The 54,891-nt window shown below is 71.4% G+C and carries 55 protein-coding genes and 2 pseudogenes (1 of these 57 only partly in view); 26 read left to right on the top strand and 31 right to left on the bottom strand.

Annotated features, from left to right (window positions below):
• Together ACZ7EC_RS29595 and ACZ7EC_RS29590 are read right to left on the bottom strand one after the other, a co-directional pair.
• On the bottom strand, positions 1-717 hold the 5' portion of the coding sequence (locus tag ACZ7EC_RS29595) for an amino acid ABC transporter permease (RefSeq protein ID WP_471067337.1). 117 nt of this gene lie to the left of the window's left edge; only the first 717 of its 834 coding nucleotides appear in the window; the start codon lies at positions 715-717; its stop codon lies off the left edge, out of view.
• Between the two features lie 4 nt (positions 718-721).
• Positions 722-1,564 (bottom strand): basic amino acid ABC transporter substrate-binding protein, encoded by an 843-nt coding sequence (locus ACZ7EC_RS29590; protein WP_471067335.1) that lies wholly within the window; start codon positions 1,562-1,564, stop codon positions 722-724.
• Between the two features lie 157 nt (positions 1,565-1,721).
• Here ACZ7EC_RS29590 and ACZ7EC_RS29585 point away from each other — a divergent pair, with 157 nt between their 5' ends.
• From ACZ7EC_RS29585 to thpD, 5 genes are all read left to right on the top strand, one after another.
• Positions 1,722-2,822, top strand: a complete 1,101-nt coding sequence (locus ACZ7EC_RS29585) for a pyridoxal-phosphate-dependent aminotransferase family protein (protein ID WP_471067333.1) — start codon at positions 1,722-1,724, stop codon at positions 2,820-2,822.
• A 408-nt stretch (positions 2,823-3,230) separates the two neighbouring features.
• Positions 3,231-3,749: a diaminobutyrate acetyltransferase gene (gene ectA, locus ACZ7EC_RS29580; RefSeq protein WP_471067331.1), complete on the top strand. Its 519-nt coding sequence runs from the start codon at positions 3,231-3,233 to the stop codon at positions 3,747-3,749.
• A gap of 13 nt (positions 3,750-3,762) precedes the next feature.
• Positions 3,763-5,034: a diaminobutyrate--2-oxoglutarate transaminase gene (gene ectB, locus ACZ7EC_RS29575; protein WP_471067329.1), complete on the top strand. Its 1,272-nt coding sequence runs from the start codon at positions 3,763-3,765 to the stop codon at positions 5,032-5,034.
• 54 nt (positions 5,035-5,088) lie between these two features.
• Positions 5,089-5,499, top strand: a complete 411-nt coding sequence (locus ACZ7EC_RS29570; protein ID WP_397986574.1) for an ectoine synthase — start codon at positions 5,089-5,091, stop codon at positions 5,497-5,499.
• A 6-nt stretch (positions 5,500-5,505) separates the two neighbouring features.
• Positions 5,506-6,399 carry an ectoine hydroxylase gene (gene thpD / locus ACZ7EC_RS29565; protein WP_471067327.1) on the top strand — a complete coding sequence of 298 codons (894 nt, stop codon included), beginning with the start codon at positions 5,506-5,508 and terminating at the stop codon, positions 6,397-6,399.
• Between the two features lie 72 nt (positions 6,400-6,471).
• On the opposite strand, the gene ACZ7EC_RS29560 is transcribed toward thpD, so the two are convergent.
• The 3 genes from ACZ7EC_RS29560 to ACZ7EC_RS29550 all read right to left on the bottom strand — a co-directional run bounded on the left by ACZ7EC_RS29560 (position 6,472) and on the right by ACZ7EC_RS29550 (position 8,933).
• Entirely contained in the window at positions 6,472-7,524 is a 1,053-nt protein-coding gene (locus ACZ7EC_RS29560; protein WP_471067325.1) for an aminotransferase class V-fold PLP-dependent enzyme, read from the bottom strand.
• A 110-nt stretch (positions 7,525-7,634) separates the two neighbouring features.
• Positions 7,635-8,354 carry a DsbA family oxidoreductase gene (locus ACZ7EC_RS29555; RefSeq protein WP_471067323.1) on the bottom strand — a complete coding sequence of 240 codons (720 nt, stop codon included), beginning with the start codon at positions 8,352-8,354 and terminating at the stop codon, positions 7,635-7,637.
• A 75-nt stretch (positions 8,355-8,429) separates the two neighbouring features.
• Positions 8,430-8,933 (bottom strand): GNAT family N-acetyltransferase, encoded by a 504-nt coding sequence (locus ACZ7EC_RS29550; RefSeq protein ID WP_471067321.1) that lies wholly within the window; start codon positions 8,931-8,933, stop codon positions 8,430-8,432.
• Positions 8,934-9,068: 135 nt separating this feature from the next.
• Here ACZ7EC_RS29550 and ACZ7EC_RS29545 point away from each other — a divergent pair, with 135 nt between their 5' ends.
• The 3 genes from ACZ7EC_RS29545 (at position 9,069) to ACZ7EC_RS29535 (ending at position 11,939) form a co-directional block, all read left to right on the top strand.
• A complete protein-coding gene (locus tag ACZ7EC_RS29545) occupies positions 9,069-9,839 on the top strand; it encodes an IclR family transcriptional regulator (protein ID WP_471067320.1) in 771 nt (256 codons plus the stop codon).
• A gap of 76 nt (positions 9,840-9,915) precedes the next feature.
• Positions 9,916-10,386, top strand: a complete 471-nt coding sequence (locus ACZ7EC_RS29540; protein WP_471067319.1) for a GNAT family N-acetyltransferase — start codon at positions 9,916-9,918, stop codon at positions 10,384-10,386.
• Positions 10,387-10,481: 95 nt separating this feature from the next.
• Entirely contained in the window at positions 10,482-11,939 is a 1,458-nt protein-coding gene (locus ACZ7EC_RS29535; protein WP_471067317.1) for a peptidoglycan D,D-transpeptidase FtsI family protein, read from the top strand.
• A gap of 60 nt (positions 11,940-11,999) precedes the next feature.
• Here ACZ7EC_RS29535 and ACZ7EC_RS29530 read toward each other — a convergent pair whose 3' ends face one another.
• Both ACZ7EC_RS29530 and ACZ7EC_RS29525 read right to left on the bottom strand, forming a co-directional pair.
• Positions 12,000-12,797 carry an HAD family acid phosphatase gene (locus ACZ7EC_RS29530; protein WP_471067315.1) on the bottom strand — a complete coding sequence of 266 codons (798 nt, stop codon included), beginning with the start codon at positions 12,795-12,797 and terminating at the stop codon, positions 12,000-12,002.
• Between the two features lie 249 nt (positions 12,798-13,046).
• On the bottom strand, positions 13,047-14,210 hold the full coding sequence (locus ACZ7EC_RS29525) for a hypothetical protein (protein WP_471067453.1): 1,164 nt from the start codon (positions 14,208-14,210) through the stop codon (positions 13,047-13,049).
• 478 nt (positions 14,211-14,688) lie between these two features.
• Here ACZ7EC_RS29525 and ACZ7EC_RS29520 point away from each other — a divergent pair, with 478 nt between their 5' ends.
• The 6 genes from ACZ7EC_RS29520 to ACZ7EC_RS29495 all read left to right on the top strand — a co-directional run bounded on the left by ACZ7EC_RS29520 (position 14,689) and on the right by ACZ7EC_RS29495 (position 20,936).
• Positions 14,689-15,456, top strand: coding sequence for a DeoR/GlpR family DNA-binding transcription regulator (locus ACZ7EC_RS29520; protein ID WP_397987324.1), 768 nt, complete (start codon positions 14,689-14,691; stop codon positions 15,454-15,456).
• An 81-nt stretch (positions 15,457-15,537) separates the two neighbouring features.
• Positions 15,538-16,908 carry an ABC transporter substrate-binding protein gene (locus ACZ7EC_RS29515; protein WP_471067313.1) on the top strand — a complete coding sequence of 457 codons (1,371 nt, stop codon included), beginning with the start codon at positions 15,538-15,540 and terminating at the stop codon, positions 16,906-16,908.
• Complete coding sequence (locus ACZ7EC_RS29510) at positions 16,905-17,840, top strand: carbohydrate ABC transporter permease (RefSeq protein WP_471067311.1); 936 nt, start codon at positions 16,905-16,907, stop codon at positions 17,838-17,840. Before ACZ7EC_RS29515 ends, ACZ7EC_RS29510 begins: the two co-directional genes overlap by 4 nt.
• Complete coding sequence (locus ACZ7EC_RS29505) at positions 17,837-18,661, top strand: carbohydrate ABC transporter permease (RefSeq protein ID WP_471067309.1); 825 nt, start codon at positions 17,837-17,839, stop codon at positions 18,659-18,661. The genes ACZ7EC_RS29510 and ACZ7EC_RS29505 overlap by 4 nt, the downstream gene beginning before the upstream one ends.
• Entirely contained in the window at positions 18,658-19,647 is a 990-nt protein-coding gene (locus tag ACZ7EC_RS29500; RefSeq protein WP_471067307.1) for a zinc-dependent alcohol dehydrogenase family protein, read from the top strand. The genes ACZ7EC_RS29505 and ACZ7EC_RS29500 overlap by 4 nt, the downstream gene beginning before the upstream one ends.
• Positions 19,648-19,742: 95 nt before the next feature.
• Complete coding sequence (locus tag ACZ7EC_RS29495) at positions 19,743-20,936, top strand: TerD family protein (RefSeq protein WP_471067306.1); 1,194 nt, start codon at positions 19,743-19,745, stop codon at positions 20,934-20,936.
• Between the two features lie 545 nt (positions 20,937-21,481).
• On the opposite strand, the gene ACZ7EC_RS29490 is transcribed toward ACZ7EC_RS29495, so the two are convergent.
• Together ACZ7EC_RS29490 and ACZ7EC_RS29485 are read right to left on the bottom strand one after the other, a co-directional pair.
• Entirely contained in the window at positions 21,482-22,921 is a 1,440-nt protein-coding gene (locus tag ACZ7EC_RS29490; RefSeq protein ID WP_471067305.1) for an alkaline phosphatase PhoX, read from the bottom strand.
• 217 nt (positions 22,922-23,138) lie between these two features.
• Positions 23,139-24,563: a hypothetical protein gene (locus ACZ7EC_RS29485; RefSeq protein WP_471067303.1), complete on the bottom strand. Its 1,425-nt coding sequence runs from the start codon at positions 24,561-24,563 to the stop codon at positions 23,139-23,141.
• A 265-nt stretch (positions 24,564-24,828) separates the two neighbouring features.
• On the opposite strand from ACZ7EC_RS29485, the gene ACZ7EC_RS29480 reads away from it, so the two are divergent.
• Positions 24,829-26,652, top strand: a complete 1,824-nt coding sequence (locus ACZ7EC_RS29480; RefSeq protein ID WP_471067302.1) for an endonuclease/exonuclease/phosphatase family protein — start codon at positions 24,829-24,831, stop codon at positions 26,650-26,652.
• Between the two features lie 10 nt (positions 26,653-26,662).
• Here ACZ7EC_RS29480 and ACZ7EC_RS29475 read toward each other — a convergent pair whose 3' ends face one another.
• From ACZ7EC_RS29475 to ACZ7EC_RS29450, 6 genes are all read right to left on the bottom strand, one after another.
• Positions 26,663-27,400, bottom strand: coding sequence for an SRPBCC family protein (locus ACZ7EC_RS29475; protein ID WP_471067301.1), 738 nt, complete (start codon positions 27,398-27,400; stop codon positions 26,663-26,665).
• A gap of 10 nt (positions 27,401-27,410) precedes the next feature.
• The gene (locus ACZ7EC_RS29470; RefSeq protein ID WP_471067299.1) at positions 27,411-28,031 is read right to left on the bottom strand and encodes an ArsR/SmtB family transcription factor; all 621 of its coding nucleotides are present in this window, start codon (positions 28,029-28,031) and stop codon (positions 27,411-27,413) included.
• A 99-nt stretch (positions 28,032-28,130) separates the two neighbouring features.
• Positions 28,131-28,691: a DUF3618 domain-containing protein gene (locus tag ACZ7EC_RS29465; RefSeq protein ID WP_471067297.1), complete on the bottom strand. Its 561-nt coding sequence runs from the start codon at positions 28,689-28,691 to the stop codon at positions 28,131-28,133.
• Positions 28,688-29,113: a phage holin family protein gene (locus ACZ7EC_RS29460; protein ID WP_471067451.1), complete on the bottom strand. Its 426-nt coding sequence runs from the start codon at positions 29,111-29,113 to the stop codon at positions 28,688-28,690. The genes ACZ7EC_RS29465 and ACZ7EC_RS29460 overlap by 4 nt, the downstream gene beginning before the upstream one ends.
• Positions 29,114-29,173: 60 nt before the next feature.
• Positions 29,174-29,869, bottom strand: coding sequence for a hypothetical protein (locus ACZ7EC_RS29455; protein ID WP_471067296.1), 696 nt, complete (start codon positions 29,867-29,869; stop codon positions 29,174-29,176).
• Positions 29,866-30,006 (bottom strand): hypothetical protein, encoded by a 141-nt coding sequence (locus ACZ7EC_RS29450; RefSeq protein WP_471067294.1) that lies wholly within the window; start codon positions 30,004-30,006, stop codon positions 29,866-29,868. The genes ACZ7EC_RS29455 and ACZ7EC_RS29450 overlap by 4 nt, the downstream gene beginning before the upstream one ends.
• A 168-nt stretch (positions 30,007-30,174) precedes the next feature.
• Between ACZ7EC_RS29450 and dapA the strand changes: the two genes are divergently transcribed.
• A complete protein-coding gene (gene dapA / locus ACZ7EC_RS29445; RefSeq protein ID WP_471067292.1) occupies positions 30,175-31,074 on the top strand; it encodes a 4-hydroxy-tetrahydrodipicolinate synthase in 900 nt (299 codons plus the stop codon).
• A gap of 34 nt (positions 31,075-31,108) precedes the next feature.
• On the top strand, positions 31,109-31,615 hold the full coding sequence (locus ACZ7EC_RS29440) for an HAD domain-containing protein (protein WP_471067291.1): 507 nt from the start codon (positions 31,109-31,111) through the stop codon (positions 31,613-31,615).
• Positions 31,616-31,667: 52 nt separating this feature from the next.
• On the opposite strand, the gene dapD is transcribed toward ACZ7EC_RS29440, so the two are convergent.
• The 11 genes from dapD to ACZ7EC_RS29385 form a co-directional block, all read right to left on the bottom strand.
• Positions 31,668-32,654, bottom strand: coding sequence for a 2,3,4,5-tetrahydropyridine-2,6-dicarboxylate N-succinyltransferase (dapD, locus tag ACZ7EC_RS29435; RefSeq protein ID WP_471067290.1), 987 nt, complete (start codon positions 32,652-32,654; stop codon positions 31,668-31,670).
• Positions 32,655-32,734: 80 nt separating this feature from the next.
• Entirely contained in the window at positions 32,735-33,265 is a 531-nt protein-coding gene (locus tag ACZ7EC_RS29430) for a TetR/AcrR family transcriptional regulator (RefSeq protein ID WP_471067289.1), read from the bottom strand.
• Positions 33,265-33,588: a DMT family transporter gene (locus ACZ7EC_RS29425; protein WP_471067287.1), complete on the bottom strand. Its 324-nt coding sequence runs from the start codon at positions 33,586-33,588 to the stop codon at positions 33,265-33,267. Before ACZ7EC_RS29425 ends, ACZ7EC_RS29430 begins: the two co-directional genes overlap by 1 nt.
• A 209-nt stretch (positions 33,589-33,797) precedes the next feature.
• Complete coding sequence (locus ACZ7EC_RS29420) at positions 33,798-34,130, bottom strand: metal-sulfur cluster assembly factor (protein ID WP_037656710.1); 333 nt, start codon at positions 34,128-34,130, stop codon at positions 33,798-33,800.
• The gene (gene sufU / locus ACZ7EC_RS29415; RefSeq protein ID WP_037656711.1) at positions 34,127-34,594 is read right to left on the bottom strand and encodes a Fe-S cluster assembly sulfur transfer protein SufU; all 468 of its coding nucleotides are present in this window, start codon (positions 34,592-34,594) and stop codon (positions 34,127-34,129) included. Before sufU ends, ACZ7EC_RS29420 begins: the two co-directional genes overlap by 4 nt.
• 17 nt (positions 34,595-34,611) lie before the next feature.
• Positions 34,612-35,868 (bottom strand): cysteine desulfurase, encoded by a 1,257-nt coding sequence (locus ACZ7EC_RS29410; protein WP_471067285.1) that lies wholly within the window; start codon positions 35,866-35,868, stop codon positions 34,612-34,614.
• Positions 35,865-36,629 carry a Fe-S cluster assembly ATPase SufC gene (sufC, locus tag ACZ7EC_RS29405; protein ID WP_128789526.1) on the bottom strand — a complete coding sequence of 255 codons (765 nt, stop codon included), beginning with the start codon at positions 36,627-36,629 and terminating at the stop codon, positions 35,865-35,867. Before sufC ends, ACZ7EC_RS29410 begins: the two co-directional genes overlap by 4 nt.
• A 7-nt stretch (positions 36,630-36,636) precedes the next feature.
• Positions 36,637-36,954, bottom strand: a complete 318-nt coding sequence (locus ACZ7EC_RS29400) for a non-heme iron oxygenase ferredoxin subunit (RefSeq protein WP_471067283.1) — start codon at positions 36,952-36,954, stop codon at positions 36,637-36,639.
• Positions 36,951-38,135 (bottom strand): Fe-S cluster assembly protein SufD, encoded by a 1,185-nt coding sequence (gene sufD, locus ACZ7EC_RS29395; RefSeq protein ID WP_471067281.1) that lies wholly within the window; start codon positions 38,133-38,135, stop codon positions 36,951-36,953. Before sufD ends, ACZ7EC_RS29400 begins: the two co-directional genes overlap by 4 nt.
• A gap of 57 nt (positions 38,136-38,192) precedes the next feature.
• On the bottom strand, positions 38,193-39,614 hold the full coding sequence (sufB, locus tag ACZ7EC_RS29390) for a Fe-S cluster assembly protein SufB (protein WP_355323241.1): 1,422 nt from the start codon (positions 39,612-39,614) through the stop codon (positions 38,193-38,195).
• Positions 39,611-40,345, bottom strand: a complete 735-nt coding sequence (locus ACZ7EC_RS29385) for a helix-turn-helix transcriptional regulator (RefSeq protein WP_471067280.1) — start codon at positions 40,343-40,345, stop codon at positions 39,611-39,613. Before ACZ7EC_RS29385 ends, sufB begins: the two co-directional genes overlap by 4 nt.
• 183 nt (positions 40,346-40,528) lie before the next feature.
• Between ACZ7EC_RS29385 and ACZ7EC_RS29380 the strand changes: the two genes are divergently transcribed.
• Genes ACZ7EC_RS29380 through ACZ7EC_RS29365 form a run of 4 tightly spaced genes read left to right on the top strand, consistent with a single transcriptional unit; the run spans position 40,529 to position 44,138 of the window.
• Complete coding sequence (locus tag ACZ7EC_RS29380) at positions 40,529-41,344, top strand: AAC(3) family N-acetyltransferase (protein ID WP_471067279.1); 816 nt, start codon at positions 40,529-40,531, stop codon at positions 41,342-41,344.
• A 30-nt stretch (positions 41,345-41,374) separates the two neighbouring features.
• Positions 41,375-42,298, top strand: a complete 924-nt coding sequence (locus ACZ7EC_RS29375) for an ABC transporter ATP-binding protein (protein ID WP_471067278.1) — start codon at positions 41,375-41,377, stop codon at positions 42,296-42,298.
• A complete protein-coding gene (locus ACZ7EC_RS29370; protein WP_471067276.1) occupies positions 42,295-43,068 on the top strand; it encodes an ABC transporter permease in 774 nt (257 codons plus the stop codon). Before ACZ7EC_RS29375 ends, ACZ7EC_RS29370 begins: the two co-directional genes overlap by 4 nt.
• 59 nt (positions 43,069-43,127) lie before the next feature.
• Entirely contained in the window at positions 43,128-44,138 is a 1,011-nt protein-coding gene (locus ACZ7EC_RS29365) for a COX15/CtaA family protein (RefSeq protein ID WP_471067274.1), read from the top strand.
• Between the two features lie 92 nt (positions 44,139-44,230).
• Here ACZ7EC_RS29365 and ACZ7EC_RS29360 read toward each other — a convergent pair.
• From ACZ7EC_RS29360 to ACZ7EC_RS29350, 3 genes and pseudogenes are all read right to left on the bottom strand, one after another.
• Positions 44,231-44,970: pseudogene (locus tag ACZ7EC_RS29360) on the bottom strand (nucleotidyltransferase).
• Between the two features lie 97 nt (positions 44,971-45,067).
• On the bottom strand, positions 45,068-45,388 hold the full coding sequence (locus tag ACZ7EC_RS29355; RefSeq protein WP_471067272.1) for a hypothetical protein: 321 nt from the start codon (positions 45,386-45,388) through the stop codon (positions 45,068-45,070).
• A gap of 90 nt (positions 45,389-45,478) precedes the next feature.
• Positions 45,479-46,435 carry a heme o synthase gene (locus ACZ7EC_RS29350; RefSeq protein ID WP_471067449.1) on the bottom strand — a complete coding sequence of 319 codons (957 nt, stop codon included), beginning with the start codon at positions 46,433-46,435 and terminating at the stop codon, positions 45,479-45,481.
• 436 nt (positions 46,436-46,871) lie between these two features.
• Here ACZ7EC_RS29350 and tkt point away from each other — a divergent pair, with 436 nt between their 5' ends.
• From tkt to pgl, 5 genes are read left to right on the top strand one after another with little or no spacing between them, the layout of a single operon-like run.
• The gene (tkt, locus tag ACZ7EC_RS29345; protein WP_471067271.1) at positions 46,872-48,974 is read left to right on the top strand and encodes a transketolase; all 2,103 of its coding nucleotides are present in this window, start codon (positions 46,872-46,874) and stop codon (positions 48,972-48,974) included.
• Between the two features lie 33 nt (positions 48,975-49,007).
• Positions 49,008-50,126, top strand: a complete 1,119-nt coding sequence (tal, locus tag ACZ7EC_RS29340) for a transaldolase (RefSeq protein WP_471067269.1) — start codon at positions 49,008-49,010, stop codon at positions 50,124-50,126.
• 1 nt (position 50,127) lies between these two features.
• Positions 50,128-51,666, top strand: coding sequence for a glucose-6-phosphate dehydrogenase (gene zwf, locus ACZ7EC_RS29335; RefSeq protein ID WP_046417123.1), 1,539 nt, complete (start codon positions 50,128-50,130; stop codon positions 51,664-51,666).
• Positions 51,663-52,748 (top strand): glucose-6-phosphate dehydrogenase assembly protein OpcA, encoded by a 1,086-nt coding sequence (gene opcA / locus ACZ7EC_RS29330; RefSeq protein ID WP_471067268.1) that lies wholly within the window; start codon positions 51,663-51,665, stop codon positions 52,746-52,748. The genes zwf and opcA overlap by 4 nt, the downstream gene beginning before the upstream one ends.
• On the top strand, positions 52,745-53,527 hold the full coding sequence (gene pgl / locus ACZ7EC_RS29325) for a 6-phosphogluconolactonase (RefSeq protein ID WP_471067266.1): 783 nt from the start codon (positions 52,745-52,747) through the stop codon (positions 53,525-53,527). The genes opcA and pgl overlap by 4 nt, the downstream gene beginning before the upstream one ends.
• A gap of 73 nt (positions 53,528-53,600) precedes the next feature.
• Here pgl and ACZ7EC_RS29320 read toward each other — a convergent pair whose 3' ends face one another.
• Positions 53,601-54,377: a hypothetical protein gene (locus ACZ7EC_RS29320; RefSeq protein ID WP_471067264.1), complete on the bottom strand. Its 777-nt coding sequence runs from the start codon at positions 54,375-54,377 to the stop codon at positions 53,601-53,603.
• Positions 54,378-54,471: 94 nt separating this feature from the next.
• Positions 54,472-54,891: pseudogene (locus ACZ7EC_RS29315) on the bottom strand (glucose-6-phosphate isomerase); the annotation flags it as partial.

Raw genomic sequence — 54,891 nt, 5'->3', positions numbered from 1 at the left:
GCTGGCCAGGTCGTTGCCGAACTTGGACAGTTCGCGCTGTTCCAGGGTGACGCCGAGGAACAGCACCAGCGAGGAGTCCTTGAACAGCTGGACGAGTTCGTTGGTCAGCGGCGGCAGGATGATGCGGAAGGCCTGCGGCAGGATGATCGAGACCATGGCCCGCGCGGGCGAGAACCCGAGCGAACGGGCCGCTTCCATCTGCCCCTTGGGCACGGCCTGGATGCCGGCGCGGATGGTCTCGGCCATGTAGGCGGCGGAGACCAGGCCGAGCGCGACGGCGACCTTGCCGTAGGTGCCGCCCGGATACTGGACGGTCGGGAAGGCCAGCGGCACGCCGACGCCGACGAAGATGAAGATCAGCAGCGCGGGCAGGCCGCGGAAGATCTCGATGTAGATGCCGGCGAGCCAGCGGTAGGGGCCCACGGAGGACAGCCGCATCAGGGCCAGGACCATGGCGAGGGCCAGGCCGACGACGAACCCGGACAGCGTGTACAGCACCGTGTTCTTCAGGGCGACCGTGATGAGGTCGGGGAACAGCTGCTTGGCGATGCCGGGCTGTGCGAACTGGTTCTGGAGCCGCCCCCAGTCCGCGGTGAGCGCGAAGGCGATCACCGCGGCGGCGAGGAGGACGTACTGGGCGCCGCGCGAGAGCCTGCGCTTCTGCGTGCGCGTCAGCCCCGTGCGCTTCGGCTGGATGCCGGTGTCCGTGTCGGCCATCGGGTCAGGAACCGGCCGGGGAGGCGACGGAGGGGTCGTACGGGCCGATCCACTTCTCGTAGATCTTCTTGTAGGTGCCGTCCGCCTTGGCGTCCTTGAGGGCCTTGTTGACGGCCTTCAGCAGGGGCTTGTTGCCCTTCTTGACCGTGAAGCCGTACTGCTCGCCGGTCTTCAGGTTGTCGACGACCTTGAACTTGTCGGCGTTGGCCTTGTCCTTCAGCCAGCCCTGGACCACCGGGTAGTCGATGACGACGGCCTGGACCTGCCCCGTGCGCAGGCCGTTGAGGACCGCGTCGGAGGAGGCGAAGGAGACCGGGTCGAGGCCCTTCTTCTTGGCGAAGTCCTCGCCGGTGGTCTGCGCCTGGGCGCCGATCTTCTTGCCCTTGGCGCCGGCCAGCGAGTCGATGCCGCTGTTCTTGGCGACCAGCACGGCCTGGGTGGCCTCGAAGTACGGGTCGGAGAAGTCGACGTTCTTCGCGCGCTCGGGGGTGATGGTCATACCGGCGGCGGCGACGTCGCACTGACCGGAGTTCAGGAAGGCACCGGTCTTGAAGTTCTCGAACGGCGTGTCCACGATCTGCTGCTTGACGCCGAGGTCCTTGGCGACGAGGTCGATCAGGGAGACGTCGAAGCCCTGCACCTTGCCGCCGACCACCGACTGGAACGGCGGGTAGGGCAGGTGGGTGCAGGTGGTGAGCTGACCGGCCTTGGCGAGGTGGACACCGCCCGCCACGGTCTTCCCGCTCCCCGAGCCGCCGGAGGAGCAGCCCGCCACGACGAGCACGAGGCCCGCGGTCGCGGTGGTGGCGGCCAGCAGGCGGGTCCGGCGTCCGAGGAGCGTTTTCATGGGGGGAAGTCTCCTGAAGAGGGAAGGATAGGTTCCGATTATAAGGAAATGTTTGAGTATCTCAAATTAAACCCATGGCCTTGAGGGGCCTGGACCTAAGATCGGGGGGAGCAGACCGCTGCAACCCCTGCGAACCGCCCGACGAAGAGAGAGCACCGTGACGCACCCCCTCCTCGACCTGCCCCCGCTGACCGCGCGGCGCTTCGCCGCCATCGAGGACCGGGTGGCCCGGCTGCTGGACACCCGGCAGGACGTGCTGATCACCCAGGGCGAGGCCCTGCTGCCGCTGGAGGGCGCGATCCGCGCCGCCGCCGGTCCGGGCACGGTGGCGCTGAACGTGATCACCGGCCCCTACGGGCAGACCTTCGGCGACTGGCTGCGGGACGCGGGCGCGACCGTGTACGACATCGCGGTCCCCTTCCACACGGCGGTGCGGGCGGAGCAGATCCGCGCCGCGTTCGCCGAGCACCCGGAGATCGACTTCGTCTCGCTGGTGCACGCGGAGGCGGCGACCGGCAACACCAACCCGGTCGCGGAGATCGGCGAGGCGGTACGGGAGCAGGGCGCGCTGTTCTATCTGGACGCGGTCGCCTCGGTGGGCGCGGAGCCGGTGCTGTCGGACGCGTGGGGCGTGGACCTGTGCGTGATCGGCGCGCAGAAGGCGATGGGCGGCCCGGCGGGCGTGTCGGCGATCTCGGTGAGCGAGCGGGCCTGGGCCCGGATGGCGGCGAACCCGAACGCACCGCGCCGCTCCTACCTCTCGCTGCTGGACTGGAAGGAGCGCTGGCTGGACGCCGGCCGGGCGGCGCTGCCGCACGCCCCGGCGCAGCTGGAGATGCTGGCGCTGGACGCCTGCCTGGAGCGGATCGAGGCGGTCGGCCTGGACGCGGTGATGGCCCGCCACCGGCGTGCGGCCGAGGCGACGCGGGCCGGTGCGCTGGCCCTCGGCGGCGGCCTGGAGCCGTACGTGCCCGACGCCGCGGACGCCGCCCCGGTCGCCACCACCCTGCGCGTCCCGCCGGCGCTGACGGCCTCCGCCCTGGTCGCCGCCGCGCTGGCCACCGATCCCGCACTCCCGCTGGCCGCGGGCGGCGGCGCCCTGGCCAAGGAGATGATCCGGGTCAACCACTACGGCCCGGACGCCACCGAGTCCGCCGTCCAGGCAGCGCTGGCCGCCCTGGGCACGGCCCTCGCCGCGCAGGGCGCCCCGGTGGACCCCGCCGCCGCGCGCCGGGCCGCGGAGCGGCCCTGGCGCTGACCGCCACCGGCTCCCGGCGACGGCCCGCGCCCCGAGGCGCGGGCCGTCGCCGTGCGGCCGCGGGTGCCGATCCGCTCCCTCGGGGCGTACGCCCGCCGCAACGGACGCGCGGACTTTCTCCGTGAATGCATCGATGCCGTCACCGGAGCTTGAATTCAATTTAGTTTCACAATTCCCGCTAATTTCCCGGACGGTAGTTTCCCATAGTCTTCTGCCCGCTTTCCGTGAGGCTAAACAGGGCAGTTTTCCGGGAGGTTTCCGATGGTTTCAGGCGTGTGACACACTCCACAGGGCATCTACTTTGCCCTATTTTGCCTGGGTGCATTTCGGGCATCTTGTACCACGCGTCGAGTTATGCCTCAGTCGCGGCCGTGCATTTCTTAATTCACCTCGCTAAATTCGTGCCGCATGACTGCCGCACCCGCAGACCTACTCATAGACCGACCGGCGACAGCCGACGGCGCCGCGCTCTGGCGCCTTGCCAAAGACTCCGGAAAGCTCGATCTCAACTCGTCCTACAGCTATCTGCTGTGGTGCCGGGACTTCGCCGGCACCTCGGCGGTGGCGCGTGGTGCGGACGGCACGCCCGTCGGATTCGTCACCGGCTACGTGCGGCCCGACCGCCCGGACACCCTGCTCGTCTGGCAGGTCGCCGTGGACTCCGCGTACCGCGGTCACGGCATCGCCGCCGCCCTGCTGGACGGACTGACCGCGCGGCTCGCCGCCGAGCGCGGGATCACCGGCGTCGAGACCACCATCACGCCCGGCAACACCGCCTCCGAGCGGCTGTTCACCTCGTTCGCCGAGCGGCACGGCGCGCACCTCACCCGCGAGGTGCTGTTCCCCGCCGAGCTGTTCCCGGACGGCCCGCACGACAGTGAAGTCCTCTACCGCATCGGCCCGTTGACCGATTCCCCCGCCCACTGAGGAGCGCATCACCGTGACCATCACCCAGCCCGACCTCAGCGTCTTCGAGACCCTCGAGTCCGAGGTGCGCAGCTACTGCCGCGGCTGGCCCACCGTGTTCGACCGCGCGCAGGGCAGCCGGATGTACGACGAGGACGGCCATGCCTACCTCGACTTCTTCGCCGGTGCCGGATCACTCAACTACGGCCACAACAACCCGGTACTCAAACGGGCGCTGATCGACTACCTGTCGCGGGACGGGGTCACCCACGGCCTGGACATGTCGACCACGGCCAAGCGCTCGTTCCTCCAGACCTTCCAGGACCTGGTGCTGCGCCCGCGCGACCTGCCGTACAAGGTCATGTTTCCGGGCCCGACCGGCACCAACGCCGTGGAGGCGGCGCTGAAGCTGGCCCGGAAGGTGAAGGGCCGCGAGGCCATCGTGTCCTTCACCAACGCCTTCCACGGCATGTCCCTGGGCTCGCTCGCGGTGACCGGCAACGCCTTCAAGCGGGCCGGCGCCGGCATCCCGCTGGTGCACGGCACCCCGATGCCGTTCGACAACTACTTCGACGGGACCGTCCCGGACTTCCTGTGGTTCGAGCGGCTCCTGGAGGACCAGGGCTCCGGTCTGAACAAGCCCGCCGCCGTGATCGTGGAGACCGTGCAGGGCGAGGGCGGCATCAACGTGGCCCGGCCCGAGTGGCTGCGCGCGCTCAAGGAGCTGTGCGAGCGGCAGGACATGCTGCTGATCGTCGACGACATCCAGATGGGCTGCGGCCGTACCGGCGCCTTCTTCTCCTTCGAGGAGTCCGGGATCACCCCGGACATCGTCACGGTGTCGAAGTCCATCAGCGGCTACGGCCTGCCGATGTCGCTGTGCCTGTTCAAGCCCGAGCTGGACGTCTGGGAGCCGGGCGAGCACAACGGCACCTTCCGCGGCAACAACCCCGCGTTCGTCACCGCCGCCGCGGCCCTGGAGACCTACTGGACCGACGGCTCGGCCATGGAGAAGCAGACCCGCACCCGCGGCGAGCAGGTCGAGCAGGCGCTGATCTCCATCACCGAGGAGAACCTCGCCGACGTCAAGGAGTACCGCGGGCGCGGGCTGGTGTGGGGCATGGAGTTCCACGACAAGGACCGCGCCGGGCGCATCGCGCGGCGGGCCTTCGAGCTGGGGCTGCTCATCGAGACCTCGGGACCGGAGAGCGAGGTCGTCAAGCTGCTGCCGGCCCTGACCATCACCCCCGACGAGCTGGACGAGGGTCTGAGCATGCTCGCCCGCGCCGTACGGGAAACCGCCTGAACCACCTGAAGCACACCGTCTGACCGCAACGTCCGACCAGGAGGAAGCACCACCGTGATCGTCCGATCGTTCAAGGACATCGAAGGCACCGACCGGCACGTCAAGTCGAAGTCGGGCACCTGGGAGAGCAAGCGCATCGTCCTGGCCAAGGAGCGGGTCGGCTTCTCCGTGCACGAGACCATCCTGTACGCGGGGACCGAGACGCACATGTGGTACGCGAACCACATCGAGGCCGTCGTCTGCACCAAGGGCGAGGCCGAGCTGACCGACCGCGAGACCGGGAAGACGTACACCATCACGCCCGGCACCATGTACCTCCTGGACGGGCACGAGCGGCACACGCTGCGTGTCAAGGAGGACTTCCACTGCGTCTGCGTGTTCAATCCGCCGGTGACCGGGCGGGAGGACCACGACGAGAACGGCGTCTACCCGCTGCTCACCGAGCCCGAGCCCGAGGAGGTGTGAGGAATCATGACCACCGCCACCGTGAAGGACCTCTACCCGACCCGCGGCGCCACCGAGGTGACCGTCCCCCGCCAGGACCCCGTCCTGTGGGGCTCCCCGGACACTCCGGGGCCGATCGCGGCGGCCGAGCTCCAGGCGTACGAGCGTGACGGCTTCCTCGCCGTCGACCAGCTGATCGGGCCCGACGAGGTCGAGGTCTACCGGCGGGAGCTGGAGCGGCTGGTCGGCGATCCGGCCATCCGCTTCGACGAGCGCTCCATCGTGGAGCCGTCGTCCCAGGAGATCCGCTCGGTCTTCGAGGTGCACCGGATCAGCGAGGTGTTCGCGGGCCTGGTGCGCGACGAGCGGGTGGTCGGCCGGGCCCGGCAGATCCTCGGCTCGGACGTGTACGTCCACCAGTCGCGGATCAACGTCAAGCCGGGCTTCGGCGCGAGCGGCTTCTACTGGCACTCGGACTTCGAGACCTGGCACGCCGAGGACGGCCTGCCGAACATGCGCACGGTGTCCGTCTCGATCGCGCTGACCGAGAACTACGACACCAACGGCGGTCTGATGATCATGCCGGGATCGCACAAGACGTTCCTGGGCTGCGCCGGCGAGACGCCCAAGGACAACTACAAGAAGTCGCTCCAGATGCAGGACGCGGGCACCCCGTCCGACGAAGCGCTCACCGAGCTGGCCGGCGAGTACGGCATCAAGCTGTTCACCGGCAAGCCGGGCTCGGCCACCTGGTTCGACTGCAACTGCATGCACGGCTCCGGCGACAACATCACGCCGTTCCCGCGCAGCAACGTCTTCATCGTGTTCAACAGCGTGGAGAACACGGCGGTGGAGCCGTTCGCCGCGCCGGTGCGCCGGCCGGAGTTCATCGGCGCGCGCGACTTCACCCCGGTGAGGTAGGCGCTCCCCGATCACCGGGCCGGGCCTCCACGTGTGGGACGGGAGGCCCGGCCCGGTCATGTCCCGAGGGGCCTATCCGGCCAGCGCGCCGAGCAGCCGGTCCACGTCCGCCGCCGTGTTGTACAGGTGGAAGGACGCGCGCAGACTGCCCGCGCGGTCGGACACCTGGATGCCGGCGCGGCTCAACTCGGCCTGCCTCGCGCCGAGTCCGGGCACGGACACGATCGCCGAGCCGGGCGCGGGCAGCGGCTCGTGCCCCAGCCGGGCGAGTCCTTCCCTGAAGCGGTCGGCGAGCGCCAGGTCGTGCGCGTGGACGGCGGCCACGCCCAGCTCCTCGATCAGCGTGAGCGAGGAGTACACCCCGCTGTAGGTGAACAGGCCGGGGCTGACATCGAACCGGCGGGCGGAGCGGGCGAGTTCGGCGACCGGGCCGTAGCAGCTGTCCCAGGGGTTCTCGGCCGCGACCCAGCCCGCGAGCAGCGGGGTCAGCCCGCCGAGGTCCTCGGGGACGACGAGGAACGCGGCGCCGTGCGGGCCGAGCAGCCACTTGAAGGTGGTGGCGACGGTGTAGTCGTAGCCGTCCGCCTCGATGGGCAGCCAGCCGGCGGCCTGGGAGAAGTCGACGTAGGTGCGGGCGCCGTGGGCGCGGGCCGCGGCACGCAGGGCGGGCAGGTCGGCGATCCGGCCGTCGGCGGACTGCGCGGCGCTGACCGCGACCAGCGCGGTGCCGGGGCGCACGGACTCGGCGAGCCGCTCCAGCGGTACGGCGCGCACCTTGAGGTCGCCGCGCACATGGAAGGGGTTCACCACGGAGGTGAAGTCGTCCTCGGCGGTGAGGACTTCGGCGCCCGCGGGCAGGGAGGCCGCGATCAGGCCGGTCTGCGCCGCGACCGAGGGACCGGCCGCCACCCGGCTCACCGGGACGCCGGCCAGGCGGGCGAAGGCGGCGCGGGCGCGCTCGACGTCCTCGAACAGCGGGTCCAGCGGGCGGCCCTCGGCCCGGATCGCCATCGCCGTCTGGAGCGCGGCGAGGGTACGGGCCGGGAGCAGGCCGCTGGTCGCGGTGTTCAGGTAGGTGTTCTCCGGGCGGAACTCGGCGCGGACGAGGCTCTCGAAGGTCTCCATGAGCCCACTGTGCGGCTCGGGAAGGCCCCCGTCCATCGCGTCCCGCTACGGAGACGGGCCAAGGACTTCTTATACGACCGCGCCGAGCTGCGATTTCGCACCCCCGCCGGTCAGCCCTCCGGCGGCACCGCGCATCCGTCCGGCCCGCAGGCCGCGGCGTCCCCCTGATCGACCGGCTTCAGCGGAGCGCGCTCGCCCCAGGCCTGGCCGAGCGCGCGGGTGAAGACCTCGGCGGGCTGGGCGCCGGAGACGCCGTACTTCCGGTCGAGCACGAAGAAGGGGACGCCGTTCGCGCCCAGCTCGGCGGCCTCGCGCTCGTCCTCGCGCACGGCGTCGGCGTACGCCCGCGGGTCGGCGAGCACCGCGCGTGCCTCGGCCGCGTCGAGCCCGGCCTCGGTGGCCAGCTCGACCAGCCGCTCGTCGCCCTCGGCGAAGACGGACCGCTCCTCGGCGAAGTTGGCCCGGTACAGGACCTGGAGCAGCGCGTCCTGCCGGCCGCGGTCCTTGGCCAGGTGGAGCAGGCGGTGCATGTCGAAGGTGCTGCCGTGGTCGCGGCCTCGGGTGCGGTAGTCCAGGCCCTCGGCGGCGGCCTGGGCACCGAGGTTGTCCTCGCCGGCCTCGGCCTGCGCCTCGCTCATGCCGTACTTCCTGGTCAGCATGGTGAGCACGGACTCGACATCGCCCTTGGCGCGGCCGGGGTCCAGCTCGAAGGAGCGGTGCACCACCTCGACGTCCGCCCGGTGCGGGAAGGCGGCGAGCGCCTTCTCGAAGCGGGCCTTGCCCACGTAGCACCAGGGGCAGGCGATGTCGCTCCAGATCTCGACGCGCATGTCTTCGGCTCTTTCCAGGTCGTACGGGTACGGAGGCGATCTACGCCGGGTATGTGAACATTCAAATGCCGCGGATCATTCCCCGGAGGGCACGGTGTACCGCAGGAACAGGTGGTGGTCCCCCTCGGCGGGCGGGTTCGCCGGGTCCGGCACCCAGCCCCGCCGGGCGTAGAAGCCCTGCGCCCGCAGGTTGTCCGCGTGCACGTCGAGCACCGCGGTACGCCGCCCGGCCGCCCGCCACTCCCCGGCACAGGCCGCGTGCAGCGCCGTACCGATGCCGCGCCGCCAGTGGTCCGGATCGACGTGGAACTGGAACAGCTTGACCGTGTCCGCGTCCGCTCCCTCCGGCGCCCGGAAGGAGGCGACCCCGACCAGCCGCCCCTCCCGGACGGCGCACAGCACCCGCCCGTCGGGCCGCTCGACGGCCTCCCGCCACGCCTCGGTCCAGTCGGTCTCCGCCTGCGGGACGCCGTCCGGGTAGTACGTGGAACGCGCCCGCAGGTGCAGCGCGGTGATGGCCTCGGCCTCGGCGGGCAGCGCGGGGCGGATTTCCAGGGGGCTTGCGGGTTCGCTGGTCATGGGGCGGGGGACGCCGTGCCCGTGCCGGTGGTTCCCCTGGGGGGTTCCTTACACTGAACGCCGTCTGCGAGGCCGGACGTTCCGGTCCGGAGGGGACGGATCTCGGTCCTCGTCGAAGCGGAGGGGTCAAGGGCGATGACGGCAGGCGAGGCAGGCGGGGCGCAGGTCAAGTCCGCGGTACGGACGGTCGAACTCCTGGAGTACTTCGCGAGCCGCGCCGGCATGCACTCCCTCGCGGCCGTGCAGGAGGCCGTCGGCTATCCCAAGTCCAGCCTGTACATGCTGCTGCGCACGCTGGTCGGGCTGGGCTGGGTGGAGACGGACGCGACGGGCACGCGGTACGGCATCGGGGTGCGGGCGCTGCTCGTGGGCACCTCGTACATCGACGGCGACGAGGTGGTGGCCGCCGCCCGGCCGGCCCTGGACCGGCTGGCCGACGACACCACCGAGACCATCCACCTGGCCCGGCTCGACGGCACCAGCGTGGTCTACCTCGCCACCCGCCCCTCCCAGCACCACCTGCGCCCCTTCACCCGCGTCGGGCGCCGCCTCCCCGCCCACTCCACCTCCCTCGGCAAGGCGATCCTCGCCACGTACCCCGACGAACAGGTGCGCGCGCTGCTGCCGCCGGAGCTGCCCGCGCTCACCGAGCACACCGTCACCGATCGGGAGCAGCTGATCGGGGAGCTGCGCCGGGTGCGGGAACAGGGCTTCGCCGTCGACCGCGAGGAGAACACGGCGGGGCTGCGCTGCTTCGGCGTGGCGATCCCGTACCGCACCCCCGCCCGCGACGCCGTCAGCTGCTCGGTGCCGGTGGCACGGCTGACCCCCGCCCGTGAACAGGCCATCAGGGACGCGCTGTTCGAGGCCCGCGACCGGCTGGCCCTGGCGACGCGCAGGCTCTGAGCGCGGGCGCGCCGGAAGGCGAGCCGGGCGCGGCGGGCCCCGGCGCGGCGGTCGCGCCGCCGTAGTCTCGGGCCCCATGGAGATCGTGCTGCGGAGCGTTCACGACGAGGACCTGCCGGTGTTCTTCCGGCAGATGACCGACCCCGTGTCCCTTCGGATGGCCGCGTTCGGCCCCCCGGACCCGGCCGACCGGCACGCCTTCGAGGCCCGGTTCAAACGGATCCGGGCCTCCGGCGACGTCCTGCGCACGGTGGTGGCCGACGGGCGGGTGGCGGGCAGCGCGGCGGTCTACGGGGAGCCCGGCGAGCGCGAGGTGACGTACTGGATCGACCGCGCCCTCTGGGGCCGGGGCGTGGCGACGGCCGCGCTGCGCGCCCTGCTCGCCGAGGTCCCCGAGCGGCCGCTCTACGCGCGGGCGGCGGCCGACAACGCCGCCTCGCTGCGGGTCCTGGCCAAGTGCGGCTTCCGCGAGACCGTCCGGGCACGGGGCTTCGCCAACGGCCGGGGCGAGGAGATCGAGGAGATCGTGCTTCTCCTGGACGCGTGAGAACGGGATGAACGGGGGCGCTCGGGATGAACAGGACATGAGAAATGCGCCCGACGGGGAACGTCCGTGCCCTTTCCGATCGTCTTCGGTGCGGGATGAACAAGACGATCAGGCGGGCCGCCGTCTTCACACTGCTGCTCGTGGTCGCGCTGCTGGCCAGGGCGACCTGGGTGCAGTTCTACGACGGCGAGGCCCTCGCGGACGACACGAACAACCGGCGCAACGCGATCGAGACGTACTCGCAGCCGCTCGGGAACATCATCGTGGCCGGAAACGCCATCACCGGCTCGGCCCGGACCAAGGGGGGCGACCTCGCCTACAAACGCACCTACAAGGACGGCAAGCTGTACGCGGCGGTGACCGGCTATGCCTCGCAGGCGTACGCGCCCACCCAGCTGGAGGGCATCTACGCGGATCTGCTCAACGGCACGGATCCGGGTCTGAAGACGGTGATGGACACCCTCACCGGCGGGCGGGCCGACCCCGGCGACGTGGTCACCACCATCGACCCGGCGGTGCAGAAGGCCGCCTATGACGCGCTCGGCGGCAAGAAGGGCGGGGCCGTGGCCATCGACCCGAAGACCGGCCGCATCCTGGCCGCGGTCTCGACGCCGTCGTACGACCCCTCGGCGCTCACCGACGCGAACACGGCCGGCGGCGCCTGGAAGCAGCTGAACGCGGACCGGGACAAGCCGCTGACCAACCGGGCGCTGCGCCAGCCGCTGCCGCCCGGCTCGACCTTCAAGCTGGTCGTGGCCTCCGCCGCGCTGGAGAGCGGGCTGTACAAGAGCGTGGACGAGCACACCGACAGCCCCGATCCGTACCGGCTGCCGGGCACGGTGACCGACATGCACAACGAGAACCGCTCGGCGCCGTGCCGCGACGCCCCGATCCGGGTGGCGCTCCAGTACTCCTGCAACAACGTCTTCGCCAAGATGGCCGTCGATCTCGGCCAGGACAAGGTGCGGGCGATGGCCGAGAAGTACGGCTTCAACGACGACCACCAGGACGTGCCGGTGCGCGCCTACCCGAGCGTGTACCCGAAGGACATGAACGCGTCCTCGACCGGGCTGACCGGCATCGGGCAGTACAACGTCACCGCGACCCCGCTCCAGATGGCCATGGTCTCCGCGGCCATCGCCAACGGTGGCGAGCTGCCCTCGCCGCACATGGTGTCCCGGACCGTGGACAGCGGCGGCAACGTGGTGCACGACTACGACGCCGACACCGGCTCCAAGCGGATCATCAGCGCCCGGACCGCGGCCCAGCTCCAGTCCGCCATGGAGACGGTGGTCAAGGACGGCACCGGCACCAACGCGCTGATCGACGGCGTGACCGTCGGCGGCAAGACCGGCACCGCGCAGCACGGCGAGAACAACAGCAAGACGCCGTACGCCTGGTTCACCTCGTTCGGCAAGTCCGACAGCACCGGCAAGGAGGTGGCCGTCGCGGTGATGGTCGAGCAGTCGGACGCGGCGCGCTCGGAGGTCAGCGGCAACGGGCTGGCGGCGCCGGTGGCGCGGGCGATGATGGCGGCGGCGCTGAAGAAGTGAGCGCGAGCGCACCGGTGCCGGGCGGGCACCGGTGCGCTTCCGCCGGAGGTCCGGGAGACCTCAGCCGACGAAGTACGTGGGGTTCGGCAGCTTGTAGGTACGGCCGGAGTAGCCGCCGTCCAGGTCCGAGTACTGGTCGCCGAAGTCGGCGATGATCCGGTAGCCGAGGTCCTGCTCGATGTGCTTGCGGGTGCCCGCCTTGTACTGGACGGTCGTGCACGTCCAGGTGCCCGGCGTGGCGCAGTCCTTCAGGTAGGCCGGCGGGTTGGCCGAGTCCTTGAGGAACATGTGGGCGGCGTCCAGGTTGACGTCGGCGCCGACCTTCTTCAGGTTGGCGACCGCGGCGGCACGCTGGGCCTCGGTGAGACCGGAGTTGTAGAAGACCGTGACGCCCTTGGCCGCGGCGTACCGCACCAGCTCGGGGCTGCCGAAGACGGCGGGGCGGTTGGCCTGGTTGACGTAGGCGTTCCAGGTGGCCGAGCTGTAGCCGTAGTTGTTGCGCTTCTCGTAGTCGAGGCTCAGCAGCAGCGTGTCGTCGATGTCGAACATGACGGCGGGCTTCTGGTGGTGCGCACGCGCGGTACGGGCGGCCCGGTCGATGTACTTCTTGGCGTCCGCGTCGATCCGCGCCAGGTCCTCGGCGTACGGGCTGGTCGGCGACGCCTGGTAGACGCCCTCGCTGTCGGCGGTGGTGCCGTAGTAGGTGTCGATGTCCTTCGTCAGGAGCCCGATGTTGTAGGGCTCGTGCGTGGAGTCGGCCGTCGACTGGCCGGCCGTGGCCGCGCCCGCGCCGTACAGGGCGGCACCGGCGACGACACAGGCGGCGCCGGCGGCGGCCGCTCTGAGGGACTTCCGCATGGAATCTCCGGATCTGGTGGCTAGAGTGATTGACCAGGTCACGGATTGTCTACGCGCATAACTAGCGGTATCGCGAGCCCTGTTACCCGATCGATACGGACGTCTTTTTCCGGCCATGCGCGATCACCGCCGGAACTCCGGACTCCGGGCGGTGGTCGGGAGAGCGCGGGCCGGGGGCGTGGGCGTGGCCGGTCGCGTGGTGCGGTCGCCCCGCCACGGCCTCGCCGGGCCGGCGGCGGTCCCGCTCCTTCAGCGCGCCGCCAGCGCCTCGCGCACCGCCGCGAGATCACCGTCCGATGCCAACCCCGCGTGGTACAGCCGCAGTTCGGTGGCTCCGGCCGCCCGTGCGCGGGCCGCGTCCGCCGCGAGGGTGCGGGGGCTGCCGCCCATCCCGGAGACCACGGTGAAGTTGGCGGCCAGCACGTGCCGCTCGCCCGCGTGCGCGGCGAAGGGCGCGAGCAGGGCCGTGCCCGCCGTGCAGGGGACCACGACGCCGTCGGCCACGGAGAGGATGTGGGCGGGATCGACGCCCGCGTTCGCGCCGCAGTGCTCGGGGACGGGGTCGGCGTGCAGCAGGACCTGGAACCCGGCGGGCGCGGCGGCGCGTACGGCGGCCACGGCCCGCTCCTGGAGGGTGCGGGCGGCCGTGTTCCGCCAGGCCCGGACGGCGGCGGCCCGTTCCTCGCCGAGGAGTTCCGCCGCCATCGGCAGCCCGCGGTCGGCCGCCGCGCCCCGCCACAGCGGCTCCAGCGCGGCCCGCACGGCCGCGGCCAACCCATCGGCATCCAGGCCGTGTTCGCCGTAGCCCGTGCGGCAGGAGGAGCAGAAGCACAGGGACATCAGGTACTCCCCGGCCTCGCCCAGGGGCACACCGGAGATCTTGTCGTGGGCGTGCAGGTGCGGCAGTCCGTACCAGCCGAGGGACTCCAGCTCGGTGCCCCGCGCGCCGGGGCGCACCGCGGCCTCGGCGGCGAGGTCGGTGAGGTAGGCGCGGGTGGGCTCCTGGGCGATGCAGGGCGCCCAGGGGTAGCGGTCGCCGTAGGCGTTGACGACGGAGGTGTCCGGATGCTCCGCGCCCAGGCGGGAGTTGTGCGCGAGCACCACCCAGGTGTGGACGGCGAGACCGGCGTCGGCGAGCGCCCGCGCGGCCTCGCCGTGGGCGTCGCCGGGGGCCCAGCGGCCGGCCGGGCGGGGGCGCAGCGCGCGGCCGGTCCAGCGGTCGCCCGGCGGGTAGAGGACGGCCGCGTGTTCGGCGGTGACGATGCGGTGGCGGGGGTGGCGCGGGGTCAGGGCGCGGGTGGAGTGGTAGGCGGCGGCGAGGGTCACCTGTTCGACGCCGAGGCCGGCGATGCGGGCGGGGGCGCCGGGGTCCCCGTTGACGTCCCAGGGATAGACGAACGCGGCGGCCTTCACCCGGACTCCTCCAGCGCACATTCTTGTGACCGTCGTCCATATTCATGAACGGCCTCACGCTAAGGGCCCCGCAGGGGAGGGTCAAGGACGGGGAACACCGCCCCGCCGACCGGCTGCTGGGTGGCCGCTTCGTCACCGAGCCGCCGGTCCGGCCGCCCCTGGGCCGCACGCGACAGCAGGGAACCGTGCCGCGCCGTACCGAGCCGCACGGAACCGCACCGCAGCCGCACCGCGCCAACGCCGGAACGGGCATACGGGCGCCGAACGGGCCCGTACGCCGCCGCATCCGGGCATACGGACCGCCCGTTTCCTCTCCGTCCGCCGCCGCCGCGCAGGTCCGCGGCGGGCACCGCGCCTGGCAAACGGGCCCAAGCGGGCAGCATCGGTCGGGCAACAAGCCTGGTCAGAGCGGCGGACCGGCGGTACAACTTCCCCCATGGGCCCGAACGGGCAGTTCCGCGGGGAGGCGGGTGACGAGATGACCGGAACGGCGGAGGAACGCCGGCGCGAGATCGTGCGGGCCGCGCGGGCCACCGGTGCGGTCGATGTCACCGCGCTCGCCGCCCGGCTGGGCGTGGCCAAGGAGACCGTCCGGCGCGATCTGCGCGCTCTGGAGGACCACGGGCTGATCCGCCGCACCCATGGCGGGGCCTACCCGGTGGAGAGCGCCGGCTTCGAGACCACGCTGGCCTTCCGGGCCACCAGCCAGGTGCCCGAGAAGCGGCGGATCGCCGCCGCGGCGGCCGAGTTGCTGGGCGACGCCGAGACCGTCTTCGTCGACGAGGGCTTCACCCCGCAGCTCATCGCCGAGGCCCTGCCGAGGGACCGGCCGCTGACCGTGGTCACCGCGTCCCTGCCGGTCGCGGGCGCCCTCGCCGGGACGGACCACATCCAGGTGCTGCTCCTCGGCGGCCGGGTGCGGGCCGGCACGCTGGCCACCGTGGACCACTGGACGACGACGATGCTGTCCGGCTTCGTCCTCGACCTCGCCTATGTGGGCGCCAACGGCATCTCCCGTGAACACGGCCTGACCACGCCCGATCCGGCGGTCGGCGAGGTCAAGGCGCGGGCGCTGCGGGCGGCGCGGCGCACCGTGTTCGCGGGCGTGCACACCAAGTTCGGCGCGGCGAGCTTCTGCCGGTTCGCGGATGTCGGCGCGCTGGAGGCGATCGTGACCAGCACCCTGCTCCCCGCGGCCGAGGCCCACCGCTACGCCCTGCTGGGCCCGCAGGTCATCCGGGTCTGAGTTACCCGGCCCCCGTCCCACCCGTGGGCGTGCCCCGCCCACCGAACACCCCTTATCTCCCCATACATCCAGGAGTGATCCATGCGCACCCCGAGCCGACGGAGGCCACGAGCCATGCTCGTCCTGGCCACCGCAGGGACGCTGCTCACCCCCCTGCTGTCCGGCTGCTGGGTCGGCGCGGGGGGCGGCGGATCCGGTGGCGACTCGATCAACGTACTGATGGTCAACAATCCCCAGATGGTGGAGCTCCAGAAGCTCACCGTCTCGCACTTCACCAAGGAGACCGGCATCAAGGTGAACTTCACCGTGCTGCCGGAGAACGACGTCCGCGACAAGATCAGCCAGGACTTCGCCAACCAGGCGGGCCAGTACGACGTCGCCACCCTCTCCAACTACGAGATCCCGATCTACGCCCGCAACGGCTGGCTGCGCCCGATGGACGCCTACGTGGCGAAGGACCCGTCGTACGACGAGAAGGACGTCCTCGCGCCGATGCGGCAGTCCCTCACCGGCGACGACGGCAAGCTCTACGGGCAGCCCTTCTACGGCGAGTCGTCCTTCCTGATGTACCGCAAGGACGTGTTCGCGGCGAAGGGCCTGACCATGCCCGCCCACCCCACCTGGCAGCAGGTGGCCGACCTCGCCGCGAAGGTGGACGGCGCGAAGCCCGGCATGCGGGGCATCTGCCTGCGCGGGCTGCCCGGCTGGGGCGAGATGGCGGCACCGCTGACCACGGTCGTGAACACCTTCGGCGGCACCTGGTTCGACAAGGACTGGAAGGCCCGGCTGGACTCGCCCGCCTTCGAGAAGGCGACGAAGTTCTACGTCGGCCTGGTCCGCTCGCACGGCGAGTCCGGGGCCGCGCAGTCCGGGTTCGCGGAGTGCCTGAACGACATGACGCAGGGCAAGGTCGCCATGTGGTACGACGCCACCTCCGCGGCCGGCTCCCTGGAGGCGAAGGGGTCCCCGGTGAAGGGCAAGCTCGGCTACGCTCCCGCCCCCGTCGAGCGGACCGCGTCCTCCGGCTGGCTCTACACCTGGGCCTGGGGCATCCAGCACGCCTCCCGCAACCCCGACAAGGCATGGAAGTTCGTCTCCTGGGCGTCGGGCAAGCAGTACGAGCAGCTGGTCGGCGAGACCAGCGGCTGGCCGAACGTGCCCGCGGGCAAACGGGCTTCGACGTACGAGAACCCCGACTACCGGCAATCGGCCGCCGCCTTCCAGGAGATGACCCGCAAGGCCATCGAGAGCAGCCGCCCGAACGACCCCGGCGTGCAGCCGCGGCCCGCGCCTGGCATCCAGTTCGTCGACATCCCCGAGTTCACCGACCTCGGCACCAGGGTCTCCCAGGAGATCAGCGCGGCCATCGCCGGACGCCAGTCCGTCGGCACGGCCCTGAAGAAGTCCCAGCAGCTCGCCGAGAAGATCGCCAAGGAGTACGAGGGACGATGACCACCACCACGGCCCCCTACGCGGCCGCCCCCGCCCGGCCGCTGCGACGGCCCCCGGCCCGGCTGCGCGCCTGGGCCACACGGGCCCCGCTGCTCCCCGCCCTCGTCTTCATGATCGCGGTCACCCAGCTGCCGTTCGTGGCCACGCTGGTGATCTCGTTCTTCGACTGGAACGCCCTCTACCCCAAGGCCCGCCGCTTCACCGGCTTCGCCAACTACCGCCAGGTGCTCACCGACGCGGACCTGCGCCACTCGGTCTGGACGACCGTGCTGCTCACGGTCGCCGTGGTGCTGGCCAGCCTGGTGCTGGGACTGCTCCTCGCCCTGCTCCTGGACCGGCGCTTCGCGGGCCGGGGCATCGTCCGCACCCTGCTGATCGCGCCCTTCCTGGTGGTGCCGGTGGCCGCCGCGCTGCTGTGGAAACACGTGCTCTACAACCCCGAGTACGGCCTGCTCAACGGGTTGCTGCACTACGTGGGCGGCCCCCAGCCGGACTGGATCTCGCGCACCCCGCTGCTCGCGGTGGAGGCATCCCTGGTGTGGCAGTGGACGCCGTTCATGATGCTGATCCTGCTGGCCGGACTGCAGAGCCGGGACCGGGAGCAGATCGAGGCGGCTCGGGTGGACGGCGCGGGCGACTGGCAGATCTTCCGCCATCTCACCCTGCCCCACCTGCGCCGCTACCTCGAACTGGGCGCGCTGCTCGGCTCGATCTACATCGTGCAGAACTTCGACGCGGTGTTCACCATCACCTCCGGGGGCCTCGGCACGGCGAACCTGCCGTACACCGTCTACCAGAGCTTCTACCAGGCGCACGAGAACGGCCTCGCCTCGGCCGCGGGCGTCCTGGTCGTCATCGGCTCCCTCGTCATCGCGACCTTCGCCCTGCGCGTGGTCTCGTCCCTGTTCCGCGAGGAGGTGGCCCGCTCATGACCGCCCTGAAACGCCACGGTCTGGGTCTCGTGGCCTGGCTGGCCGGCATCGTGTTCTTCCTGCCCATCGCCTGGATGGCGCTGACGTCCTTCCACTCCGAGCAGGACGCGGCGACCAACCCTCCGTCCTTCGGCGCCGCCCTCACCCTGGACGGCTACCGCGAGTTCTTCGGCGTCGGCGGCGGGGCGAGCCCCTGGCCCGCGCTGATCAACTCCGGTGTGGCGTCGGTGGTGTCCACGCTGTGCGTGCTGCTGCTCGCGCTGCCCGCCGCCTACGCGCTGTCGATCCGGCCGGTGCGCAAGTGGACGGACGTGCTGTTCTTCTTCCTGTCCACGAAGATGCTCCCGGCCGTCGCGGGACTGCTGCCGATCTACCTGTTCGCCAAGGACACCGGGACGCTCGACAACATCTGGCTGCTGGTCGTCCTCTACACCGCGATGAACCTGCCGATCGCGGTGTGGATGATGCAGTCCTTCCTCGCCGAGGTGCCGGTCGCGGTCATCGAGGCGGCTCGGGTGGACGGCGCCCGGCTGCCGACGATCCTCGCCCGTGTCGTCGCCCCCATCGCGCTGCCCGGCATCGCGGCGACGGCGCTGATCTGCTTCATCTTCAGCTGGAACGAGCTGCTGTTCGCCCGTGTGCTCACCGGCGTGGTCGCCGAGACCGCGCCCGTCTTCCTGACCGGCTTCATCACCAGCCAAGGCCTGTTCCTGGCCAAGGTGTGCGCCGCGTCGCTCGTCATCTCCCTGCCGGTGCTCGCCGCGGGGTTCGCCGCCCAGGACAAGCTGGTCCAGGGCCTGTCGTTGGGAGCCGTGAAATGAAGGCCGCCGTCATCGAGTCCGTGGGCCGTGCCGTCGTCACCGAGGTCCCCGACCCGACGCCGGGACCCCGCGAGGTCGTCGTCGAGGTCGCCGCGTGCGGGCTGTGCGGCACCGATCTGCACATCCTCCAGGGCGAGTTCGCGCCCAAGCTGCCGATCGTGCCGGGCCACGAGTTCGCCGGCACGGTGGTCGCCACCGGCGCTCAGGTCACCGAGGTGACGACCGGCGACCGGGTGGCCGTCGACCCGTCCCTGTACTGCTACGAGTGCCGCTACTGCCGCAGCGGCCACAACAACCTGTGCGAACGCTGGGCCGCGATCGGCGTGACCACGGCCGGCGGGGCGGCGCAGTACGCCGTCGCCCCCGTCGCCAACTGCGTCAAGCTGCCCGAGCACGTGCGCACCGAGGACGCGGCCCTGATCGAACCGCTGTCCTGCGCGGTGCGCGGCTACGACGTGCTGCGCTCCCGGCTCGGCGCCCACGTCCTGATCTACGGCTCCGGAACCATGGGCCTGATGATGCTGGAGCTGGCCAAGCGCACCGGCGCGGCCAGCGTGGACATGGTGGACCTGAACCCGGCCCGGCTGGACACGGCCCGGCTGCTCGGCGTCTCGGGCGCGGCGTCCGGCGCGGACGAACTCGACCGGCCGGGCGGCTGGGACGTGGTGGTGGACGCGACGGGCAACGCGGCGGCGATCCAGGACGGTCTGGGCCGGGTGGCGAAGGCGGGCACGTTCCTCCAGTTCGGGGTCGCCGACTACGCCACCCGTGTGCAGATCGACCCGTACCGCATCTACAACCAGGAGATCACCATCACCGGTTCGATGGCGGTGCTGCACAGCTACGAGCGGGCGGCGGAACTCTTCGCGGGCGGCGTCCTCGACCCGGACGTCTTCATCAGCGACCGGCTCCCGCTGGAGCGGTACCCGCAGGCGCTGGAGCAATTCGCGGCGGGGGTGGGCCGGAAGATCGTCGTGGTGCCGTGACGGTCGTGCCGTGCGGGTGGGCCCTGAGCGAGGGGTGATGCCGGTGGTAAGGGAACGGTAAAGCGGTTTCGTTCGTTACCCCCCACATGACAGCTATGACCCCTGGTTCGAACGTTCCGCTCTCCGCCGCGCGCATCACGGTGGACGTGGCCGCTCCGGTGCGGCTGGACGTCTCGGGCCTGCTGCTCACGGGCGACGGCAAGGTGCGCTCGGACGACGACTTCATCTTCTACAACCAGCCGTCCGGACCGGGTGTGGCCTACCGGTCCGGCGGCGGGGCCGCGCCCGACGCGATCACGGTCGACACCGCGGCCGTGCCGCCGGGCATCGAGAAGATCGTGGTCACGGCCAGCCCGGACGCGGACGGCCAGACCTTCCAGGGCATCGAGCCGACGGCCACGATCCGCGACGCGGACGGCGGCGCGGTGCTGGCCACGTTCACACCGCCGCGGTTGGGCACCGAGACCGCGCTCGTGGTCGTGGAGATCTACCGCCGCGGCGGTCAGTGGAAGGCCCGCGCGGTCGGCCAGGGGTACGCGAACGGGCTCGCGGGCATCGCGACGGACTTCGGCGTGACGGTGGAGGAACCGGCTGCCGCCCCGGCGGCACCGCAGCAGCCGGCGGCACCGCCGGTGGCGCCGTCGGTGGCCCCGCAGATGCCCGCCGCGCCGCCGGCCGCTCCCCCGGCTCCGGCCCCGGCTCCGGGCGCGGGGAAGATCAACCTGGACAAGGGCCGGGTCAGCCTCCAGAAGAACCAGACGGTGTCGCTGGTCAAGGGCGGCCGGCCGCTGCTCTCCCAGGTGCGGATGGGCCTCGGCTGGGAGCCCGCGTTCCGCGGCGGCGACATCGACCTCGACGCCTCCGTCATCGCCTACGGCCCGCAGCGCAACCACATCGACAGCTGCTACTTCGGCAAGCTCACCATTCTCAAGGGCGCGGTCAAGCACTCCGGCGACAACCTCACGGGTGAGGGCGCGGGCGACGACGAGGTGATCGTGGTCGACCTCGGCCGCATCCCCCAGGAGGTCACCGGACTCGTCTTCACGGTCAACTCCTTCACCGGCCAGAAGTTCACCGAGGTCGCCAAGGCGTACTGCCGTCTGGTGGACGCCGCGACCGAGGAGGAACTGGTCCGCTTCGACCTCACCCACGCCGAACCCAAGACCGGCGTGATGATGGCCAAGCTGGTCCGGCAGTTCTCGGGCGAGTGGGAGATGACCGCGATCGGCGACTTCGTGAAGGCGAGGACGGTCCGCACCATGGTGGACCCGGCGGCGAAGGCCCTCTGACACCGGTCACAAAAACATCGGGCCCGCCCACGCGGCTCCCCACGCCCTCCGGGTCGCCCACCGTCAGGGCCCGGCGGGCGTCCGCGCCGCCTCCAGCAGGGGATCACCCGGAAGGCGGAGTCCGGCAGAGCGCCGAAGGGGTGCCGGTGGGCGGAGCCGGAGGGCCGCTGACCGGTGCGGTAGCCCTCCGGGTTCCGGTGTGGACCGGCACGTCCGCCGGAGTCTGGTCCCGTCGACTGGTCGTGGCGGCCCCGGCGTCCTGCTCGTCGGTGACGATCACCAACCGGTCGTGGCCGCGGTGGTGCCGCCGGATGCCCCCGGTGGTGTCCGTGCCCCCGAGATCCCCGACGACCTTGGGCATGGACTCCCCGCGCCGGAAGGCGGCCTCCGCGCTCGTCGGTCCGCTCCACCGGGCCCGCGGGGGCGGCCCGCGCCGCCGGTGCCGTGCCGAAGGCCGCCGCCTCGGCGCGGGCCGGCCGGGAGCCGGTCCCCGGACGCCGCCCGGAACACGGTCCCGGAGCGGTCGACCGGGACGGGCGCGCTCCTTACTTCTTCTGCCGCTTCCAGGGCCCGGTGATGGCGAGCATGATGCCCGGCGTCTGGATGTTGGCGTACAGGGTCCGCCCGTCGGGCGAGAAGGTGACGCCGGTGAACTCGCTGTACTCCGGCTCCTCTTCGGTGCCGATGTTCAGCTCGTTGCGCGCGATCGGGTAGGTGCGGCCGGTGTCGGTCGCGCCGAACAGATGCTGGACGCCCTCGCCGTCCTCGGCGATGACCAGACCGCCGTACGGCGAGACGGTGATGTTGTCCGGGCCGTCGAACGCGCCGTCCCTGCCCGGATCCGGGTTCACGCCGAGCAGCACCTTGAGCGTGAGGGTCCGGCGCCGGGGGTCGTAGAACCAGACCTGGCCGTCGTGCTGGAGGGGGCTCTCCGCGCGGGCGAAGGAGGAGACCACGTAGACGCCGCCGTCACCCCACCACATGCCCTCCAGCTTGCGGGCGCGGGTGACCTGTCCCTCGCCGAACTGCTTGCGGGTGGAGGCCTGCCGGGCGTCGCGGTCGGGCACGTCCACCCAGTCGACGCCGTAGACCGTGCCGGTCCTCGTGGCACGGGAGAGGTCGTCCACGAACCGGCCGCCGGAGTCGAAGCACTTGAAGGCCTGGAGCACGCCCGCGTCGTCGGCGAGGGTACGCAGCCTGCCGCGGCCGTGCCGGAACCCGGCCGGCGGGGTCCAGCGGTAGAAGAGGCCGTTGGGGCCCGCGGCGTCCTCGGTGAGGAAGAGGTGGCCGCGCTTGGGGTCGACCACGACGGCCTCGTGGGCGTACCGGCCGAGCGCCTTGACCGGCTTGGGGGCGCGGTTGGCCCGGCGGTCGGCCGGGTCCACCTCGAAGACGTAGCCGTGGTCCTTGGTCATGCCGTTCTGGCTGGCCTTGTCCTCGGTCTCCTCGCAGGTCAGCCAGGTGCCCCACGGGGTGCTGCCGCCCGCGCAGTTGGTGGAGGTGCCGGCGATGCCGACCCATTCGGCGACGTGGTCGCGGCGCACCTCGACCACGGTGCAGCCACCGGCCGCGGCGGGGTCGTACACCAGGCCCTCGGTGAGCGGCACCGGGTGGGTCCACTTGGCGCGCGGGCCCGCCAGCTCGTGGTTGTTGACGAGGAGGGTGCTGCCGCGGGGGCCCTCGAAGGCGGAGGTGCCGTCGTGGTTGGACGGCGTGAACTCGCCCGACTCCAGCCGGGTCCTGCCGCTGTAGGTGATGATCTGGTAGCCGAAGCCGGCGGGCAGCGCGAGGATGCCCTCGGGGTCGGACACCAGGGGGCCGTAGCCGACGGCGGCATGACCGTGGCCGTGGGCCTGCGCGGTGCCGGTCTCCGTGGACGCGAGGGCGTTCGGCGCGGTGGCGAGCACGCCGGCGCTGCCCGCCAGGGCGATCCCGGCACCGGTGATCGCGGAGGTTCTGGCGAAGTCCCTGCGGGTGAGCGACATGGTGTCTCCTGTGACGGATGGGTGTGCCGTGGAGGGCGGCGGGCCTCGTTCGGCGCACACGCTCCCGGCGGTGCCTGAACGGCAGTTGAACGCGGGGCTACCGCAGCCACCCATGTTCAAGAAACCGTATGCTCCACCCCAAGGACGGACCAAGCGCGGAGCGCGTACGGCCGCTACCGCACTGCGGCCCGGCCGCCGCGGCCACCCGGCCCGCCGCTCAACCCCCTTGCTGCGACCGCGCCTTGAACGCCGCCTTGCGGGCCTCCTTGGCCACCTTCTTGTCCGGGTGCAGCCGTCCCATCGCCTCCAGCACCTCGGCCGTCGCCGGGTGCTCCACCCGCCACGCGGCCGCGAAGAACCCGCTGTGCTGCTCGGCGAGCCCCTCCACCAGCGCCTGGAGCTCCTCGGAGTTGCCCTCGGCCGCCAGTTGGGCGGCGACGGTGTCGATGGTCAGCCAGAACACCAGGTCCTGGGAGGGCGCCGGCACCTCGGCCGCGCCCCGCTCGCTCAGCCACACCCGTGCCAGGCCGCCGAGCTCGGGGTCGTCCAGCACCTCCCGCAACGCGGGCTCCGCCTCCCCGCCGACCAGGGACAGCGCCTGCTGGCAGCGCAGCCGGCGCAGCGGTCCCCCGGCGTCGGCGCCCCGCGCCGCGGACAGCAACTCCCGCGCGGCGGACAGGGTTTCGCGCCGGTTCAGCCACAGCTCCGTCTCGGCGAGGGCGGCCGAGGCGCCGAACGCGGCGGTGCCGTCGAGCAGCACGTCCGCCCCCTTGTCGGCGAGTTCGCCGACCACCGGGGCCTCGAAACCGGCTTCCATCAGCCGCGCCCGCAGCCCGTAGACGCCGAGCGGGGTGAGGCGCACCATGCCGTAGCGGGAGACGTCGGCCTCCTCCACCGGCGCGGCCAGTTCCTCGTCGGCGTCGGCCATCAGCGCCTCGTCCACCGGCCGGTACTCGACCAGGCCGACCGGCTCCAGCGTCCGAAACTGGTCGTCCAGGCGCATCATCGCGTCGGAGACCTGCTCCAGGACGTCGTCGGTGGGCTCGCCCATGTCGTCCGGCACGATCATCGACGCGGCGAGGGCGGGCAGCGGGACCGGCCCCTCCCCGGCGCCGTCCTCACTCGCCGTCAGGAGGTAGAGGTTGCCGAGCACCCCGTCCAGGAACTCGGCCTCGGCCTCGGGGTCCCAGTCGAGTGACGCGAAATCGATCTCGCCGCCCTCGTCCAGCGCGTCCACCAGATCGTCCAGATCGGGCACGCTCGCGTCCGCCAGCACGGTCTCCAGCGCGGCGAGCCACACCGTGAGGACCTCCTGCGGGGAGCCGGTGAGCAGGGACAGCGCCTCGCCCGCCCGGACCGTCCCGCGCTCCTCGTCGGCGACCTCGACCAGGCCGGAGTCCAGCGCCACCCGCCAGGCCTCGGCGGCGTAGGCGGCCGCGTCGTCGCCGGTCAGTCCGAGCTGCCCGGCGGCGGCGGGGAGCTGCTCCTCGACGAGGCTGCCGCCCGCGTCCACCCGAGTGCCGGGACCGGCCCAGCGGGCGAGCCGGGCCGCACGCGAGAGCAGGGGCGTCGACAGCGCGGCGTGCGCCAGCTCCGCTTCGGAGTGCAGCCGTACGGGCGGCAGGGGGGAGCTGTCTGACATCGGCTGGATCTCCTCGGACCGTGAAACGTGCTCAGCCCCTCAGCCTAGACGGGTTTGGCCCCATGCCGCCCGGTTCATCTTCCCGTCAACCCCGGTACATGGCCGAAACCTTGACAAGTCCCGGCCGCAGGCTGGAGATTGACGCGCGTAGAAGTCGGGAGAACGATCGTTCACTCGGCCCAACACGTGTCACAGAGGGCGACAGCCCCCACACGCACCCGAACCACCTCGTCCCGGCACCCCGTAACATCCCCGGAGGGATCCCTTGCCGAGCAGGTCCACCGCGCGTCTCGCCGCGCTCACCGTCGCCGCCGTCTGCTCCGCCGCGTCGGCCGTCGTCCTCACCTCCCCCGCGCACGCCGACGCGGTGCGCATCCACGACATCCAGGGCACCACCCGCCTGTCGCCGTACGCCGGGCAGAAGGTCACGGACGTGCCGGGCATCGTCACGGCCACGCGCACCTACGGCTCGTCCAAGGGCTTCTGGTTCCAGGACGCGACGCCGGACGACAACCCCGCCACCAGCGAGGGCATATTCGTCTACACCAGCTCGGCGCCGAAGGTCGCGGTCGGCGACTCGGTGACGGTGACCGGCACGGTCTCCGAGTACGTCCCCGGCGGTGCCGCCTCCGGGGGGCAGTCCGTCACGGAGATCACCAAGCCGACCGTCACCACCGTCTCCACCGGCAACGCCGTCCCGGCGCCGGTCGTCATCGACGCGCGGTCGGTGCCGAGCCGGTACACGCCGCAGGGCGACCCCGCCGACGGCGGCTCGATCAACAACCTGCCGCTCCAGCCCGAGAAGTACGCCCTGGACTACTACGAGTCGCTCGAGGGCATGAACGTCCAGGTCGAGAACGCCCGTGTGGTCACCGCCACCGACCCGTACAGCGAGCTGTGGGTCACGGTGAAGCCGCACGAGCACCGCGACAGCCGCGGCGGCACGGTCTACGGCTCCTACGACTCGCAGAACACCGGCCGCCTCCAGATCCAGTCGCTGGGCGCCACCGCCGACTTCCCGAAGGCGAACGTCGGCGACACGCTGACCGGCACCACCACCGGCCCACTGGACTTCAACCAGTACGGCGGCTACACCCTGGTCGCCGGCCGGCTCGGGACGCTCGAGAGCGGCGGGCTCCAGCGCGAGACCACGAAGAAGCAGACCGCCAGGCAGCTCGCGGTCGCGACGTACAACGTCGAGAACCTCGACCCGTCGGACAAGACGTTCGACCAGCACGCCGCCGCCATCGTGCACAACCTCCAGTCCCCCGACATCGTGTCCCTGGAGGAGATCCAGGACGACAACGGCGCCAAGGACGACGGCACGGTCGACGCGAGCGTCACCGTGAACAAGCTGATCGACGCGATCGTCGCGGCGGGCGGCCCGAAGTACGACTGGCGCTCCATCGACCCGGTCAACGACCAGGACGGCGGCGAGCCCGGCGGCAACATCCGCCAGGTGTTCCTGTTCAACCCCGAGCGGGTGTCCTTCGTGGACCGCGCGGGCGGCGACTCCACCACCGCGGTCGGCGTCGTCAAGGAGCACGGCAAGGCCCAGCTGACCGCCTCGCCGGGCCGGATCGACCCGGCCAGCTCCGCCTGGCAGGCCAGCCGCAAGCCGCTGGTCGGCCAGTTCGTCTTCCGGGGCAAGACCGTCTTCGTGATCGCCAACCACCTGATCTCCAAGGGCGGCGACCAGAGCCTGACCGCGCAGTACCAGCCGGTCACGCGCAGCTCGGAGACCCAGCGCCACGCGCAGGCGCAGGAGGTCAACGCGTTCGTCAAGGACATCCTGAAGATCCAGAAGAACGCGAACGTCCTCGCCCTCGGCGACATGAACGACTTCGAGTTCTCCGGCACCGCGAAGATCCTCGAAGGTGACGGCGAGCTGTGGTCGGCGATCAAGTCGCTGCCCAGGAGTGAGCGTTACACCTACGACTACGAGGGCAACTCGCAGGTCCTGGACCAGATCCTGATCAGCCCGTCGGTGCGCCGCGATCCGTTCGAGTACGACAGCGTGCACATCAACTCGGAGTTCAACGACCAGATCAGCGACCACGACCCGCAGGTGCTGCGCTTCCGCCCCTGACCCCACGGGTTCAGGACTGGCCGAACACCCCGTTCAGCCAGTCCTGCCAGGCGGTGCCGGCCGCCCCGGCATCGGCGTCCGGCGCGAAGTCGTGCACGCTGATGCCGAGCGGCGCGCCCCAGCGGCCCCGGCCGAAGAGGCGGACGAGGCCGCTGCCGGTGCGCAGCCCGACGAACTCCGGTGTCCGGTAGTCGAGTACGGCGTCCAGGGTCCGCCCGCCGGGCCCGCGGACGCGCACCTTCGTCCCCGCGGCCGCGTCGTCCGGCAGCCCGAGGGCGCGGGCCGCGGCGCCGAGCGCCTCCGGTACGGCAGAGGAGGCGGGCCCGGCCGCCTGCGCGAAGGCGGCCGGGGCGGGCGCGAAGTGCGTCAGGTACTCGCGCAGGGTGTGCAGATAGAAGTCGGTGTGCTTGTTCGCGCCGTCGTACTGGGTGTCCCAGTCGTCGGTGAAGATCCCGCTGTGGACGTAGCGCACGAAGGCGCGGCGGCCCTCGTCGCGGGGCTCGATGGTGTGGTCGAGCTGGTTGAGCGACTGCGCGGGCATGCCCACGTCCTCACTGCGGTTGACGTAGCGGTGGGGCGGCTCCCAGACCACGACGGTCGAGCCGAACGGACCCCGGCCGCCCTCCCGCGGCTCGGGCGGGTCCATCGGCCACAGATAGCCCGCGGTCCCGGTGGTGACCGCCCCCCACACCCGCTCCGGCGGGACATCGACCTCGAACTCGCGGACGATCTCGAATTCCTTGCTCATGACGGGGCTCCTAGTCGGCTTCCGGTGCGGGTTCCAGGGCGGCGGGCCGGTCCTTGACCGCCGGGTGCAGGGCGACGACGATCCGGTGGTCCCGGCCGCCCTCGGCGTCCGGGGTGTCGTACGCGCGGATCAGGGCGGCGACACCCGCCGTCAGTTCCTGCACGAAGGCCGCGCGGTCGGCGGCGGAGGCGAACCGCACCTCGCCGTCCAGGGCGTACGTCGCGAGCGGCTTGCGGGCCCTGGCCGCGCCGTTGATCAGCGCACCGACATCGCGCACCAGGCGGGCGCCGAGCGCCAGCAGCCAGCGCGCGGACAGCTGGTCGCGGAAGCGGTCCGGGTCCGGCTGCACGGCGGGCAGGGCGGCGGGCGAGATGACGTACGACGCGGCGCTCGCGCGCATCAGCCGCTCGGTGACATTGCCCTTGCGGCGCTCCCCGGCCAGCTCGACCAGGCCGTGCCGCTCCAGCGTCTTGAGGTGGTAGTTCACCTTCTGCCGGGGCAGTCCGACCTTGCCGGCCAGCATCGCGGCCGACGCGGGTCCGGCGGCCAGTTCGGCGAGCAGCCGGGCCCGGACGGGGTCCAGCGACACCGCCGCGGCCTCGGGGTCCTCGATCACGGTCACATCCAGCATGCGCTCACCCTCCCACCGAAAACTTTTTTTGTCCAGACGGACGGAGTTTTCGGTGGGAGGGTGAGTGGCACCGCCGGAGCGCTGCGGGAGCCGAGCCGGTCAGCAGCCGCGCCGGCGCCTGAGCATCCCGGCCGCGATCAGGGCGATCGCCCCGGCGGCGCCCGCCATCAGCACCGGCCGCGGCATCCCGCGCAGGCCCTCGGCGGCCTTGCGGGCGGGCGGCACGAGCTGCCGCTGGGCCACGGCGGCCTTGTCCTGCACACGGTGCCCCGCCTCCAGCGCGCGGTCGCGCAGCGGCTGGCCCCCGGCGGAGCCGCCGGACCGGCCGGCCCGGCTCTGGAGGGTGTGCCCGGTGCGCGCGGCCGTCCCCTGCACGGCGTGGCCCGCCTGCGCGGCCCGCCCCTTCACCGCGTGCGCCGCGTGCGCCGCCCTGCCCTGGGCGCCGTGCCCGGCCTGGGAGGCGCTGGAGCGCAGCTGCACGGTCATGGCGCCGGCCTTGTCCTTCAGATCGGCGGCCCGCGCCCGCGCGCGGCCCTTCACATCGGCGCGGCCCACCAACTGGGCCACGGTGTCGCCGAGTTGGTTCCTGGTCTGCGCGATCTGCTCGCGCAGCTCGTCGGGGCCCTTGGCGCCCGAACCATGCGGGGTCCTGTGGGTCATCGATGTGCCCTTTCCTTGATCACGTCGACATCGGCCCGGACACTGCCCAGCGTCTCCTCGGGCACGGGCGAACCGGCGCGGCGCAGCTGGGCGCGTCCGGCGACGGCCAGGACGGCGGCCGCGGCGAACAGCAGGGCCGCGACGATCAGCGCCGACGCCCACAGGGGCAGCACCAGGGCGAGGGCGGCGGTGGCCGCGCCGGCCAGCACGATCAGTCCGACGTAGCCGAGGGCGCCCGCGGCACCCAGCATGCCGCCGCCGCGTCCGGCGCGCTTGCCCTTCTGGGCCAGCTCCGCCTTGGCGAGGGCGACCTCCTGCCGCAGCAGCAGGGAGAGCTGCTCGGTGGCGCGATTGACGAGTTCCCCCGTGGAGGGGTGTCCGTCGACTGCGGGGCGCGTAAGCGGTCGCGTGTGCGAGGTCATGGTCACGGTGTCCCGCCTCCTTCCTGTACGGAACATCCGGGTACCCGGGGCCGGGGAGCGTCAGCCCTGCTCGGCTCCCCCGGCTCCGCGGTCGCCGAGCCGCGCGAGTTGGGACTGGAACCAGTCGAGCGTGGCCTGCAACAGGGCGGCTTCGGCGACCAGTTCGGGAACCCCCAGCTCCGCGCCCGGCACCGGCTCGTCGCCGGTCCCGGCCGGGACGCCGCCGTCCGCCCGCACCCGCAGGCCCTCCCCGGCGAGCCGGGCGAACTGCGCGAGGGTGACGGACGTACGGCCGCGTGCGCAGCCCGCGCAACCGGGGGCCAGGGCCCGCCAGCCGGGCCGGCCCCAGCCGGCGTCGGCCAGCAGGACCGCGGTGGCACCGCAGGCGCAGGGGCCCGCGGTGGCGGTGCGCACCCGCTGGCGGGCGTAGCGGAATCCGCGCTCGAAGCGGATGTAGGCGCCGAGCACGGAGACGTCGAGCAGCAGCGCGGTGCGGTGCTCGGCGGTGCAGCGCAGGGCTTCGGCCGCGGCGCGGTCGTGGACGCAGTGGAAACCGCAGTCGCACAGGCGCGCGGGCGGGCGGTGCCTGCGGCCGTAGACGCAGGACGCCTGGTCGAGAACCCCGTACGGAAGCGCACCGCCGAGCGACACCCCGGTGAACCCCGCCCGAGTGCCGTCCTGGGACAGCACCGGGTGGGCGATCTTGTAGCCGGTCGGCGGCTCCGTGGGGCGTTCCGCCGGGAGCCGCAGCCTCATCGGCCGGCCGGGACCTCTTCGCGGGCCGGCTCGGCCGGTGCGGTGCGGGCATCCGCCGCGGGCTGCCGGATCTCTTCCTCGTGGATCCGCGGCCGCTCCTCGGCGACCCCGGTGGCCAGTGCCTTGCCGAGCTTCATGGTGCCTCCATGGCTGACGTCGGTGGTGACCCTTCGCCCATAGTGACCCATGAACGGCCGAGTTGGACACACGACCTTGCGCCACACTCGAAGACGTAAGAGAACTTACCGATACCCTGAAGATAAATTAAGTAGAGCTACATCGACGGTCTGCCGACACTCACGGGTATGACGATCACACACAGCCGCTCCCCCTTCGGCCGCGTCCTCTGCGCGATGATCACCCCGTTCACCGAGGAGGGCGCGCTGGACCGGACCGGCGCGCAGGAACTGGCCGCGCACCTGGTGGCGGAGGGCTGCGAGGGGCTGGTCCTCAACGGCACCACGGGCGAGTCGCCGACCACCAGCGACACCGAGAAGGCGGAACTGATCACGGCCGTACGGGAGGCGGTCGGCGCACGGGTCCCCCTGATCGCGGGCATCGGCACCGCCGACACCCGGCACACCACCGAACTGGCCCTCGCGGCCGGGAAGGCGGGCGCCGACGCCGTCCTGGTCGTGCCGCCCTACTACAGCAGGCCGCCGCAGGACGCCGTCGCCGCCCACTTCCGCGCCATCGCCGACGCAAGCGGACTGCCGGTCCTGCTCTACGACATTCCGGGCCGCACCGGCACCCGCATCGCCCCGGAGACGATCCTCCGCCTCGCCGACCACCCCCGGATCGTCGGCGTCAAGGACTGCTCCTACGACTTCCTGGGCGCCCAGAAGGTGCTGTCGCGAACGGACTTGGCCTATTACGCGGGCTGCGACGAACACAACCTCGCCCTCTACGCCGTCGGCGCGGCCGGCTGCATCAGCACCGTCGCCAACGCCGCCCCGCGCCCCATCCGCGCCGTCCTCGACGCCTTCGACGCGGCCGACACCACACGGGCGCGGCAACTCCAGCTTGCGGCAACGCCGTTGATCGAGTCGATGATGTCCGCGGGACTGCCCGGAACGGTCACCGCCAAGGCCCTCCTGTCCCGGCTCGGCCTGCCCGCGGGCCCGGTCCGCGCCCCGCTGCTGCCCGCCTCCCCGGAGGTGACGGCCGAACTGCTCGCGCGGTTCGCGCAACTGACCGGATCCTGATCCGCGCTCCCCGCGGCTGCCGTACCGTGTCACCGTGAGCCGCCCCCTGCTGTTCCTGGACGTCGACGGTCCGCTGAACCCGTACGCGGCCGCACGGGAGCACCCGCCCGAGGGATATACGACGATCCGGGTGCCCCTGGCCTCCCGGCGCCCCCTGCGGGTCTGGCTGAATCCGGCCCACGGCCCGGCGCTGCTGGCCCTCGGCTACGAGCTGTGCTGGGCGACGACGTGGATGGCCGAGGCCAACCACTGGATCGCCCCCGCCCTCGGGCTGCCCGAACTGCCGTACGTCGACTTCGGCACGGGCCTGTTCGCGTACCGGCCCGACGGGGTGCACTGGAAGACGGAGGCGATCGTGGCGTACGCCGCGGGCCGGCCGTTCGCCTGGGTGGACGACGAACAGAGCACCGAGGACGCGGTGTTCGTGGCCGACCACCACCCCGCCCCGGCCCTCCTGCACCATGTGAACCCCCGCGTCGGCCTGCGCGAGGGCGATTTCGCGGCACTGACGGAGTTCGCGGCCGGCCTGTCCGCCTCGTGACCGAGCGCCCCGCACCGCGGGGGTGAGGGGCGCTCGGGGTGTACGGGGCAGGTCAGTTGTGGCTGTGCAGGATGTCGTTCAGGCCGCCCCAGACCGCGTTGTTCGGGCGGGCCTCGACGGTGCCGGTGACCGAGTTGCGGCGGAAGAGGATGTGCGAGGCGCCGCTCAGGTCGCGGGCCTTGACGATCTGCCCGTCGGGCATGGTGACGCGGGTACCGGCGGTGACGTACAGACCGGCCTCGACCACGCACTCGTCGCCGAGGGCGATGCCGACGCCCGCCTCGGCGCCGATCAGGCAGCGCTCGCCGATGGAGATGATCACATTGCCGCCGCCGGACAGGGTGCCCATGGTGGAGGCGCCGCCGCCGATGTCCGAGCCGTCGCCGATGACGACACCGGCGGAGATGCGGCCCTCGACCATCGAGGTGCCGAGCGTGCCGGCGTTGAAGTTGACGAAGCCCTCGTGCATCACGGTGGTGCCCTCGGCCAGGTGCGCGCCCAGGCGGACCCGGTCGGCGTCGGCGATGCGCACGCCCTTGGGGGCCACGTAGTCCGTCATGCGGGGGAACTTGTCGATCGAGGTGACCTGGAGGTGCAGGCCCTCGGCGCGGGCGTTCAGCCGCACCTTCTCGATGTCGTCCACGGCGACCGGGCCGAGCGAGGTCCAGGCGACGTTGGCGAGGTGGCCGAAGATGCCGTCCAGGCTCAGGCCGTGCGGCTTGACCAGGCGGTGCGAGAGCAGGTGCAGGCGCAGGTAGGCGTCGTGTGCGTCCAGCGGCTTCTCGTCCAGCGAGGCGATGACCGTACGGACCGCGACCACCTCGACGCCCCGGCGGGCGTCCGGGCCGGTCGCCGCGGTCGCGCCGCCGCCCAGCAGCTCCGCGGCGCGCTCCGCGGACAGCCGCTCGGTGCCGGCCGGCCCCGGCTCCGCGACCAGCTCGGGCGCGGGGAACCAGGTGTCGAGAACGGTGCCGTCGGAGGCGATCGTGGCGAGGCCGGCGGCGACGGCGCCGGTGGTACGGGAAGCAGTGTCGGTCATGGGACAAAACCTAACGTGGCGCGGGGTGCGGGGGCGAACCGTGTCTCACGTGCCGGTCGGCTTCGCGCGTCCGGGCCCCCTCAGCCGATCACCCGCCGGAACGCCTCCCGCGCGTACTCCTCGTCGTACGACCCGCCGGTCAGCAGCACCTGGAGGCAGATCCCGTCCATCAGGGCGAGCAGCGCCCGTGCCGTCACCGCGTCGACGCGGGCGGACAGGCGCGCGGCCGTCTCCTCGGTCCACCGGGCGGCGACGGGCCGCAGGGCCGGGCGGCGCAGGGCGGCGAGGTACAGCTCGTACTCCAGCTCCGCGCCGGGGCGGTCGCCGTTCAGCCAGTCGCCGAGGACGCGGGCGAGCCCGGCCGCGAGGTCGGCGCCGGCCAGCGCCCCGCTGCCGTCGAGCACCGCGGCGAACCCCTCGTTCGCCTGGCACAGGGCGGCCACCAGCAGCTCGTCGAGGGTGGCGAAGTGGTAGGTGGTGGAGCCGAGCGGCACATCCGCCTCCGCGGCGACGGTGCGGTGGCTCAGCCCGGCGAGCCCGTCCCGTCCGGCCACCCGGATCGCCGCGTCGATGATCCGCTGCCGCCGGTCGGGGTCGTATCGCCGCGCCATCAGTGACTCGCCCCGCCGAGGTTCAGCACCACCACTCCCCCGATGATCAGCAGGATCCCGGCGACCTTCGCCGCGCCGAGCCCCTCCCCGAACAGCAGCAGCCCGAGCACGGCGATGGCCGCGGTCCCCACCCCGGACCAGATCGCGTACGCCGTGCCGATCTGCACCGTCTTCAGCGTCTGCGCCAGCAGCAGGAAGGACACCAGATACCCCAGCGCCGTCACCAGCGAGGGTCCGAGCCTGCTGAAACCGTGGCTGTACTTCATCGCCGTCGTGGCGGTCACCTCGGCGGCTATGGCACCGGCGAGCATCAGATATCCCATGCGTACGAGCGTACATATCCCCGTGTACGGCCGTACACGACGACCGTGCGACGGGTCGGCGAACACCAGGCGGCGGACGGCGGGCGAGCGGCCGCAGGGCATGCGAAAGGGGCCACGGCATTTCCTGCCATGGCCCCTCGTGCAAGCCCTGTGCCGGCCTCGCCGGACGTGGTCACCCGGCGCCCGACGTCAGGCGCCGTCGGACCTGGTCAGACGTTGAAGCCCAGCGCGCGCAGCTGCTCGCGGCCTTCGTCGGTGATCTTGTCCGGGCCCCACGGCGGCATCCAGACCCAGTTGATCCGGAGCTCGTTGACGATGCCGTCCGTGGCGGACTTGGCCTGGTCCTCGATGACGTCCGTCAGCGGGCAGGCCGCGGAGGTCAGGGTCATGTCCACGGTGGCCACGTTGGAGTCGTCCACGTGGATGCCGTAGATCAGGCCGAGGTTGACGACGTCGATGCCCAGCTCGGGGTCGACCACGTCCATCAGGGCCTCGCGGAGTTCCTCCTCGGAGGCCGGCTTCATCTCGACGGTGTCGCTCATGCGGTCTTCCTTTCGGCTTCGGCGCCACCCAGCGCCTGGGCCGTCGCGTCCTTCCACGCCATCCAGCTCAGGAGGGCGCACTTGACCCGCGCGGGGTACTTGGAGACACCGGCGAACGCGACCGCGTCCTCCAGCACCTCCTCCATCGCGTCGTCCGGCTCGATCTTGCCCTTGGACTGCATCAGCTCCAGGAAGGTCTCCTGGATCTTCTGCGCGTCGGGCAGGTCCTTGCCGACGAGGAGTTCGTTCAGTACGGAGGCCGAGGCCTGGCTGATGGAGCAGCCCTGGCCCTCGTACGAGACGTCCGCGATCTTCGTGCCGTCGTACTTCACGCGGAGGGTGATCTCGTCGCCGCACGTCGGGTTCACATGGTGCACCTCGGCGTCGCCATCCCGGAGACCACGCCCGTGCGGGTTCTTGTAGTGGTCCAGGATGACTTCCTGGTACATGGAGTCCAGCTTCACGGTTTTCGACACGCCTCTCAGCCGAAGAAGTTCCGTACGTGCTCCAGGCCGTCGACCAGAGCGTCGATCTCGGCCGGCGTGGAGTACAGATAGAACGACGCTCGCGTGGTCGCGGGAATTCCGTAGCGCAGGCAGACCGGTCGGGCGCAGTGGTGGCCCACGCGGACCGCGATGCCCTGTTCGTCCAGGACCTGGCCCACGTCGTGCGGGTGGATGTCGCCCAGCGTGAAGGAGATCGCGGCGCCCCGGTCCTCGGCCGTGGTCGGGCCGATGATCCGCAGATCGGGAACCGCGGCCAGGCGCTCCACCGCGTACTGGGTGAGGGCGTGCTCGTGCGCGAGGATCTTCTCCATGCCGATCGACTGGAGGTAGTCGATCGCCGCGCCCAGGCCGACGGCCTGCGCGATCGGGGGCGTGCCCGCCTCGAACTTGTGCGGCGCCGGGGCGTACGTCGAGGAGTGCATCGAGACGGTCTCGATCATCTCGCCGCCGCCCAGGAACGGCGGCAGGTCCTCCAGCAGCTCCTGGCGGCCCCACAGCACGCCGATGCCGGTCGGACCGCACATCTTGTGGCCGGTGAAGGCCACGAAGTCGGCGCCGAGGGCCTGGACGTCCAGCGGCATGTGCGGCGCGGCCTGGGAGGCGTCGACGCACACCAGCGCGCCGACCTCCTGGGCGCGGCGCACTATCGCCTCGACCGGGTTGACGGTGCCCAGGATGTTGGAGACCAGCACGAAAGACACGATCTTCGTCTTCTCGGTGATGATCTCGTCGATGTTCGACAGGTCCAGCCGGCCGTCGTCGCTCAGGCCGAACCACTTCAGCTTCGCGCCGGTGCGCTGCGCCAGCAGCTGCCACGGCACGATGTTGGAGTGGTGCTCCATCTCCGTGATGACGATCTCGGTCTCGTGGTCGACCCGGTAGGGCTCGTCGGCCCAGCCCAGCATGTTGGCCACGAGGTTGAGGGACTCGGAGGCGTTCTTGGTGAAGATCACCTCGTCGCGGCTCGGGGCGTTGACGAACTCCGCCACCTTGTCGCGCGCGCCCTCGTAGAGTGCCGTGGCCTCCTCGGCGAGGACGTGCACGCCGCGGTGGACGTTGGCGTTGTAACGCTCGTAGTACTCGTTGAGGGCGTCCAGTACCTGGCGCGGCTTCTGGCTGGTCGCCGCGTTGTCCAGGTACACGAGCTTCTTGCCGTCGTGGACGACACGGTCCAGGACGGGGAAGTCCTTGCGGATCGCCTCGGTGTCGAGGAGGCCCGGCAGCTGTGTCACGCGGATGCGCCACCCTTCACGTATGCCTCGTAGCCCTCGTTCTCCAGCTTGTCCGCGAGCTCCGGACCGCCGGACTCGACGATGCGGCCGGCGGCGAAGACGTGCACGTGGTCGGGCTTGATGTAGCGCAGGATGCGCGTGTAGTGCGTGATCAGCAGGGTGCCGACCTCGCCCGTCTCGCGGACGCGGTTGACGCCCTCGGAGACGATGCGCAGCGCGTCGACGTCCAGGCCCGAGTCGGTCTCGTCCAGGATCGCCATCTTCGGCTTGAGCAGTTCGAGCTGGAGGATCTCGTGGCGCTTCTTCTCACCGCCGGAGAAGCCCTCGTTGACGTTGCGCTCGGCGAAGGCGGGGTCCATGTGGAGACGCTCCATGGCCTCCTTGACCTCCTTCACCCAGGTGCGCAGCTTCGGGGCCTCGCCGCGCACGGCGGTGGCGGAGGTGCGCAGGAAGTTGGAGACCGAGACGCCGGGGACCTCGACCGGGTACTGCATGGCCAGGAACAGGCCGGCGCGGGCGCGCTCGTCGACGGACATCTCCAGGACGTCCTCGCCGTCGAGCAGCACGGTGCCCTCGGTGATCGTGTACTTGGGGTGACCGGCCAGCGAGTAGGCGAGGGTCGACTTGCCGGAGCCGTTGGGGCCCATGATGGCGTGCGTCTCGCCCTGCTTCACGGTCAGGTCGACGCCCTTGAGGATCTCCTTCGTGGCGTTGTCGGCCTCGACGGTGACGTGCAGGTCTCGGATTTCAAGCGTTGCCATGGATGCCTCAGGACTCCTGGGTGAGGGAGACGAGCACGTCGTCCCCTTCGATCTTTACGGGGTATACGGGGACGGGGCGCGTCGCGGGGAGACCGGACGGCTTGCCGGTGCGCAGGTCGAACGCGGAGCCGTGCAGCCAGCACTCGATCTGGCAGTCCTCCACCTCGCCCTCGGAGAGCGAGACGTTCGCGTGGGAGCAGACATCGTAGATCGCGAACACCTCCCCCTCGGTGCGGACGACCGAGACCGGCGTGCCGTCGAGTTCCACCCGCTTGGGGGTGTCCTCCGCCAACTCGCTCAGCCCACAGGCGCGTACGAAACTCATGCGACCGAGGCCTCCAGCTCCTGCTCGATCCTGGCGAGCAGGCGCTCCTCGATGTCGGGGACGCCGATCTGCTGGACGAGTTCGGCGAAGAAGCCGCGGACCACCAGGCGGCGGGCGTCCTGCTCGGGGATGCCGCGGGCCATCAGGTAGAACAGCTGCTCGTCGTCGAAGCGGCCGGTGGCGGAGGCGTGACCGGCGCCGACGATCTCACCGGTCTCGATCTCCAGGTTCGGCACCGAGTCGACGCGGGCGCCGTCGGTGAGGACCAGGTTGCGGTTCATCTCGTAGGTGTCGGTGCCCTCGGCCTTGGCCTCGATGAGCACGTCGCCGATCCAGACCGCGTGCGCGTCGTCGCCCTGGAGCGCGCCCTTGTAGACGACGTTCGACTTGCAGTGCGGGGTGTTGTGGGTGACCAGCAGGCGGTGCTCCTGGTGCTGGCCCGCGTCGGTGAAGTACAGGCCGTACAGCTCGGCCTCGCCGCCGGGGCCCGCGTAGGAGACGCGCGGGTGCAGTCGTACGAGGTCGCCGCCGAAGGTGACGACGACCGACTTGAAGGACGCGTCCCGGCCGATCAGCGCGTTGTGCTGGGCGGTGTGGACGGCCTTGTCGTCCCAGTCCTGGACGGAGACGACGGTCAGCTTGGCGCCGTCGCCCAGCACGAATTCGACGTTGGCCGCGAGCACCGCGTCACCGGTGTGGTCGATGACGACCACGGCCTCGGCGAAGGCGCCAAGCTCGATCACCTGGTGGGCGAAGGCGGTGCCGCCCTGGCCGTGCACGGCGATGCGGACCGGCTCGGTGAGCACGGTCTCCTTGGGCACGGTCACGACCGAGGCCTGCTCGAAGGCGGAGTACGCCTGGGCGGCGATCCGGTCCACGGGGGTGCCGGCCCGGCCGAGGCGCGCGTCGTCGCGGCCCACGGTCTCGACGACGACGCCCTCGGGGGCCTGCACGTCGACCTTCACGCCGTCACCGGTGGCGACGGCGGTGCCGTCGTGCAGCCCGCGCAGGCGCTCCAGCGGGGTGAACCGCCACTCCTCCTCGCGGCCGTGCGGGACGGGGAAGTCCGCGACGTCGAAGGACGGGGGGACGCTCATGCGCGTGGCGACGGTCGACTCCGCGGCGACCGCGATCGAGCCCGTGGTGGTCGCGCCCACGGGGATGTTCTGAGCCTCAGCCATGGCTGTCGTATTGCTCGCTTTCTCAGGTCAGTGGCGTGATGGTGGGGCGGTGGACGGTCAGCCGACCGCGCCCTCCATCTGGAGCTCGATCAGCCGGTTGAGTTCCAGCGCGTACTCCATGGGCAGCTCCTTGGCGATCGGCTCGACGAAGCCGCGCACGATCATCGCCATCGCCTCGAACTCGGTCAGACCGCGGCTCATCAGGTAGAACAGCTGGTCCTCGGAGACCTTGGAGACGGTCGCCTCGTGGCCCATGGACACGTCGTCCTCGCGGACGTCGACGTACGGGTACGTGTCGGAGCGGGAGATGGTGTCCACCAGCAGCGCGTCGCACAGCACGTTCGACTTGGAGCCGTGGGCGCCCTCGCCGATCTCGACCAGACCGCGGTACGAGGTGCGGCCGCCGCCGCGCGCCACGGACTTCGACACGATGTTGGACGAGGTGTTCGGCGCCATGTGGACCATCTTGGAGCCGGCGTCCTGGTGCTGGCCCTCGCCCGCGAAGGCGATGGAGAGGGTCTCGCCCTTGGCGTGCTCACCCATCAGGTAGACGGCCGGGTACTTCATCGTCACCTTGGAGCCGATGTTGCCGTCGATCCACTCCATGGTCGCGCCCTCGTACGCCACGGCGCGCTTGGTGACCAGGTTGTAGACGTTGTTCGACCAGTTCTGGATGGTCGTGTAGCGGCAGCGGGCGTTCTTCTTGACGATGATCTCGACCACGGCGCTGTGCAGCGAGTCCGACTTGTAGATCGGCGCGGTGCAGCCCTCGACGTAGTGCACGTAGGCACCCTCGTCGACGATGATCAGGGTCCGCTCGAACTGGCCCATGTTCTCCGTGTTGATACGGAAGTAGGCCTGGAGCGGGATCTCCACGTGCACGCCCTTCGGCACGTAGATGAAGGAGCCGCCGGACCACACGGCCGTGTTCAGCGCGGCGAACTTGTTGTCGCCGGCCGGGATGACCGTGCCGAAGTACTCCTTGAAGAGTTCCGGGTGCTCCTTGAGCGCGGTGTCGGTGTCCAGGAAGATGACGCCCTGCTCCTCCAGGTCCTCGCGGATCTGGTGGTAGACGACCTCCGACTCGTACTGAGCGGCCACGCCGGCGACCAGGCGCTGCTTCTCGGCCTCGGGGATGCCCAGCTTGTCGTAGGTGTTCTTGATGTCCTCGGGCAGGTCCTCCCAGGACTCCGCCTGCTTCTCCGTGGACCGCACGAAGTACTTGATGTTGTCGAAGTCGATGCCCGAGAGGTCGGAGCCCCAGTTCGGCATGGGCTTCTTCTCGAAAAGCTTCAGGCCCTTGAGGCGCAGCTTGGTCATCCACTCCGGCTCCGACTTCTTGCCGGAGATGTCGCGGACGACGTCCTCGTTCAGTCCGCGACGGGCGGAGGCACCGGCCACGTCCGAGTCGGCCCAGCCGTATTCGTACTTGCCCAGGCCCTCGAGCTCAGGGTGGGCAGTCTCCGTGGGGAGAGTCATGCGGGGTTCCTCCCGGCCGTACTTGCAGGTGCGTCAGTGGAAATCTTGGGAATGAACGTCGTGCAGACGCCGTCGCCGTGCGCGATGGTCGCCAGTCGCTGGACGTGGGTACCCAGCAGCTCGGCGAAGATCTCCGTCTCCGCCTCGCACAGCTGCGGGTACTGCTCCGCGACATGGGCGACCGGGCAGTGGTGCTGGCAGAGCTGCTCGCCGACCGGTGCGCTGCGCGCCGTAGCAGCGTACCCGTCCGCGCTCAAGGCCTTGGCCAGTGCTTCCGCGCGCTTGTCGGGGCTCGCGCTCTCGATGGCCCGGCGGTACGCCCTCGCCTGGGCGGCGATCCGGGCACGGGCGAAGGCGGAGACCGCGTCGGCCCCGCCCTCGTGCTCGGCGATCCAGCGCAGCGCGTCCGCGGCCAGCTTGTCGTACGACTGGTCGAAGGCGTCGCGGCCGCAGTCGGTGAGTGCGAAGACCTTGGCGGGGCGGCCGCGCGTGCGCGTGCCGTACACCCGCTGTTCGCGGGCCTCCACCACGTCGTCCGCGACCAGCGCGTCCAGATGGCGCCGGACGGCCGCCTGGGTCAGGCCCAGCCGGCCCGCGAGCTCGGCGACGGTCGAGGGCCCGTGGTCCAGGATGGAGCGCACGACGCGGTTGCGCGTGGAGCGCTCACCGGTCGCGAACTCCTCCTGCGGGGCCCCCGTGAGGGCCTCCCGAGCCTCGCCGACGTTTTTCACAACGCCATTGTTGCGTAATTCCTCCGGGCCTGACAAGCGCCGTGCGGATCACCGATGGTGCCCTGCATCACTTAGGTCTACCTAATCTGACCTGCGGAAACGATCTCTGATCGATCACCCGGAGCCCGGCCGCCGGGGGAATCCGGTGGCGCCCCGGCCGCCCGTCCGGAAGACTCCCCGGCCATGGCCACACCCCCTCCCACCGGGCCTCTTGTCACGCGGGACGACATCGCCACCGGGCTGCGGCTGCTCGGTGTCACCGCCGGCGAGACCCTCCTCGTACATTCGTCCCTGAGTTCCCTCGGATGGGTGAACGGCGGGGCCGTGGCGGTGGTCCGGGGACTCCTCGACGCCCTCGGTCCCCAGGGCACCCTGGTCGTCCCCGCCCAGTCCTCCGACCTCTCCGATCCGGCCCTGTGGGGGAACCCGCCGGTGCCCCGGCAGTGGTGGGACCGGATCCGGGCCACCATGCCGCCGTACGACCCCCGCACCACCCCCACCCGCGGCGTCGGGGTGATCCCGGAGACCGTGCGGACCTGGCCCGGCGCCCTGCGCAGCGCGCACCCGCAGACCTCCTTCGCGGCCGTCGGCCCCCGCGCGCGGGAGATCACCGAGGGCCACGCCCCCGATTGCCGGCTCGGTGAGCGAAGCCCGCTGGCCCGGCTGGAGGAGCGGGGCGCCCGTGTCCTGCTGCTCGGCGCGGGCTACGCCACCTGCACCGCCTTCCACCTGGCCGAATACCGCGTGCCCGGCCCGCTCGTCCGGGTCGGCCGGCCCGCTCCGGGCGGCGGCTGGGAGACGGTGACCGAGGTGTCGATCACCTCCGAGCCGTTCGGGGAGCTGGGCGGCGACTTCGAGCGGGCGCGTCCCGTCGTCCGGGGCAGGGTGGGCGCCGCCGACGCCCGGCTGTTCCCGGTGGCGGACGCCGTGGCCTACGCCGAGGAGTGGCTGCGGGCCCGCCGGTCCCCCGCGCGCGGCTTCCCGCACCCCCGCGACTGATCGGCGAGCGCTCTCCCTAGACTCGGGTCCATGCGAAGTGAGCCAGTCGTCCGGGTCCAGGCCCTGGTGAAGCGGTACGGCACGAAGACCGCGGTCAACGGCCTCGACTTGGAGACCGGAGCGGGCGTGACCGCCGTTCTCGGACCCAACGGCGCCGGCAAGACGACGACGGTCGAGACCTGCGAGGGGTACCGGAAGCCGGACTCCGGCACGGTACGCGTCCTGGGCCTCGACCCCGTACGGCAGGCGGCCGAGCTGCGGCCCCGGATCGGCGTGATGCTCCAGTCCGGCGGCGTGTACTCCGGCGCCCGCGCGGACGAGATGCTGCGCCATGTCGCCAAGCTGCACGCCCACCCGCTGGACGTGCCCGCCCTGATCGAACGGCTCGGCCTCGGCAGCTGCGGCCGCACCTCCTACCGCCGGCTCTCCGGCGGCCAGCAGCAGCGCCTCGCGCTCGCCATGGCCGTCGTCGGCCGCCCGGAACTGGTCTTCCTGGACGAGCCGACCGCCGGCCTCGACCCGCAGGCCCGCCGGGCCACCTGGGACCTGGTGAAGGACCTGCGCGCCGACGGTGTCTCGGTCGTCCTCACCACGCACCACATGGACGAAGCCGAACAACTCGCCGACGACGTCGCGATCATCGACGGCGGCAAGGTCATCGCCCAGGGCTCCCCCGAGGAGCTCTGCAAGGGCGGCGCCGAGAACACTCTCCGCTTCACCGGCCGCCCCGGCCTCGACGTCGGCTCCCTGCTCAAGGCGCTCCCGGACGGCTGCACGGCCGCCGAGCTGACTCCGGGCGCCTACCGGGTCGCCGGCAGAATCGACCCGCAGCTGCTGGCCACCGTGACCTCCTGGTGCGCCCAGCACGGGGTGATGCCGGACCGCATCTCGGTCGAACGGCACACCCTGGAAGACGTCTTTCTGGAACTGACCGGCAAGGAGCTGCGCTCATGACCACCCCGCCGGGTACGTACGCGCCCAAGCCGGGGGCCGCGCCCCTGCCCCGCATGATCGCGGCGCAGGCGGCCCTGGAGACGAAGATGCTGCTGCGCAACGGCGAGCAGCTGCTGCTGACCGTCGTCATCCCCACCCTGCTGCTGGTGCTGTTCAGCTCCGTGGACATCGTGGACACCGGCAAGGGGAAGGCCGTCGACTTCCTCGCGCCGGGCATCCTCGCCCTCGCCGTGATGTCGACCGCGTTCACCGGGCAGGCCATCGCCACCGGCTTCGAGCGCCGCTACGGCGTGCTCAAGCGGCTCGCCGCCTCGCCGTTGCCGCGCTGGGCCCTGATGACCGCGAAGACGGCGTCCGTGCTGGTCACCGAGGTGCTCCAGGTGATCCTGCTGACGGTGATCGCCCTGGCGCTCGGCTGGTCCCCGCACGGCGACCCCGCCGCCGTACTCCTGCTGCTGATCCTCGGCACCGCCGCCTTCTCCGGGCTCGGTCTGCTGATGGCCGGCACCCTGAAGGCGGAGGCGACGCTGGCCGCGGCCAACCTGGTGTTCCTGCTGCTGCTCGTCGGCGGCGGGGTCATCGTGTCGCTGGACAAGTTCGGCGCGGCCGGCCGGCACATCCTGGGTCTGCTGCCCATCTCCGCCCTCTCCGGCGGCCTGCGGGACGTGCTCCAGCACGGCGCCGGGATGCCCTGGGGGGACCTCGGGATCCTCGCGGTGTGGGCGGTCGTGGGGCTCGCCGCGGCGGGGAAGTTCTTCCGCTGGGAGTGAGCCGCGGCACGGCGCCGGGCGGGGACCCTCGTGAAAGCGTGCACAAGCGGCGGCCTACGATGGTGGGCGTGCCAAAGCTGAACCGCGCCGACGCCGTAGCGGCCTTGCGTAATCCGCTCGCCTTCATCGCCGCCCGCTGGACCCCGAAGCCGGGGACCGTGCAGCGGGCGGCCCTCGCCGCGCTCGTGATGTCGGTGGTCATCGTCGTCACCGGCGGTGCCGTGCGGCTGACCGGCTCGGGCCTGGGCTGCCCGACCTGGCCCGAGTGCACCGACGGCTCGCTCACGCCGACGCAGACGCTGAGCTATCACAGCGCCATCGAGTTCGGCAATCGCATGCTGACCTACGTGCTGTGCGCGGCGGTCGGCTGGGCGATCGTCGCCGCCCGCTCCGAGAAGCCGCGCCGGCGGAGCCTGACCCGGCTCGGCTGGGCGCAGTTCTGGCTGGTGATGGGCAACGCGGTGCTCGGCGGCATCGTGGTGCTGGTCGGCCTCAACCCGTACACCGTCGCCGCGCACTTCCTGCTGGCGACCGCGCTGATCACGGTCGCCCTGGTGATGTGGCAGCGCACCCGCGAGGGCGACGCGGCCCCCCGGCCACTGGTCGGCAAGGCCGTGGTGCAGCTGGTGTGGTTCCTGGTGGTCGCGGCCGTGCTGCTCATCGCGGTCGGCACCGTGGTCACCGGCGCGGGTCCGCACGCGGGCGACTCCAGCGATGTGCAGCGCATCCCGATCGACTGGGAGACGGTGGCCAAGCTGCACGCGGTGCTCGCGTGGATCGTGGTGACCCTGACGTTCGCCCTGTGGTTCATCCTCAAGGCCGTCGACGCCCCGCGCGGCCCGCTGGCCCGCACTCGGGAGCTGTTCCTGATCCTGCTGGCTCAGGGCGTCATCGGCTACGTCCAGTACTTCACGCACCTGCCCGAGCTGCTGGTCGGCGTCCACATGCTCGGCTCCTGCCTGGTGTGGGCCGGCGTCCTGCGGGTCCTGCTGGCGCTGCGCGAGCGCCAGCAGGCGGAGCCGAGCGTGCCCGAGCCGGCGTCCGGGGCCACGGTTCCCACGAACGCCTGACACTCTCGCACAAGCGTCTCGTCAGCCCGTACGACCATCCGCGTCACCGGTAGTACGTAGGGCGTCACCCGTATGCGGTACGGCCATCCGGCTCACCCGTATGCGGCGACCAGCGCGTCGATCGCCGGGCCCAGATAGGCGCGGGTCAGTTCGGCGCGCCGGGTGAGCCAGGCGTCGTCCACCGCCGGGGCGGGGTCGCCGTACCGCCTGCGGGTGATGTCCGCGACGAGCTCGGCGGGCGCGCCGAGTGACGGCAGTTCGGCCAGGGCCTCCCGCTTGGAGATCAGCCGCCCGTCGCGCAGGGTCACGGTGGCCCTGGCCAGGGTCAGCAGCCCGAGGTCCACCCAGATGTCCTGCCGCCACGGCCGGGCCCTGGCCACGGCGGGCCGCCAGAAGTCCCGCTGGTCCGCGACGACGAATGCGCGCAGGGTCCGGTCCGCCACCGGCGGCAGAAGACCCGCCGGCGCCTCCCCGTGCAGCACCGCCCGAAGGCGTGCAGTTCGCGCCGGGTGACCGGGGTGGGCGGGCGGCGCAGCACATGGCCGTGCGCCCAGGTGAGATGCGCCCGGCGCGGATCGTCCAGGGTGGCCGGGGACGGATAGCTGCAATGCAGCTTCGCGGCGAGCGGTGCGCGGCGCAGGCGCCGGTGCAGCCGCACGACCCGCCATACGGCTTTCGGATCCGGCGGCGCCGGGAGCACCGCGATGAGATCGAGATCGCTCCGGCCCTCCTGGTAGTCGCCCCCGGCGAGCGAGCCGTGCGCCCAGACGGCACGGGGGCGGAGCGGCGCCAGCGCGTCGACGAATCGTCCGAGGAGGTCATCCGTCTGCATACGGACCACTGTGGCGCCCCTCTGGCGCACGGGGAACCAGTCGATCAGCCGTGAATGCCCCGGCCCGCGAGCCCGGCAAGATCCAAACGAGAGGCCCCTAGCCCCCGAGCTGGATCCCGGCCATCCGCTTCCACTCGTACGGCCCGGTCGTCACCTTCGCCGCGAACTCCCCGTCAAACGCCTCGTGCACCGTGATCCCAGCCTTCGCCACCGCCTGCTCGGCGATCGCGTAAGTGGGGGCCACCACATCGCCCCAGCCGCCGTCCTCGCCGACGAGCACGATCCGCGCCCCGCGCTCCCCGATGTACGCCACCTGCCCCTCCGCGCCGCCGTGGGCCTTGGAGAAGGCGCTGATCCTCCGGGCGAGCCGGGCCACCGTGCGCTCGGCCTTCGCGTCAACCTGCTGCGTGTCTGCCATGCCTGGATGCTACCGACGAGTAGACCAAACGGCGACGGGAGGGGTGCGTGGCCTTGACCACGCGCCCCTCCCGTCCGGGAAACAGGTGCGTCAGCGCAGGAACGGGTCCACCGCGACGGCGACGAAGAGGATCGACACATAGGTGATCGACCAGTGGAACAGCCGCATCTCCTTGAGCTTCGCGCCGGTGATCTCGGCCTTCGCCCGGTTCTGGAGCCCGTGCGCCTCCCACAGCCAGAAGCCGCCGGCCGCGAGGGCCACCACCGTGTAGAACCAGCCCGTGTACCCCAGCGGGGTGAGCAGCAGCGACACGGCGACCATCACCCAGCTGTAGATGACGATCTGCCGGGCCACCACCTTGTTGGAGGCGATCACCGGGAGCATCGGCACACCGGCGCGCGCGTAGTCGTCCTTGACCTTCATGGACAGCGGCCAGTAGTGCGGCGGCGTCCAGAAGAACATCACCAGGAAGAGGATGATCGGCGCCCAGGACATCGAGTCCGTGACCGCGGACCAGCCGATCAGCACCGGCAGACAGCCCGCGATGCCGCCCCACACGATGTTCTGCGCGGTGCGGCGCTTGAGGATCATCGTGTAGACGACGACGTAGAACAGCAGGGCACCCAGCGACAGCCAGGCGCTCAGCCAGTTGACGGTGAGCCCGAACAGCAGCGTGGAGACGACCCCGAGCGCGATGCCGAAGGCCAGGCACTCGCGCGGGCTGACCATGCCGGTCACCAGCGGCCGCTGCGCGGTGCGGTCCATGACGGCGTCGATGTCGCGGTCGATGTACATGTTCAGCGCGTTGGCGCCGCCCGCGGAGAGGTAGCCGCCGAGGCAGGTCAGCAGCACCAGCTTCAGGTCGGGCACACCCTGCTGCGCCAGGAACATCACCGGCACGGTGGTGATGAGCAGCAGCTCGATGATCCGCGGCTTGGTCAGCGCCACGAATGCCTTGACACGGGCCCCGAACGGCCGGTGGGCCGGGCTCGGGTTCGTACCACCGAGCACGGCAGCTGGACGGGATTCGACGGCCGTCACGCACACCCCTGACAGAGACATCCCAGCGAGCCTCCCCCGGATGAGGTCTTCATGAAGGGCTCGCGCGTACCACGCCACTTTAGACGTTGCCCATACCCCGGCCTTCGCGGGGGTGGGGTCGTGTTGGCGGTCACACGGACGGCCCCCCGCGACAGGTTCCGCCGGCATACCGGAACACCCTTTCCCGGAGGTCCCAAAAGAGGGCCCCCACCACTCTTTTGAGCGGTCAGATGAGCACCTCTTTATTCATGTGCCAAATGCCGTCTCGCCCAGTCGGGAGGCGGATCCCGTCGATGCCCGGCAGTCTGGAAACACCCGCGAAAACGCACGTCCTTGCGAGGGTAGGCTCGACAACATCCGGCGGGCAGAAGCACGCCGGCGGCCGGGTGGGCGCGTGCCCCAGGACCGGCGAACGACATGTGGAGAGGAGCCCTGACCCAGGGTGAGCACCAAGCCGACCACCACAGACCTTGAGTGGACCGAGCTGGACCAGCGGGCCGTGGACACCGCCCGAGTCCTGGCCGCCGACGCCGTACAGAAGGTCGGCAACGGCCATCCCGGTACGGCGATGAGCCTGGCCCCCGCCGCGTACACCCTCTTCCAGAAGGTGATGCGGCACGACCCGGCCGACCCGGAGTGGGTGGGGCGCGACCGCTTCGTGCTGTCCGCCGGCCACTCCTCCCTGACCCTCTACACCCAGCTCTACCTGGCCGGCTTCGGCCTGGAGCTGGCGGACCTGGAGTCCTTCCGCACCTGGGGCTCGAAGACTCCGGGCCACCCGGAGTACGGACACACCAAGGGCGTCGAGACCACCACGGGCCCGCTGGGCCAGGGTGTGGCCAACGCGGTGGGCATGGCGATGGCCGCCCGCTACGAGCGCGGTCTGTTCGACCCGCAGGCCCCTCAGGGCGAGTCGCCGTTCGACCACTTCATCTACTGCATCGCCGGTGACGGCTGCCTCCAGGAGGGCATCTCCGCCGAGGCGTCCTCGCTGGCCGGCCACCAGAAGCTCGGCAACCTGATCCTGCTGTGGGACGACAACCACATCTCGATCGAGGGCGACACCGAGACGGCCGTCTCCGAGGACACCGTCAAGCGCTACGAGGCCTACGGCTGGCATGTGCAGCGGGTGGAGCCGAAGGCGGACGGCGACCTGGACCCGGCGGCGATCTACGCCGCGATCCAGGAGGCCAAGCAGGTCACCGACCGGCCCTCCTTCATCGCGATGCGCTCGATCATCGCCTGGCCGGCCCCGAACGCCCAGAACACCGAGGCCGCGCACGGCTCGGCGCTCGGCGCGGACGAGGTCGCGGCCACCAAGCGCGTCCTCGGCTTCGACCCGGAGAAGTCCTTCGCCGTCGAGGACGACGTGATCGCGCACACCCGCAAGGCCCTGGAGCGCGGCGCCCGCGCGAAGGCCGAGTGGGAGAAGGCGTTCCAGGTGTGGCGGGACGACAACCCCGAGCGCGCCGCCGAGTTCGACCGCATCGCCAAGGGCGAGCTGCCCGCCGGCTGGGAGGAGAAGATCCCCGTCTTCGAGCCCGGCAAGTCGGTCGCCACGCGTGCCGCCTCCGGCAAGGTGCTCCAGGCGCTCGGCCCGGTGATCCCCGAGCTGTGGGGCGGCTCCGCCGACCTGGCCGGCTCGAACAACACCACGATCGACCAGGCCAGCTCCTTCCTGCCCGAGGGCAACCCGCTGCCGGAGGCCGACCCGTACGGCCGTACGATCCACTTCGGCATCCGCGAGCACTCCATGGGCGCCGAGCTGAACGGCATCACGCTGCACGGCAACACCCGTGTCTACGGCGGCACCTTCCTGGTGTTCTCCGACTACATGCGCAACGCCGTGCGTCTGTCGGCCCTGATGCACCTGCCGGTGACGTTCGTGTGGACGCACGACTCCATCGGTCTCGGCGAGGACGGCCCCACCCACCAGCCGGTCGAGCACCTGGCCTCGCTGCGCGCCATTCCGGGGCTGAACATCGTGCGCCCGGCGGACGCCAACGAGACCGCGATCGCCTGGCGCGAGGTCCTCAAGCGCTACACCAAGGAGTTCGGCAAGGGCCAGCCGCACGGCTTCGCGCTGACCCGCCAGGGTGTGCCGGCGTACGAGCCCAACGAGGACGCGGCGAAGGGCGGCTACGTCCTGTTCGAGGCCGAGGGGTCCGACGGGCAGAGCGCGGAGCCCGAGGTCATCCTGATCGCCACCGGTTCCGAGGTGCACGTGGCCGTCGAGGCTCGTGAGCGGCTCCAGGCCGACGGCGTTCCGACGCGGGTCGTGTCCATGCCGTCGGTCGAGTGGTTCGAGCAGCAGGACCAGGGGTACCGGGACTCCGTGCTGCCGCCGTCCGTGAAGGCCCGTGTCGCCGTCGAGGCGGGGATCGGGCTGACCTGGCACAAGTATGTCGGGGACGCCGGCCGCATCGTTTCCCTGGAGCACTTCGGTGCGTCCGCCGACGGCAAGGTCCTCTTCCAGGAGTTCGGTTTCACCGCGGAGAACGTGGCCGCGAAGGCACGGGAATCCATCGCCGCCGCCCAGCGCTGACGCCCATATACGACACGTAGGAGATGTAATTCCATGACAGACGCACTCAAGCGCCTTTCCGACGAAGGCGTCGCGATCTGGCTGGACGACCTGTCGCGCAAGCGGATCACGTCCGGCAACCTCGCCGAGCTGATCGACCAGCAGCACGTCGTAGGCGTCACCACGAACCCGACGATCTTCCAGAAGGCGATCTCGCAGGGCGACGGCTACGACCAGCAGGTCTCCGACCTCGCCGCCCGCAGGGTCACCGTCGAAGAGGCCATCCGCATGATCACCACGGCGGACGTCCGCGACGCCGCCGACATCCTGCGCCCGGTCTTCGACGCCACCGACGGCCAGGACGGCCGGGTCTCCATCGAGGTGGACCCCCGTCTCGCGCACAACACCAAGGCGACCGTCGCCGAGGCCAGGCAGCTGGCCTGGCTGGTGGACCGCCCCAACACCCTGATCAAGATCCCGGCCACCCAGGCGGGTCTGCCGGCGATCTCCGAGGTCATCGGGCTGGGCATCAGCGTCAACGTCACGCTGATCTTCTCCCTGGAGCGCTACCGCCTGGTCATGGACGCGTACCTCTCCGGCCTGGAGAAGGCCAAGGAGCGCGGCCTGGACCTGTCGAAGATCCGCTCGGTGGCGTCCTTCTTCGTGTCCCGTGTGGACACCGAGATCGACCGCCGCATCGACGAGATGGGCACCGACGAGGCCAAGGCGCTGCGCGGCAAGGCCGGCGTGGCCAACGCGCGCCTCGCCTACCAGGCGTACGAGGAGGTCTTCTCCTCCGACCGCTGGAACGCGCTGGAGAAGGCGGGCGCCCGCAAGCAGCGCCCGCTGTGGGCCTCCACCGGTGTGAAGGACCCGGCGTACAAGGACACCATGTACGTCGAGGAGCTGGTCGCGCCGAACACGGTCAACACCATGCCGGAGGCCACCCTGGAGGCCACCGAGGACCACGGCGAGATCCGCGGCGACGCAGTCACCGGCACCTACGCCGAGGCCCGCGCCGACCTGGACGCGCTGGAGAAGATCGGCATCTCGTACGACGAGGTCGTACAGGTGCTGGAGGACGAGGGCGTCGACAAGTTCGAGACGTCCTGGAACGACCTGCTGAAGTCCACCCAGGCGGAGCTTGAGCGCCTCGCTCCTTCGGAGGGCTGACTTGTCACCCGTTTCGGGATCCGGAGCGAACCCGCTCCGTGACCCGGCCGACCGACGGCTCCCGCGCATCGCGGGGCCGTCGGGTCTGGTCATCTTCGGGGTCACGGGCGACCTGTCGCGCAAGAAGCTGATGCCCGCGGTGTACGACCTCGCCAACCGGGGTCTGCTCCCGCCGGGCTTCTCGCTGGTGGGCTTCGCCCGCCGCGAGTGGGCGAACGAGGACTTCGCGCAGGAGGTCCACGACGCCGTCAAGGCGCACGCCCGTACGCCGTTCCGCGAGGAGGTCTGGCAGCAGCTCATCCAGGGGATGCGCTTCGTGCAGGGCACCTTCGACGACGACGAGGCGTTCGAGCGGCTCCGCTCCACCATCGAGGAACTGGACAAGGCACAGGGCACGGGCGGCAACTTCGCCTTCTACCTGTCGGTGCCGCCGCGCTCCTTCCCGGTGGTCATCCAGCAGCTGAAGAAGCACGGACTGGCCGACCAGTCCGGCGGTTCCTGGCGGCGCGCGGTCATCGAGAAGCCGTTCGGGCACGATCTGAAGTCGGCCGAGGAACTGAACGCCATCGTGCACGAGGTGTTCGCCCCGGACCAGGTCTTCCGGATCGACCACTACCTCGGCAAGGAGACCGTCCAGAACATCCTGGCGCTGCGCTTCGCCAACACGATGTTCGAGCCGATCTGGAACCGGTCCTTCGTGGACCATGTGCAGATCACCATGGCCGAGGACATCGGCATCGGCGGCCGGGCCGGCTACTACGACGGCATCGGCGCCGCCCGTGACGTCATCCAGAACCACCTGCTCCAGCTGCTCGCGCTGACCGCGATGGAGGAGCCCGCCTCCTTCGACGCGCAGGCGCTGGCCGCGGAGAAGACCAAGGTGCTCGGCGCCGTACGGCTGCCGAAGGACCTGGGCAAGGGCACCGTGCGCGGCCAGTACGCGGCGGGCTGGCAGGGCGGCGAGAAGGTCATCGGCTACCTCGAAGAGGACGGGATCGACCCGAAGTCGAAGACCGACACGTACGCGGCGATCAAGGTGGGCATCGACAACCGCCGCTGGGCGGGCGTGCCGTTCTACCTGCGCACCGGCAAGCGGCTCGGCCGCCGGGTGACGGAGATCGCCGTCGTCTTCCAGCGGGCCCCGCACTCCCCCTTCGACCACACGGCGACGGAGGAACTGGGACAGAACGCGATCGTGATCCGCGTCCAGCCGGACGAGGGCATCACGGTCCGCTTCGGCTCCAAGGTGCCGGGCACCTCGATGGAGATCCGGGACGTGTCCATGGACTTCGCCTACGGCGAGTCGTTCACGGAGTCCAGCCCGGAGGCGTACGAGCGGCTCATCCTGGACGTGCTGCTCGGTGACGCCAACCTCTTCCCGCGCACGGAGGAGGTCGAGCTGTCCTGGAAGATCCTCGACCCGATCGAGCAGTACTGGGACAGGCACGGCAGGCCCGCGCAGTACCAGTCGGGCACCTGGGGCCCCGCCGAGGCGGACGAGATGCTCGCACGAGACGGACGGAGCTGGCGCAGGCCATGAAGATAGACCTGACCGACACCACCGCCGGCGAGATCAACAAGGCGCTCGTGCGGGGGCGCCGGGCCATCGGCACCCCCGCCGTCGGCATGGTCCTGACCCTCGTCATCGTCACCGACGAGGAGAACGCCTACGACGCGCTGAAGTCCGCCGACGACGCCTCGCTGGAGCATCCCTCGCGCACGCTGGTCGTCATCAAGCGGATCTCCCGCAGCCCGCGCGACCGCACCACCTCGCGCCTCGATGCCGAGGTGCGGGTGGGCGCGGACGCCGGCACCGGCGAGACGGTCATCCTGCGGCTGTACGGCGAGGTGTCCCAGCACGCCGACTCGGTCGTGCTGCCGCTGCTGCTGCCGGACGCCCCGGTGGTCGTGTGGTGGCCGGTGAACGCCCCGCTGGACCCGGCGAAGGACCCCCTCGGCGCGCTGGCTCAGCGCAGGGTCACCGACACCTACGCCGCCGAGGAGCCGGTACGGGAGCTCGCGGCCCGCGCCGACGCCTACACCCCCGGCGACACCGATCTGTCCTGGACCCGGATCACGCCCTGGCGCTCGATGCTGGCGGCCGCCCTGGACCAGGTCACCTGCGAGGTGCGCTCGGTCGAGGTGGAGGGCGAGGAGTTCAACCCGAGCTGCGAGCTGCTGGCGATGTGGCTCGCGGACCGGCTGGACGTGCCGGTCCGCCGCTCCCCGTCCGCGGGACCCGGCCTGACCGGCGTCCGCATGGAGACCACCTGCGGCCCGATCACCCTGGACCGTGCGGACGGCTCGCTGGCCACGCTCTCCATCGAGGGGCAGCCGGGACGCGCGGTGGCGCTCAAGCGGCGCGACACCGCCGAGCTGATCGCGGAGGAGCTGCGCCGGCTGGACCCGGACGACACCTACGCGTCGGCACTGCGGTACGGGGTGGACCGGCTGCACACGGTTCCGGAGCAGGGGGCCGACGAGGCGCCCGCCGGGACTGCCGCCGAGGGGGCCGGGGCCGCCGAGCCGGCGCCCGTCGAGGAGGCGGCCAAGGCGCCCGCGAAGAAGGCGGCGTCCAGGACCGCGAAGAAGGCACCCTCCAGGAAGGCGACGGCGAAGTGAGCACTCCCCAGCTGGTCGTCCACCGCGACAAGGAACTGATGGCCCAGGCCGCCGCGGCCCGCCTGATCACGAAGATCGTGGACGCGCAGGCCTCCCGTGGCACCGCGTCCGTGGTCCTCACGGGCGGCCGCAACGGCAACGGCCTGCTGGCCGCCCTGGCCGCGGCACCGGCGCGGGACGCCATCGACTGGACCCGCCTCGACCTGTGGTGGGGCGACGAGCGCTATCTGCCCGAGGGCGATCCGGAGCGCAATGTCACCCAGGCGCGCGCGGCCCTGCTGGACTCCGTCCCGCTGGACCCGGCGCGGGTGCACGCCATGCCCGCCTCCGACGGGCCGTACGGCACGGATGTCGAGGCGGCGGCCGAGGCGTACGCGGCGGAGCTGGCGAAGGCGGCCGGACCGGAGAACCACGGCTCGGTGCCCACCTTCGACGTGCTGATGCTGGGCGTCGGCCCGGACACCCATGTGGCTTCGCTCTTTCCGGAGCTGCCGGCCGTCCGGGAGACCGAGCGCACGGTGGTGGGCGTGCACGGCGCGCCCAAGCCGCCGCCGACCCGGATCTCGCTCACCCTGCCTGCGATCCGCGCGGCCCGTGAGGTCTGGCTGCTCGCGGCGGGCGAGGACAAGGCGGAGGCGGCGGCCATCGCCCTGTCCGGCGCGGGCGAGATCCAGGCCCCGGCCGCGGGCGCCCGCGGTCGGGCCCGCACCCTGTGGCTGCTGGACTCGGCCGCGGCTTCCCAGCTGCCGCGCTCGCTGTATCCGCCGGCGTCCCCCTGACGCCCGGCGGCAGGTAGCCGAAGGAGAGGAGACGGCGGGGACCGGTGGTCCCCGCCGTCTCCCGTATCGGGGCTCAGCGGCCGTACGCGTACCGGGAGCCGTACGGTGCCCGGCCGAGGTGCAGCGCCGGATGGTCCGTCAGGCGTATGCCGAACCGCCGCTTCAGTACGGCCAGTTCGTACAGCGCGATACCGGTGACCGTCACCGGGGCGCCGAGGATGAACACGATGCCGAGAGTGAGCCCGAGGCCGTGCAGATCGCCGGTGAACAGGTCGGGCAGGGCCATCAGCCAGGTGGTGACGAGGGCGAGCAGGGGCGGCAGAGCGCGGTGCACCGCCGCCGTCCCGAAGAAGTTCCCGGTGACCCGCAGGGCCCCGGCGCCGACGAACCAGACCAGCCATATGGACAGCAGACCCGGCAGGAACATCACCGTCGAGCCCAGCGCACCCTGATTCTGGATCAGCAGCACGGTCGCGGCGGCCGAGGCCACGAAGGTGAGCAGCAGGCCCAGGGCCCGCAGCAGCGCCGGACGCAGGGTGCGCAGCGGGCCGCCCTTCCGCCAGATCCACAGCATCACCCCCACCGTCAGCGGGGCGATCACCAGCAGGACACCGCAGGCGACCAGCAGGTTCTCCAGCATCTCCCGGATGGCGAAGTGGTGCTCCACAAAGGTGTAGACGCCGACGGCGGCGACCGTGCCCGCGGCCACCCGGAACCGCTTGAGCCGTTCGATGTCCGGGTCGAGCGGCTCCGGTATCCAGGCGGGGTGGAACACCGCCGCTGCCGCGTGATGCGCCTTCAGGTAGTTGCGGTCACGCCGGCCGCCCGGCGCTCGGTACCCCCGTGCCACTGCCGCTCCCCCACGTAGCGTCGTTCATGATCATCGGGAGTGTACGGGACACCGGGCGGCGCACCGCCCGATGCCTCGTGCTCCCCGCCGCCGGTCAGCTGCGGCCGCGGAGCTCCCGGTAGGCGGCGACGAGGGCCGTGGTGGAGGGGTCGAGGCCGGGGACCTGGGTGCCTTCGGTGAGGGCGGGTTCCACGCGTTTGGCGAGGACCTTGCCCAGTTCGACGCCCCACTGGTCGAAGGAGTCGATGTCCCACACCGCGCCCTGGACGAACACCTTGTGCTCGTACAGGGCGATCAGCTGGCCCAGTACGGACGGGGTGAGTGCCCTGGCCAGGATGGTGGTGGTGGGCCGGTCGCCCTGGAAGGTCTTGTGCGGTACCAGTTCCTCGGACACGCCCTCCGCGCGGACCTCCTCGGCCGTCTTGCCGAAGGCCAGCGCCTGGGTCTGGGCGAAGAAGTTGGCCATCAGCAGGTCGTGCTGCGCCTTCAGTTCCCCGCTCAGCTCGGCCACCGG

Source organism: Streptomyces sp. NPDC037203, assembly GCF_055605065.1.
Note: the sequence above shows the minus strand (reverse complement) of the source record. Positions and strands in the feature narration are given on the sequence as shown.

Coding starts and splice junctions, on each gene's coding strand:
- ACZ7EC_RS29590 (WP_471067335.1), bottom strand. CDS start 1,564: ATGAAAACGCTCCTCGGACGCCGGACCCGCCTGCTGGCCGCCACCACC.
- ectA (WP_471067331.1), top strand. CDS start 3,231: ATGACTGCCGCACCCGCAGACCTACTCATAGACCGACCGGCGACAGCC.
- thpD (WP_471067327.1), top strand. CDS start 5,506: ATGACCACCGCCACCGTGAAGGACCTCTACCCGACCCGCGGCGCCACC.
- ACZ7EC_RS29560 (WP_471067325.1), bottom strand. CDS start 7,524: ATGGAGACCTTCGAGAGCCTCGTCCGCGCCGAGTTCCGCCCGGAGAAC.
- ACZ7EC_RS29555 (WP_471067323.1), bottom strand. CDS start 8,354: ATGCGCGTCGAGATCTGGAGCGACATCGCCTGCCCCTGGTGCTACGTG.
- ACZ7EC_RS29550 (WP_471067321.1), bottom strand. CDS start 8,933: ATGACCAGCGAACCCGCAAGCCCCCTGGAAATCCGCCCCGCGCTGCCC.
- ACZ7EC_RS29545 (WP_471067320.1), top strand. CDS start 9,069: ATGACGGCAGGCGAGGCAGGCGGGGCGCAGGTCAAGTCCGCGGTACGG.
- ACZ7EC_RS29540 (WP_471067319.1), top strand. CDS start 9,916: ATGGAGATCGTGCTGCGGAGCGTTCACGACGAGGACCTGCCGGTGTTC.
- ACZ7EC_RS29535 (WP_471067317.1), top strand. CDS start 10,482: ATGAACAAGACGATCAGGCGGGCCGCCGTCTTCACACTGCTGCTCGTG.
- ACZ7EC_RS29530 (WP_471067315.1), bottom strand. CDS start 12,797: ATGCGGAAGTCCCTCAGAGCGGCCGCCGCCGGCGCCGCCTGTGTCGTC.
- ACZ7EC_RS29520 (WP_397987324.1), top strand. CDS start 14,689: ATGACCGGAACGGCGGAGGAACGCCGGCGCGAGATCGTGCGGGCCGCG.
- ACZ7EC_RS29515 (WP_471067313.1), top strand. CDS start 15,538: ATGCGCACCCCGAGCCGACGGAGGCCACGAGCCATGCTCGTCCTGGCC.
- ACZ7EC_RS29510 (WP_471067311.1), top strand. CDS start 16,905: ATGACCACCACCACGGCCCCCTACGCGGCCGCCCCCGCCCGGCCGCTG.
- ACZ7EC_RS29505 (WP_471067309.1), top strand. CDS start 17,837: ATGACCGCCCTGAAACGCCACGGTCTGGGTCTCGTGGCCTGGCTGGCC.
- ACZ7EC_RS29500 (WP_471067307.1), top strand. CDS start 18,658: ATGAAGGCCGCCGTCATCGAGTCCGTGGGCCGTGCCGTCGTCACCGAG.
- ACZ7EC_RS29495 (WP_471067306.1), top strand. CDS start 19,743: ATGACCCCTGGTTCGAACGTTCCGCTCTCCGCCGCGCGCATCACGGTG.
- ACZ7EC_RS29490 (WP_471067305.1), bottom strand. CDS start 22,921: ATGTCGCTCACCCGCAGGGACTTCGCCAGAACCTCCGCGATCACCGGT.
- ACZ7EC_RS29485 (WP_471067303.1), bottom strand. CDS start 24,563: ATGTCAGACAGCTCCCCCCTGCCGCCCGTACGGCTGCACTCCGAAGCG.
- ACZ7EC_RS29475 (WP_471067301.1), bottom strand. CDS start 27,400: ATGAGCAAGGAATTCGAGATCGTCCGCGAGTTCGAGGTCGATGTCCCG.
- ACZ7EC_RS29470 (WP_471067299.1), bottom strand. CDS start 28,031: ATGCTGGATGTGACCGTGATCGAGGACCCCGAGGCCGCGGCGGTGTCG.
- ACZ7EC_RS29465 (WP_471067297.1), bottom strand. CDS start 28,691: ATGACCCACAGGACCCCGCATGGTTCGGGCGCCAAGGGCCCCGACGAG.
- ACZ7EC_RS29460 (WP_471067451.1), bottom strand. CDS start 29,113: ATGACCTCGCACACGCGACCGCTTACGCGCCCCGCAGTCGACGGACAC.
- ACZ7EC_RS29455 (WP_471067296.1), bottom strand. CDS start 29,869: ATGAGGCTGCGGCTCCCGGCGGAACGCCCCACGGAGCCGCCGACCGGC.
- ACZ7EC_RS29450 (WP_471067294.1), bottom strand. CDS start 30,006: ATGAAGCTCGGCAAGGCACTGGCCACCGGGGTCGCCGAGGAGCGGCCG.
- dapA (WP_471067292.1), top strand. CDS start 30,175: ATGACGATCACACACAGCCGCTCCCCCTTCGGCCGCGTCCTCTGCGCG.
- dapD (WP_471067290.1), bottom strand. CDS start 32,654: ATGACCGACACTGCTTCCCGTACCACCGGCGCCGTCGCCGCCGGCCTC.
- ACZ7EC_RS29430 (WP_471067289.1), bottom strand. CDS start 33,265: ATGGCGCGGCGATACGACCCCGACCGGCGGCAGCGGATCATCGACGCG.
- ACZ7EC_RS29425 (WP_471067287.1), bottom strand. CDS start 33,588: ATGGGATATCTGATGCTCGCCGGTGCCATAGCCGCCGAGGTGACCGCC.
- ACZ7EC_RS29420 (WP_037656710.1), bottom strand. CDS start 34,130: ATGAGCGACACCGTCGAGATGAAGCCGGCCTCCGAGGAGGAACTCCGC.
- sufC (WP_128789526.1), bottom strand. CDS start 36,629: ATGGCAACGCTTGAAATCCGAGACCTGCACGTCACCGTCGAGGCCGAC.
- ACZ7EC_RS29400 (WP_471067283.1), bottom strand. CDS start 36,954: ATGAGTTTCGTACGCGCCTGTGGGCTGAGCGAGTTGGCGGAGGACACC.
- sufD (WP_471067281.1), bottom strand. CDS start 38,135: ATGGCTGAGGCTCAGAACATCCCCGTGGGCGCGACCACCACGGGCTCG.
- sufB (WP_355323241.1), bottom strand. CDS start 39,614: ATGACTCTCCCCACGGAGACTGCCCACCCTGAGCTCGAGGGCCTGGGC.
- ACZ7EC_RS29380 (WP_471067279.1), top strand. CDS start 40,529: ATGGCCACACCCCCTCCCACCGGGCCTCTTGTCACGCGGGACGACATC.
- ACZ7EC_RS29375 (WP_471067278.1), top strand. CDS start 41,375: ATGCGAAGTGAGCCAGTCGTCCGGGTCCAGGCCCTGGTGAAGCGGTAC.
- ACZ7EC_RS29370 (WP_471067276.1), top strand. CDS start 42,295: ATGACCACCCCGCCGGGTACGTACGCGCCCAAGCCGGGGGCCGCGCCC.
- ACZ7EC_RS29365 (WP_471067274.1), top strand. CDS start 43,128: ATGGTGGGCGTGCCAAAGCTGAACCGCGCCGACGCCGTAGCGGCCTTG.
- ACZ7EC_RS29355 (WP_471067272.1), bottom strand. CDS start 45,388: ATGGCAGACACGCAGCAGGTTGACGCGAAGGCCGAGCGCACGGTGGCC.
- tal (WP_471067269.1), top strand. CDS start 49,008: ATGACAGACGCACTCAAGCGCCTTTCCGACGAAGGCGTCGCGATCTGG.
- opcA (WP_471067268.1), top strand. CDS start 51,663: ATGAAGATAGACCTGACCGACACCACCGCCGGCGAGATCAACAAGGCG.